This window comes from Novosphingobium organovorum, assembly GCF_022832435.1.
In the GTDB taxonomy this organism is placed as follows: domain Bacteria; phylum Pseudomonadota; class Alphaproteobacteria; order Sphingomonadales; family Sphingomonadaceae; genus Novosphingobium; species Novosphingobium organovorum.
The window spans coordinates 1-43174 of sequence record NZ_JALHLF010000028.1 but is presented as its reverse complement, the minus strand read 5'-3'; the positions used below and the strand labels follow the sequence as shown (position 1 = coordinate 43174).

Genomic DNA, 43174 nt, shown 5'->3' with positions numbered 1-43174 from the left:
GTCGAGGAAGCAGCTTGACCCACGAGGCCCCAATCAGAGAAGGGCTCTTAGGAGCATTTTCCAGTCAGGTGGATTCACCTGGCGATTCAGGAAATGCGTCAAAACAAAGGTCTAGAGCGGTCGATCCGATGCAATCTGATCGAAAACCGCTCTAGTGGTTCGATTCTGACATTTGCAGGCCCATCCCATCCGCCAGGGGATGCAAATGTCAAAATCAATCCACTAGTGACCTTTTAAGATGTTCGCCTGCTGGAACTCTCTGGTCAAAACGCCATCCTGAACGCCTGATACCAACCTGCAGTAATCCTGACTTATGAGGACGGTTCCTGGTGGTCCTCGAACGGCGTCGCGTCCTCGTGACAATGAACCACATCGCCTCGTCGGACGCTTCTGGTCGAGAACCACCAGGAACCGCCCGAAGGATAGCCTTTGACGTTGGATGGTACCAAGGCGTAACGCGCCAGCCTCTCGGCGCTTGAGTATAGCGAACAGGCCATCCAATTATGGCCGTTTCTACTTACCGCGCAGCAATCCCCACAGGACGATCATCCCCACAAAGTCAAGCGCCGCCAGACCAACGAAAAGCGGGCTGTATCCGTATGTATCTGCGCTTTGTCCGATCAACAACGTGAAGAGCATTCCCCCTACCCACGCGAAGGTCCCCGCCATACCGCTCGCCGTGCCCACCATGCGGCTGTCGAAAACATCCGCACACAGGGTAATCAGTGCCCCGTTGAGCATCTGGTGCGCAAAGCCTCCCACGCAGAACAGCGCGATCGCCATGCCTGGCGAACCGGCCAGGCCGATACACGCCGGGCCGATCATCGCCAGCGCCCCGCAGGACATCGTGATCTTGCGCGAGGCCAGCACCTTCACGCCGCGCCGCATCAACACGCTGGGCAGGATTCCCGCGGCGAGCGAGCCCAGGTCGGCCGCGACGAAGGGCATCCACGCCCACAGCGCGACCCCCGCCAGATCCAGCTTCCAAACATTCACCAGATACAAAGGAATAAAGAAGCTGAAGGTCTGCCAGGCTGGTTCGGCAAAGAAGCGCGGCAGGGCGATCGCATAGAATTCACGCGAGCCAAGAACCGCCCTGCGCGTCGCCGGGCGCGTTTCCCCGGATGCCATGGCCTGTCCCTCAGCGATAAGGGCTTGTTCCCCCGCCCCGATCCAGCGATGCCGATCAGGCGTGTCGTAAGTCCGCCACCAGAGAAACGCCCAGACCAGGCTCAGCCCGCCGGTAATCAGGAACGCGGACTGCCAGTTCCACGTAAGGATGCAGAAGACGACCAGTGGCGGCGCCACAATTGCCCCCACGCTCGTCCCCATCTGGAACGCGCTCGTGGCAAGAGGGCGTTCTTTGGCGGGAAACCACTCCGCGACGGACTTTGCCCCCGCCGGGATCGCCGCGGCTTCCGTCGCCCCCAGAAAGCCGCGAAAGATCGCCAGCCCCTGCCAGTTGGCCGCCAGCCCATGGGCCATGTTCGCCAGGGCCCAACCTGCGGCAAACAGGAAGAAGCCCAGCCGCGTGCCCAGCAGGTCAAGTACCGAGCCAGCGACAGTCTGCATGATCGTGTAGGCAAACTGGAAGGTCATGATGACGTAGCTGTACTGCTCTGTGGACATGCCCAGCTCGGCCTTGAGCGTCGGCGCCGCGACCGACAGCGTCGAGCGCGCCAGATAGTTCAGGACCGTCCCGCAAGTGACCAGCCCGATGATCCACCAGCGCAAGTTGCGCACCGTCTTCGATTTGCGACCAAGTGTCATCGAACTCTCCCAGTCGAAAGCGCGGAAATAACCCCACGCACCTATATGTTTGCGCGCGCCGCCCTTCATTCAGGCCGAAATTCAAGCGCACGTTTCAAAGATTCTCACCTCGGACGATCTCTATTCATGATCGCCCATCGCAGGTGAATCAAATTCAACACTCTTTTCCGAATTTAACGCTCTGCAGACCATCCCAGTCCCAATGCCTTCTGTACCGAGATAAAACTGGCCGTAACGCGCGCCTGAGTTTCGACCACCGCAACGCTTGCCGTCAATTTCTGACGCTCCAGATCGATCAGGGCGAGGCGCGATACGGTTCCAGCGGCCTGCTTCTCCCGTTGCAGCGCCAACATCCGCCCCAAACTGTCATCCGACAGCATTGTATGGGCCAATTGTTCTCTTGCCTGTCCGAACCGGGCGAGACTTGCCTCGGCATCCTCAAGGGCGCCGAGAACCGTTTCTCGATAGTGCGCTGCAGCCACGTCCCGTCCGGCCTGCGCGGCCTCGACCCGCGCCTTGGTGCGGCCGAAATCGAGAAAAGACCAACTGATTTGCGGAGCCAGAAGCATCGATATTTGACCCGGGTCGATCAGATCCTTGGCGGATGAGCCACCCAGTCCGAGAATCCCGGCGAATTTCACCTGGGGGAAGCGCGCCGCCACCCGGGCGCCGACTTCCGCGGTTGCCGCGGCCAGTGCCCGCTCCGCCGCGCGCACATCGGGCCTGTGCCCAAGCATCGTACGCGGGTTCCCGACGAAGACGCTGGAGGGCGGCAAAGGTACTTTCGCAACCGGGCTGTTCAACTGCGAGTCGAGCGCCGTGGGGGCACGCCCGCAAAGGACCGACAAACGATCGGTATCGACCGCCACATTCCCACGCAACTCGGCCAGATCCGCAGCCACATGGCCGCGTTCCTGGCGCAATTGTTCAAGCTCGGCGCGCGTCGCCACCCCGGCCTCAAAGCGTTGTTCGACAAGCCTTGACGCCTCCTCTAGCAACGCCATGGATCTGGCGACCAGCCGCACCCTTTCCTGTCCCGAGCGCAAGGAGACATAGGTTTGCGCCACCTGCGCGGACAAACTCACCTGCGCATCGGCCAGCGCGGCGAATTGCTGGCCGACATTGGCCTGTGCGCGTTGAACACCGTCGTGCTTCCCTCCCCATAGGTCCGGTTCCCAGGAAGCGCTCATGCCCGAGCCATACAGCTCGGAATTCGACGACAGCCCCTCAGGCAGCCGCATGCGGGCGTATGCCGCACTCAGCCCCAGACTTGGAAACAGTGAGGCGCGCTCGGCACGAAGGTTGCCGCGCGCCTCGCGTATCCGCGCTTCGGCCATGGCGATCGTCGGGCTGTCCTGAAGCGCCTGTTCGATCAGGCTGCTCAGGAGAGGGTCATTCAGACCGCGCCACCACGGCTCGCGCGAGGAAGGCTCTGCTCTGGACAGTCCCTCTGCGCGCGCGAAAGACTGTTGCTCGCCGGGCCCGAGCGCCACATCGGGCGGACCGCTATAATTCGGCCCGGCAGCGCAACCGGACAACAGGATCAAGGTCCAGACGACGCACCGCCCACGGCAACGAGACGACCCGATCATCAGTGCATCACCGCAGCAACGCCCGACTTGGGCAGGGGCTTGAGAAAAAGGACTAGCGGCAAGGCCGCCAGAGTGCCGATCCCCATAATCCAGAAAAGATCATTGTACGTCATCACCAGCGCCTGCGCCTGAATTACCTGCGCGATGAGCTTGAAGGCCATGGCGGGATTGCCGGTCAGAGCGATCAGGCTTTCCAGATGGGACTGGACAGCCTGTCCGTTTGCCGGCAGCGCTTCTTCCAAACGCCGCGTATGGAACCACATGCGCTGATCCTGCACGATGGAAATTCCGGCCAAGGCCAGGCTCCCTCCCAAATTGCGAACGGCATTGAAAAGACCCGATGCGTCGCCGGCGTCCTCAACCGGGACCGCCCGCACGACCGCCTGGCTGAGAAAGAGCATGCCCAATATCTGGCCGACGCCGCGCAGCAGTTGCGAATCGGTAAAGTCCGCGCCCGATGAATGCGACGTCAGCCCCGCATCCATGAGCGCAGAAATCCCCATCACCAACAGGCCGGTTGCCACAGCGAGGCGAATGTCCAGAACACGCAACAAAAGCGGCACAATGGCCATCAGGATCAGACTGGGTATACCCGAAAGCAAAACAACCTTGCCCGACTGCAAAGCGTTATAATTGGCAATGGTCGCCAGAAACTGGGGGATGACGAAGGCCGTCCCGTAAAGAACCATGCCAAGAACGATCCCCATGAGCGCCACGGCGCCAAACTGACGGTCGCGAAGGAGCGAAAGCTTGATGATCGGCCGCTTGGCGGTGGCCTGCCCCCAAAAGAGCAACGCAAAACCAACCGCGCAAAGAGCCGTGACCCAGCAGATCATTTCGGACTCGAACCACTGCTCGCGCTGACCATCTTCGAGAACGACCGTCAGCCCCCCCAGACCGAGCGCCAGGCCCGCGATGCCGAACCAATCCGCCTCCCGCAAAAGGGCAGGCTTCACCGGTTCATGCGCCAGGCCCAGCAGCAGGAGCGCCACCAGGATGGCGCAGATGGGCAAATTCAGAAAGAACGCATAGTGCCAACTGAATGACTCGGTAAGCCAGCCTCCGATCAATGGGCCGATCACCGGCCCCATGATGGCCGTAACACCAAACAAGGCAATGCCGACGGGCTGCTGGCGAACAGGCAGGCGCTGCGCGATGATGGTTTGTGCCGTCGGGATCATGGCGCCACCGGTAAAGCCCTGCCCGACACGCCCCAGGATCATCATTTCCAGACTCGTCGCCAAACCGCAGATCGTCGAAAAGACGGTAAAAAGTCCGGCCGCGATCAAAAGGAAGGTGCGAAGCCCGAGCATTCTCTCGAGCCACGCGGCCATCGGAATGATCACGATCTCGGCGACAAGATAGGCCGTCGCGACCCAAGTTCCCTCCGTCCCGCTCGCACCGATCTCGCCCTGGATGGTCGGCAACGCGGAATTCACGATGGAAATGTCAAGCGTAGCCATTAACGCACCGAGCGTTCCGGCGATGACCGCCATCCACGCGGCCGCATCCGCTTTTTCTCCTTTGCCGGCACCAGCATCGCCACGGGCCTGGCTGATGGGCAATTGCGTCACTTTTTGCGCTCCTGATCCAAAGCGTGCGCGAGGTCGAAATGCCGGGCCTTGGCCTTGGCCACAGCTTGCCGGGTATCGACCGTGACGGTCACCGAAAGGCCGGGAACCAGCCGCTGACGAATTTGCGGTGACGGCTCGATGGCAATCCGCACCGGCACCCGTTGGGTGATCTTGGTGAAATTGCCCGTCGCGTTTTCCGCCGGAAGCAACGAAAACCGCGCGCCCGTGCCCGGAGCGATGCTTTGCACATGGCCGTCTACGGTAAGACCGTTCAGAGCATCGATACGGACATGCGCACTCTGACCGATGCGCATTGCGGCCATCTGCGTTTCCTTGAAGTTGGCGGTTACGTACAGCGCATCAAGTGGCACGATCGAAAGCAGTCGCGTCCCGGCCTGGACGTATTGCCCGACCGCGACACTCTTATCGCCGACACGGCCGGAAATCGGAGCACGCAATACGGTCGCCTGCGTATCGATCTGCGCGGCTTGAACGACGGCAAGAGATTGCGCCAACTGCGCTTCGGCTTGACTCAGCTGGGCCTCCAGGCCCGATTTATGCGCGACTTGAGCGGCTTGGGCAGCGGTGAGCGCCTTGACATCGTGACGCGATTGAGATTGCGCAAGTTTCAGCTGCGAAAGACGTTCGCCGGTGTCGGCGCCCGAAGCCGCCAGAGGGGCATATCGGCGCACCTGGGCTGAATCGTAATCCGCCTTGTCTCGCGCGGCCGACACGCGCGCCTGTGCCTGCACGATTGCTGCGGAATGCTCGCGCAAGGCTTCCTGCGCGGCGCGAACACCCGCTCGCGCGAGCGCGGCCTGAGCCTTCGCTTGTGCCAGTTGCGCAGCATAGCTGCCCCGTTCGATAAAGACCAAAGGCTGACCGGTGACCACATCGGAATTGTCAGCCACTACGACCCGATCGATGTACCCACTGATACGGGGAGACAAAGTAACCGAATCGGCGCCAATCTGAGCGTCATCCGTTTCTTCGATATATTTCCATCGGGTCTCATAATAAAAAAGCCATATGGAACAACATATGCAAATTGCCACGATCACCATCGAAAATATTACTTTTCGATCAACCGCAATATTATGCGAATAAGTGGCCTTGCCACCCCGGCCCATTCCGCCTTGGGCGACGCCATCCTTCTTCCCAATGGGCATGTTCATGACCCTATTTTTTCAAGGGCTGAGATTTCACCCTTTGCCCTTCGATTTCCGAGTCCGCTAACACCCTCCCTGAAATTAATCAACCGGTAGCGTTCAATTATCTCGGCGGCGTCGGCGGAAAGAGCCAGATTGACGGAAGAAATTGCCCGCGCAGCGTTCCCACTGGACATTAAATGAACGCCATCGTATCATTTTCTGAGAAATTACGGGAGTGGAAAATGGTTACCCAAAAAGCACCGGCACGCGGTGAGCGAGTCCTGCTCACCGGTGCATTTGGAGGCGTTGGCGAATGGGCGATCCAAGAGTTGCTACAGCTCGGTTACGAGGTCACTTGCTTTGACGTACCCACGTCCGCCAATCGGAAAAAGGCCAAAAAGCTCGGCCGCCGCCATGCGTTTTCATCCGTGTGGGGCGACTTGACCGATCCGCAATGCGTGCAATCGACCATGCAGAGCGTCCGCCCGAACGTCGTCGTCCACGGCGCTGCGATCATTCCCCCTTTGACGATTCAGCGCCCCGAACTGGCCTACAAAGTCAACGTCGAAGGTACGCGCAATCTGGTCGCGGCCGCGCAGGACCTGGGCAATCAGCAATCCGGCGCCCCACGTCGTTTTGTCCTTGTTTCCAGCTATTCGATACTCGGCCCCTCCAACCCGCATACAGACCCGGCCCCGTGGAACAGCGAGACCCCGGTAAACCCTCAAGATGATTATGGCCGCCAGAAACTCGAAGCCGAAACGATTGTCCAGCAATGCGGGCTCGAATGGACGATTGTTCGCCTGTGCGCCGTCTTCCCGCTGGCCTCGACAAGCGCATCCGCTGATACGTTCCGCTTCTCCTTTCTGTTGCCGTACGACCGCCGGGAACAAGCCATAGACGTACGCGATGCCGCGCTCGCGATTGCGAACGCCACGACGGCTGATCCGGCAGCATGCCGCACTTTTGTCGTTGGAGGAGGAGAAGGCTGGCAAGGCATCGGCGGGGATTTTGCCAATGCCATGATGCAAAACCTGGGCATCCCGCCGATTGACAGAAACGCCTATCGCCAAGCCGACCCGGCGATCGATACGAGTTGGTACTACGAAAACTGGGTCGACACGCGAGAAAGCGAGCGCGTGCTGACCTACCAGCGCAGCAGTTTCCCATCGTTTCTCGCCGACTGCCGCAAAGCCGCCGGTCCAGCCCGCTTCGCCCTACCCTTGCTCGGCCCCTTCATTCGATCCTGGATCTTGAAGAAATCACCGTTTGCCGGAACCGGGCCAACCGTGGATTCCCGCCCTTTCGCCGAAGCGGCCCGCGACCACATGACTCGGCCGAAGGGATAGCCGCCTCCAACATGGGCACGCTCCCCCGGCGCTATTGCGAGCGCCTGGGGAGCGCAATGTCACGAGTGCTTGATTAGCGCCAGTTCGGCATCGATCTTAGCCAAGATCTCGTCGCTGAGGAGGTCCCCGGCATAAGCCTGAAGGGCCTTCAAAGTCATTCCGTTGGCCATCGCAATTTGCTCGTTGTTGACGATGTCCGGGATTTCCTTTGCAAGAATTGCCTTGGCCTTGGGATCCGCCATGAGAGCGCCGAGCGGCGTCGTGTCCGTGGTATAGGGCGCATCCTGCGATGCCTGTGGCTCATGCGATGCCGGTGGTTCATCTTGGGCGAAAACGGCAAGCGGCGTTACCCCGACACTTAGAGCGGCAAGGGCAAGAATTGTTCTAATACGCATAGGGATATGCTCCTCTCCAACGAAGCATGCCAACGCGATGCCCCGGCGCTGCGCCAAAAATAACGAACGCCATCGTCCTATAATGCATCCCTCGCGGGGTTTACAAGATACCCCTGCCGCTCACCAAGCGGCCCTTCCGCCGACAAAGAGCGCGACCAGGCGCCCCACGTAGCGCGCATAGACACCGTCCCTGGCTTCATCTCCCCGCACCGCCTCTTCGCGCGCCCACCCCAGAAGCGCCGCCGTGAACGCTTCAGCAACGCCTTCCGGGTCGCGCACCGGCCACCCCTCGAATTCAGCGCTTTGAACAATTTGGCTAGCCAGGAATTTCACTTCGACCAACAGGCCCTGCTCGCGAAATTCGGCGGCCAATTCAGGGAAGCGGGCGGCCTCGAGACGGATCAATCGATCAAAGGCGGCCACCTCTGGTTCGTCGAGGGCCGCGAGGTAGGCAACCCCATATTCCATCAGATAGGCCCCGATGCCATCCGTCAGCACGGGCCGCCCGCGTTCGCGCTCCTTCCAGGCCGCATCGCCAGTCCATTGCTCTATGCGATCCGAAACGATCGCCCGAAACAAATCCGATTTGGCCGGATAGCGGGCATAAAGCGTCCCCTTGGAGACGCCCGCTTCCGCCGCAACGGCTTCCATCGACGTGCTTGCATAACCGAACTCAAGAAACTTTCCGCGCGCCACCGACAGGATCGTCTTCTCAATCGCAGCGGCTTGCGCCTTGGTCGGCCTCCCCCGCTTGGCGACAAAAATCGCCTCGCTCGGCGGCTGGCACTTGGTATCCTTGTCCGAAAGCTTCCGTCGCACTCCCATATTTTCTCACTCTTAAGCAAACCGTGGCACGACGCGGATCAGGATGCGACCGGCCATTAAAAGACGCAACCGTCACAATACGCGACCGAGCCGAGACGTCCAGTTCAAGCGCCACTTTGCCCACACCGCCGGACCGGAGCGACGCCCCACCGGTAGCGACATCAACGAAAACGTCAAAAATTAAATGTCCGGTCCCGTGCCTTTATTGACAGATGAACGGCAGCGTGCGAATTAGCAAACGATAAACGAACCCTGGGAGGGGATTAATCGATGGCCAACACATTGAGATTGCTTATTGGTGCAAGCACTTTGGGCGTCTTTTCGCTGCCTGTGCCCTTGCACGCACAAACTGAGGGCTCCACCGGACAAGATCAACCGCAAAGCGCCGATACGGCGAAGCCGATCGCGACCTTTACGCCAAGCGAAATCATCGTCACCGCACGGCGCCAGGCGGAAAACCTTCAAGACGTACCGGAAACCGTGACTGCGGTCAGCGGCGACGCGATCCAGAAGCTCAACCTCACCCAATCACAAGACCTTTCCTCGGTGGTGACCGGCCTCACGCTGAACCAGGGGTCCGTCACGTCCGGTCGATCGCCCGCTCCTGCCCTGCGCGGTGTCAGCTACGATGCCGGCGTCACACCCTCGCCCACGGTCGACATCTACGTCAACGAAGTGCCATCCGCGGCCGCCAGCGTGCTCAACGCCATCTACGACATCGGCAGTGTCCAGGTCCTGCGCGGCCCGCAAGGCACCGAACGCGGACGCACCGCCCCCTCGGGCGCGATTCTTTTTTCGACCCGCAAGGCGAGCCCGACCGACTGGAGCGGTTACGTCAGCATGCTGGGCAGTGAAAAAGGCTCGATCAACGCGCAGGCCGCGATCAACGTCCCACTCATCGACGGCATCCTGGGGATGCGCGTTGCCGGCCTCGTGGACGAAAACAAGTTCGACTTCGTGACGAGCGCGGCGAGCGGCGTGGACCCGTACCGCAAGACGAAGAGCGGACGCGTCAGCCTCGAATTCACGCCCACCGACACGCTCACCGCCGATATCGAGTACCAGTACCTCAAGTACGATTCGCGCCAGTGGACCCAGGTCGAAGGCTCGGGCTCGGCCGGCGGCGTCACCGCACTCGCGCCGGCCAACTACAACGGGCCGGTCATCAAGGGCAGCGACCGGCTCGCTGCGGCCGATTTTCCGCGCGACTATAACAGCCGCACCCACCAGATCACCGCCAGCGTCCATTGGGACGTGCTGGGCCAGGAACTGAGCTACGTTGGCGGCTACCTCAACGATGCCAACACGACGCATGGCGATCTGGACTACGGCAACCAGATCCTGGGCAACGGCTTCTATTCGAACCTCAAGGGCAGCTCCCGGCTGTGGAGCCACGAATTGCGCCTGTCCTCGCCCGACAACCGGCAGTTCTTCAACTACTCGGTCGGCTTCTTCCACTCCCTGTCGAACACGCTGACCGACGGGGAACAGCCCGCACAGGCGCTTACCGGCTCGTACGGCGACCCGACCTCGCCCGACCCCAGCCTGCTCATCGGCAAATACGTTCTGCCGACCTATATCTACGCGGGCGGAGAAAACGAGGAGAACTCGTTCTACGGCAACGTGCGGCTGCGCATTGGTAACCGTCTCGAGCTGTCGGGCGGTCTGCGCTACATCATGAACCGGATAGACCAGGTCACGCAGGTCACCGTCGGCGCGGGAACGATCGCTGTTCCGCTTTCGATCCCGTGCAGCTACGCCGGGCTCGAATCGAGCGGCTACGATGGCTACTGCGACTATCCGATCGCGGCGGCCACCACGCCCGCACTCTACGCCACGCGCGAAGGCACCGACCATCCGCTGGTTTACAAGGCCTCGGCCTCCTACCGGGTGACCGACGATATCCTGACCTACGTCTCGACCGGCACGTCATGGCGGCGCGGTGGCATCAACACCGGGATCGTCAATTCGGACAACGACCCTCTGCTGGCTTCGTTTGCGTTCACGCCAAACGAAACCTCGACCTCGTATGAAGCGGGTATCAAGACGACGTTCCTGGACGGCCGGATGCGCTTCAATTTCGCGGCGTTCTACCAGAAGTACAAGAACTTCGTCTTCCAGGTCCTGTCGATTCCGTATGTCTCGACCGATGGCACCGAAGCGACCGTGGTGAGCAACGGCATCGTCGTCGGCGCCGACGCGATCGTGAAAGGCTTCGATGCCGACTTCAATTTCCAGGTCACGCCGAGCTGGAGCCTGGGAGCCGCGATGAGCTACGCCGACGGAAAGGTCGACAACGACCTCGTCCCGTGCCGCGACTCCAACTTCGACGGCGTTCCCGATTCGGGCAGCCCGACCCTGGCTCAATTCCAGGCCGCAGGCGTTTATGTCGCCGAATGCCGGACCAACCAGTCGGTCTCGACCGACCCGAAATGGAACGCGAACATCCAGTCGGAGTACCATACCAGCCTGGGCAAGAGCGTGGAGGGGTATGTGCGCGTCTTGATGAACTACTACCCCAAGAACCCACGCGCGAACGTGGGCTACACCGCCCCCAACTACGCGCTCGTCAACCTTTACACGGGAATTCGCGATCAGGACGGGCGCTGGGACATCGGCCTGTTCGCCCGCAACCTCACAAACGCGACCATCCGTCTTTCACGCGATCCCTCGTTGATCACCAGCTCGTTCGACAAAGTGTTCGGATCGTCGGGCTACCGCTTCGTTCGCTACACCATGCCGCGCGAGGTCGGACTGACCGTGCGCTACCGTTTCGGCGATCGCTAAGGTCCCGGATTCACACCGGTCACGCACTGACCGAGAGGCCGGGGAGAAGCGCCCCGGCCCCAACCACAACGAAAAAGGCATAACGATGCAAAAGCGCCTTGAAGGTAAATCCATTCTCGTCGCCGGTGCAGGCGGTATCGGCAGCGCCCTTGCCCAGCGCTACGCGCTCGAAGGTGCGAGCGTCGTGCTGGGCGATATCGACCTGCCTTCCGCGCGCGCGACGGTCGATGCGATCGTGCAGGCCGGAGGGGAAGCCTGCGCCGTCGAACTCGACGGGGCGCAGGAGGAATCGATCCGCGCGGCCGTCGCCACCGCCTGCGATCGCTACGGCGGCCTCGATGGGCTGCACGCAAATTTCGCGACACTGATCGACTGCGATCCGCAGGCCGGGGTGCTCGAGCTGCCGATGGAGGTCTACGACGAGACCATGCGCGTCAACGCGCGCGGCTTCTTCCTGTGCACCCGCGCGGTCCTGCCCGCGCTGATCGAACGCGGCGGGGGATCGATCGTCTACACCAGTTCGGCAGCCGGCAATGGCGGCCCCATCACCCAGTCCGCCTACGCCATGAGCAAATCGGCCGGTCATGCCTTGATGCGCCATGTCGCCGCGCGCTACGGCGCGATGGACGTGCGCGCGAACACCATCGCCCCGGCGATGACCCTGCACCCGCGCCTCGAGGCGCAGATCCCCGCCACATTCATCGAATGGGCCAAGTCCGCCGCCAAGATCAAGTCGCGCGTCGGCCGCCCCGACGACATCGCCGCGATGGGAGCCTTGCTCCTGTCGGACGAAGGCTCCTACATCACGGGGCAGGTCATCAGCATCGACGGCGGCACGACGATGCGTCCGTGACAAGCGCGGCGGCCCTGCGCCGCCCGCCGCCCCGGACGCCCATGCAGTTTCTTGAAAGTGAGGATCACCCATGACCTATGGCATGACCCGTCGCACACTGATGATCGCCGCCAGCGCCGCGGCCATGCTCGCCGCGATGCCCGGATGCACCACCGCCCTGGCTGAGGCAACCCCGGCTACCGGCGCCACCGGCGCGCAGGTCGCGATCGATTTCTCCGCTCCCGGTCAGGTCCTTCGCCGCACCGAGCGATTCAACAACCTGACCGATTACGACCTCTACGTGCGCGAACGGCCCGAGGACATGCGCTTCTATAACGAGCAGGGCCTGCACGGTTCGATCTACCGGGTCTGGCTCGCCAACTCGCTCTACGACCCGCACTCGCAAACCTACGATATCGCCGCGCTGCGCCCCTATCTCAAGGATGCCAGCACGGTCTCGGATGCGGTCATGCTCAACGTCATGCCCAGCAACCTCATCACGCAGGGCCTCACCCCCGCGCAGATCAAGCCGATCCTCAAGACGCTCATCCTCGCCTTGAAGCGCGAATTCCCCCAGCTCGACTACATCGAGGCCTTCAACGAGCCCGACCATTCGCTTTCCAAGGAGCTCAAGCCCGAGGATCTCTACGCCTATTACGTGCCGTTCTACGAGGCCGTGAACGAGGTCAACGCGCAGCTCAAGCCAACCCACCCCGTCCGCCTGGGCGGACCGGCCTTGTTCATGTTCAACATGCCCTGGATCGACGCCTTCCTCGATGGCTACAAAGCCGATCCGAACCCGGCCAAGAAGCTCGATTTCCTGTCCTACCACGCGTACGGCTATTTCGACCTCAAGCCGGGCACCACGCAGTTGATGAAACCGCCCGTCTTCTTCAAGGACGATCCCAGCGAAGTGGCCAGGCACCGCCCGCAGATTGAAGCGGCGCTGCGCGAACGTGGGCTGAACGCGCATCTGCCCAGCTACATCACCGAAATGGGTCTCTATCCCGGCCCTTCGTTCGATGACTTCAAGGACCCGCACGCGGACTATATCCGCCAGGCCGCAGGCGCCGCCTCACTGCTCTACTGGATGCTGGAAAGCCCGGATAACGTGCCATTCAACTGGGTCATGCGGCACCAGACCGAGGAGCGCAAGGACCAGCTCATCACCCGCGCGGGCAAGGACAAGGCAATCCCCACCCGCACCTTTTCGCCCTACGGCAACGCCATGGTCATGTTCTCGAAGCTGAAGGCACTGCGCGTGCCCGCACAGTTCACCGCGCCGCCATCGGGCAAGGGACTCTATACCCTGGCCACGAAGGACAAGACCGGCCTTGCGGTGCTGGCGTGGAACTATCAGCACACCGGGACACAGACAGTATCGGCGACGATCGACTTCAACGCTCTGCCCAAGTCGCTGCGCGGCAAGCCGGCACGTGTGAAAATCTACCGCATCGACGCAACAACCAGCAATTACTGGTCGGACCCCGAACACGCCAACCTGCAGGAGACGAGCGACACGGCGGTACGGCTCACGACCCGTTACGCGCAGAGCGTTTCGCTCACCCCGAACGCGCTCGAGCTCATCGTGGTCGAACCCGCCGGCTGATCGCCGCGCATCGTCCGGACTTGCAGGATTACCTCTGAAATGACGCTCAAGATCCTATCGCGCACATCACTCGCCCTGCTGCTGGGCAGCGCCATGAACACACTGTCCGCGTCGGCGCCGCCCGTTGCGCCGCCGACGTCGGCGGCGCCCGAAGCGGATTCTCCGCCGCCGGAGGCTACGACCAGCGCCAGCGAGCGGGCCGAAGCCGCCGTCGCGCAAATGACGCAGGACGAGAAACTGACCCTGCTTCAGACCATGCTGCTGGCCCGCGTCCCCTCGAGCAAGCGTCCGGCCGGGGTCGGCACCGGAGTTGGCTACACGCCGGGCGTCCCGCGGCTTGGCATTCCCTTTCTTTCCGAGAGCGATGCAAGCCTGGGCGTTGCCAACATGGGCGGCTTCATCCGGCCCAAGGACGGCGCCACCGCGCTGCCTTCGGCGATGGCCATGGCCTCGACATGGAATCCGGTTCTCGTTGGCGCCGGGGGGGCCATGATGGGCGCGGAAACCCGCGCCAAAGGCTTCAACGTGCTCCTGGCCGGGGGCGTCAACCTTGTGCGCGAACCGCGCAACGGGCGCAACTTCGAATATTTCAGCGAAGATCCCTTGCTCACAGGGGTCCTGGGTGGCGCCTCCATCCGTGGCATTCAGTCGAACCACATCGTCTCGACGATCAAGCACTACGTGCTCAACGCGCAGGAAACCGGCCGCTCGTTCCTCAACGTCAAGATTGACGAGGCGGCCATGCGCGAAAGCGACCTGCTCGCCTTCCAGATCGCTGACGAAATCGGCAAGCCCGGCGCGGTCATGTGTTCCTACAACAAGGTCAACGCCACCTTCTCGTGCGAGAACGACTTCCTGCTCAACACGGTTCTGCGCCACGACTGGGGGTTCGACGGGTGGGTGCTGTCCGACTGGGGCGGCGTGCACAGCGTGTCGATCGGCAAGGGGCTCGATCAGGAATCGGGCGTGCGGGCTTTCGGCGAATCGTATTTCGGCCAGCAACTGCGCGATGCTCTCGCCCAGGGAAGCGTAACCCAGGCTGAAATCGACCGCTCGGTGACGCGCATCGTGCGCACCATGTTCCGCCTTGGCCTAGCCGATGCGCCGGTCGCGCCGGGTGGGCCGATCGATTTCGACAAGGATGCCAGGATCGCCCAGTCCCTCGCCGAACAAGGCACCGTTCTGCTCAAGAACGACGGCAACCTTCTCCCGCTGACGGCCACCGCCCGCCATATCGCGGTGATCGGCGCCCATGCCGATGTCGGCGTGCCTTCCGGTGGCGGGTCGTCGCAGGTCTGGCCCGAAGGCGGCGCCGCGCTGTCCTTGCCGATCCCGGGCGATGCGATTTACCACCGGCGACTGTGGATGCCTTCCTCGCCGCTCGAGGCGTTGCGCGGACAATTCCCGCAGGCCACCATCACCTACGACGACGGCACCGATCCCACACGCGCCGCCTCGATCGCGAAGTCGGCCGACATCGCCATCGTCTTTGCCGACCAGTTCATGGCTGAAGGGCACGATTCGCTCGACCTTCGCCTGCCTGATGGCCAGGACGGCCTGATCGAAGCCGTGGCGGCGGCCAATCCCAAGACAGTGGTCGTGCTCGAAACCGGCGGCCCCATCCTGATGCCGTGGATCGATCGCGTTCCCGCGGTGGTCGAAGCGTGGTATGCGGGCCAGCGCGGTGGCACGGCCATCGCGCGCGTGCTGTCCGGTGCGGTCAATCCTTCGGGCCGCCTGCCCGTGACGTTTCCCGCCAGCCTGGAGCAGTTGCCCAATCCGGTCCTGCCCGGCAGCGGACGCATCACGCTCAAGCCCGGTTCCGATCTTTACGATATGCCCGAAGAAACCGAGCCGCTCGAAGTTACCTATCCTGAAGGCTCGGATGTAGGCTACCGCTGGTACGCCAAGACCGGCAAGACCCCGCTCTTCGCGTTCGGCCATGGCCTGAGCTACACCCACTTCGCCACCTCGAAATTGCGCGTGTCGGGGCTCAAGGTCACCTTTAGGGTCAAAAACATCGGACCGCGCAAGGGGGCCAATGTTGCGCAGGTTTATCTGGTCGCGCGCAACGGCGCGCCTTTGCGGCGGCTGGTCGGCTTCGGGCGCACGGATCTGGCGCCGGGCGCGCAGCAGACGGTGTCCCTGACCATCGACCCGCGCTTGCTGGCGGACTGGAAGGACGGCGGCTGGTCCATGCCGGCAGGCTCCTATCAATTCGCCCTGGGCGATAGTGCTACGGTTATGGGCACCCCGGTCACGGTTCGCTTGACCGCGCGAACCTGGAAAGATGCACCGGTCAAGTCGGGAACAGTCTCTCCTCCCTGAGACCATGACACGGGCAGGTGCATCGCGCGGCCTCGGGCAACATACCCGGGGCCGCGCTTTTTCGTATCGGTCTCGCAGCGCGGGCGCGCGTCGGACTAAGGCGTAAACTCATAAAATAGCTTGAGGTTTTAGCGGTCTGCTGATTCAGAGCCCGACGAATTGGAGGGGATGGATGGCACGGCGAGGCTACGAACGCACGGATCGAGAGTGGGCAATCATAGAGCCCTTGCTTCCCAACAAGCCACGCGGGGTTGCGCGAGTGGACGATCGCCGGGTTCTCAATGGAATCATGTGGCGGTTCCGGTCTGGCGCCGCCTGGGCCGAAGTACCTGAACGCTGTGGCCCCTCGACGACGTGCTACAACAGGTTCGTACGCTGGCGCAAAGCCGGTGTCTGGGATCGGCTTTTGTCAGCGGTCTCAGCCGAGTACGAGGGCGATCTGGTCGAACGCTTCTTCAACCGGATCAAGCAATTCCGGGACATCGCGACGCGATACGACAAGTGTCCCGAAAATGCCTCGCGGCTATCACGCTCGTCTGCATCCGCCTCTGGTGTGCCCATTAATGAGTCTGCACCCTAGTCGGGAGGTCGGGTGGGGCGTGGGCCGGTGCCGAATTTTTGGATCGGGCGCCGAGGGACGCCTGTCTTATGATTCACGCGCTGGTACGGCCCCCCGGCGCATGACGCACCAGGCCGCCAGCGCATTGCCCGACACGGCCGAAGAACGGGGCGTGCCCCCATTCAGTCGCTGGGCAAGATAGCCCGCATTGAAGGCATCCCCCGCGCCGCTCGTATCGACCGGAACCAGGACTTGCGCTGGTGGGATGACCGACAAGTCGGGCAGGAGGCAGCCATCGGCTCCCAGTTTGACAACGACTTCACCACAGCCCCGGTCCTGCCACTTTTGCACAACCTCCTGCGGACTGCCCGCACGCTCGAGTGTGCTCTCGTCCTCGAAGGTGGGAAATCCGAAATCGGCAAGCGCAATGCAGCGATCGCGAAAGGCGATCGCCTCATCCTGCGAGGACCACAGTTGCGGCCGGTAGTTGCTGTCGAACGCGACCCGCCCCCCCTTTCGGCGCACACCAGCGGCGAGATCGAGCAAACCTTGCCGGCCCGCATCGGACAGGATCGCCACCGAGATCAACGAAAAGTAGAACAGATCGCAATCCTGCGCCCGCTCGACGATCGGCGCGATGCCCGGCGTCTCGAACAGCCGCGTCGCCGCGCTGCGCTCACGCCAATAGGTAAAACTTCGCTCGCCTCGCTCGTCGGTCGAGATTGCATAGAGCCCCGGCGAGGCCGCCGGGTTTTCCAGCACCAACGTGGAATTGACGCCCTCGCGCTCCCACCCCTCTCGCAATCGTGCACTGAATGCGCACGCGCCCACGGCCGTCATATACGACACCCGATGCCCGGCACGACTCAGATGTACGGCAGTGTTTACCGTGTCTCCACCGATGCCCATGCGCCAGCTTTCGCCTGCGCCGGACAACTCGAGCATCGCTTCGCCAAGACAGACGATGTTTACCATGCGCTCGCTCCCTTCACGTGCGGGGCTCACCAGCTCCACATCGTGCCATCCTCGAGGCGCGCGACGGGAAGGCAGGCTTGCTTGTAGGGATAGCGCGCGGCCAGGGCTTCATCGATGTCCACGCCATGACCCGGCGTTTCCCCCACGATCAGGTGGCCGTCCTCGAACCGGTAGTCGTGCGGGAAAACCGCATCGGTCTCCTCGGAGTGGCGCATATATTCCTGAATGCCAAAATTGGGCACCCAGGTGTCGAAATGCAGCGCACAACCCATGGTCACCGGGGACAAGTCAGTCGCCCCATGGCACCCCGTACGGACCTGGTACAGGCTGGCGAGGTCGGCAATTCGCCTGAGATGCGTCAGTCCACCGGCGCCCACAACCGTGGTGCGAATGTAATCGATCAGCTGGTTTTCGATCAGGTCCTTGGCATCCCAGATCGTGTTGAAGATCTCCCCCACCGCGAGCGGCGTCACGGTGTGCTGTCGCACCAGCCGGAACGCCTCCTGATTTTCTGCCGGCGTGCAATCCTCCAGCCAGAACAGCTGATACGGCTCAAGCCTCTTGCCCAGATTCGCGGCTTCCTGCGGGGTGTAGCGATGATGGCCATCATGCAGGAGATGGTGATCGAAGCCGTAAGTCGCGCGCAGCTTCTCGAACAGCTGCGGCACATAATTGAGTGCCTTGCGTGTGTCCCAGCCGGTCACCGACGGGAGCGTGGCATCGGCAGGCTCGTAGTAGAGTTGGCCACGTCCCACGCCATAGGCATCCTTGATGCCCGGCACACCGGTTTGTGCCCGGATCGCCTTGTACCCCATGTCGATATAGCGGCCAACGGCCTCCACGGTGCTGTCGATGTCCGAACCATTGGCATGGCCATAGACCATGACCCGCTCTCGGCTCTTTCCGCCCAGGAGGTCATAAAGTGGCATACCAGCCATCTTGGCCTTGATGTCCCACAAGGCCATGTCCACCGCTGCGATCGCACGCATGGTTACCGGACCACGCCGCCAGTATGCGCCCTTGTAAAGGTATTGCCAGACATCCTCGATCCGCCGGGGGTCCATACCCACGATGCACGGTACGACGTGGTCCTCAAGATAGGAAACCACTGCCTTTTCTCGGCCATTCAAGGTGCCGTCGCCGATCCCGTAAACCCCCTGATCGGTCCATATTTTTAGGGTGACGAAATTTCGTCCGGGGCTAGAAACGATGACTTTGGCGGCTTCAATTTTCATATCGGGGCCCTCAACACGCTCTTAAAATTGGTCCAGCAATTAACTTACCAGTTGCAAAAAATTGGTTGGACCGCAATAGAAAGGTTATGGCGATGGCAAGCAAGAAGAAGGGCACGGACGCCGATCTCACCGAAATCCTCTCGCTCGAGGATGACGGCACCCGCCTGTACAAGCGCGTTGCCCGGCGCCTCGTCGAGGAATTGCAGTCGGGACGCTATCAAGTCGGCGACAGAATGCCCGCTGAACGCGACCTTGCTGCGGAGCTGTCGGTCAGCCGCACGGTCGTGCGCGAAGCCATGCTGGCGCTCGAAGTGCTCGGACTGATCGAAGTGCGCATGGGGGCGGGCACATTCGTGCAGCGCCTTCCGGCCTGCGACGAAGACAGCGCCTCGCAACCCGGTTTCGACATCAGCCCATTCGAACTGCTCGAAGCGCGCATGGCGATCGAAGGCGAAGCCGCCGCACTGGCCGCCGTCCAGATCTCCCCCGAAGAGATCGTGCGGCTCGAGACCCTCATCGCGGCGATCGGACAGCAGAACAAGCACCATTCCGCCGAAGAGAACGCGGACATGGCCTTCCACACCACGATCGCCCGCGCCACGCGCAACAGCGCCATCGAAAAAGCCGTAGAGGAACTTTGGCGGCAGCGCTGGGCCTCTCCTTCCTGCAAGCTACTCCTGCAAAAGGCGCGCACCGCAAACGTCCTGCCCATGGTCGACGAACACACCGCAATCGTCGATGCGCTCAAGCACCGCGATCCGAACGCTGCGCGCACCGCCATGCGCACCCATCTGGCTGCTGTAATCCAGCATCTGCTTTTTGCCGTGGAAGAGCAGGCACTCGAAGAGGCCCGCAAGGCCGCGGCATCGACGCGCCAGCGCTATGGCAACTTCACTTAGCCGAACTGGAAAAGACCGTGACGCCCCACGCCCTGACCCTGGCACCTGACCGCCTGTTCCCCAGCGACGCCACGCAACGCGCCATTGCCCGCAACCTGTACGACCATGTTCGCGACCTCCCCATCATCAGCCCCCATGGGCACACCGATCCGCAGTGGTTTGCACAGGACACTGCCTTCGCGAATGCGGCACAACTGCTCTTGCAGCCCGATCACTACGTCCTGCGCATGCTCTATTCTCAAGGGGTCTCGTTTGAAGCGCTTGGCATTGGCGAACCGGGCCAGGACACCCCGGCTCGGGAGGCCTGGCGGCAGTTCGGACAGCGCTACCACCTTTTTCGCGGCACCCCTTCGCAGTTGTGGCTCGATTGGGTGTTCCGCGAGAGCTTTGGTATCGAGGTGCGCCTGTGCGCGCAGACCTGCGACCTGTATTTCGACACGATCACCGATGCCCTCACCCGGCCCGAATTTCGCCCCAGGGCGCTGTTCGACCGCTACCGCATCGAAGTTCTGACCACCACCGAGAGTCCTCTCGACCCGCTGGTCCACCACCAGGCGATCCGGCTTGAAAACGAGCGGCCGGGAGGCTGGCAGGGACGCGTACTGACCGCCTACCGTCCCGATCCGGTCGTCGATCCGGAGTTCGAGGGCTTCCAGACGAACCTCGATCGGCTGTCTGAGTGCACGGGCCAAGACTGCCGGACCTGGGCCGGCTATCTCGCCGCACACCGCGACAGACGGCGCTTTTTCGCCGCCATGGGCGCGACCTCGACCGATCACGGCCACCCCACCGCGTTGACGGCGGACCTTGACCGCAGCGATTGCGAAACTCTGTTCGCGCGCGTGTGCTCGAATCGCTTCACCCCAGCCGACGCCGAACTCTTTCGTGCCCAGATGCTGACGGAGATGGCCGCCATGAGCCTGGAAGATGGCCTCGTCATGCAGTTGCATCCAGGCTCGCTGCGCAACCACAACACGACACTGTTCCGCGCCTTCGGGCGCGACAAGGGCGCCGACATTCCCGTGGCCACCGAATATGTGCGCGCGCTTCGCCCACTGCTCGAACGCTTTGGCAACGCCCCCGATTTCCGCCTGATCGTGTTCACCCTTGACGAAACCACCTATGCCCGCGAACTGGCGCCATTGGCCGGCCATTATCCCTGCCTGAGGCTCGGTCCGGCCTGGTGGTTTCACGACAGCCCGGAGGGCATGCGCCGCTTCCGCGAACAGACGACCGAAACCGCCGGTTTCTACAACACGGTCGGCTTCAACGACGACACGCGGGCCTTCCTGTCGATTCCCGCCCGCCACGATGTTGCCCGCCGCATCGACAGCGCATTCCTGGCCCGCCTTGTCGCCGAGCACCGCCTGCTTGAGGACGAGGCGGCCGAAGTGCTCTTGGACCTGACCTACACTCTGCCTAAACGGGCGTACAAACTGTGACCCGACCCACCCCAAGATTGAGCGCAGCCACCTGCCGGACACTGCCGGACACGCTCGCGCGCTTTACCTACGCACGTCCGGATGCGGCGCTCTCCAACTTTGGCATCGTCCATTTCGGTATCGGCGCGTTCCACCGGGCGCATCAGGCCTGGTACACCGATCAGGCGATGAGCGCGGCGGCGGCGCAAGGGCAAGACGCCCAAGGCGCCCCAGGCGGAATGGATAGCTGGGCCATACTCGGTGTCTCGATGCGCTCGCCTGACGTCGCCCTGCAGCTCAATCCGCAGGATGGCCTGTTCACCGTGACCGAATGTTGCGGCACCCGGTCGACCACCCGCCTCGTGGGATCAGTCCGCCACGTTGCCATAGCACCGCGCGAGCCTGAAGCGGTCATCGCCGCCCTCGCAGCCCCGACCTGCCGCCTGGCCACCTTCACGGTCACCGAAAAGGGCTATTGCCGCGAACCCGATGGCGGGCTCGATGTCGAACTGGCAGACAAGGGCAGCTTCTATCCCCTTCTCGCGGCGGCTTTCGAACGGCGCCGCAAAGCGGGCCTCGAAGGCATCACGCTTTTGAGCTGCGACAATCTGCCTCACAACGGCCGCCAACTGGCGCGACTGATCGGCGAGTACCTCGCGCGAAGGGCCCCCGAACTGGCCGCCTGGTTTGAAGCCCGCTGCCGGTGCCCCTCGAGCATGGTCGACCGCATCGTTCCAGCTCCCACAGAGGCGGACCGCGCTGCGGTTCGCACACGCCTGGGCCTGGAGGATGCCGCGGCGGTCGTTACCGAACCTTTCAGCCAATGGGTGATCGAAGACGACTTTGCGCAAGACCGGCCACGCTGGGAGGTCGCCGGAGCCCAGTTCGTACGCGACGTCACGCCATACGAAACCGCCAAGCTGCGCATGCTCAACGGCGCCCATTCCGCGCTCGCCTACCTCGGGCTGGACCGGGGCCACACTTTCGTGCACCAGGCGATCGGCGATCCGGCTCTGCGCCCGCTTGTCGCCACGCTCATGCGCGACGAAGCGGCATCGACAATCACCGCCGCGCCGGAACAGGATCTCCCAGCCTACGCCGGCTCGCTGCTGGAACGCTTCGACAACGAGGCCTTGAACCACCGGTTGCGCCAAATCGCCATGGACGGCAGCCAGAAAATCCCGCAGCGCTGGCTTGAGACACTTGCCATCCGTCAGGCACGAGGCTTGCCGGGCACCGCTCTCTGGGCCGCACTCGCTGCCTGGCTTCGACACGTGCGCGGCGATCACGGTCCGGTCGATGACCCGTTTGCGACCGAGTTGGCGGCAGCCTGGAACCAGGCCGGTCGCTTCGGGATCGTCGATTCTCTGTTCGGCGAAGGCGGAATCCTTGGCGGAATCTGGACGCCCGACGAGGTTGCGCGCGCCTACATCAACGCCCGGCTGTAACCATCCCGCAGCTATAGCCAACTGCTTACGCGACGTCAGACAGCGCTTTGCCAAAGCCTTCGCAGAGTCATTTGGACCGTCCATTCCTGCGCGCATCCCCAACGATTGGACTGACACAATATCGCGAATGTTCCGGCCATCGTGGCGCCGACCGACGACACTTCCGACGACGGTTTGCGCGGCGTTTTGCGCGGCGTTTTGCGCGGCGTTTTGCCCCCACGCCCACCAAGGGCTCAGACAGTCGAAACAACTCTCCCGGAAGATGTTTCACAGCTGTCAGCCACCAAAAATCCCCATCCCTGAAATTTTCCTGCCCCACCTGAACAGATACAATTATATTTTTAATTTAAGCACTTAGAATTCACTTTCTATCGATCAACTAAAATCACAGACAATCATATTCAATCAGAATCATATTGACTGCAACTCCATGCAGAGTTAGCCCCGCATCGGCAAAAGGCTCAAAAAGAGCATCTAATGGGAGGCGATACATGGGAGAGTTCACGCTTGGAAACCCGATCCGGACCGGGGTCAAAACGACAACCGCGCTGGCACCGATCGCATTTCTGGTCATGGCAGGACCTGCATTTGCCCAGCCAATTTCAAGCCCTGAAAGCACGCAGAACGATAATCGGTCCAGCCAATCAGACACCGACGATAGCGAAGGTGGATCGAGCAAGCAGGACGTCACGAACGACGATATCGTCGTTACCGGCACGCGCATTCGCGGTCTTGCAGCTCCGACGGGCAGCAATCTGGTCTCGGTCTCGAGCGAGCAAATTCAGGCAACCGGGGCCAGCGATGCCACGCAATTGCTCAACCAGACGATTTCGCAATTGCCCACCTTCAACACGCTGGCCGTCGGCGCTGGCGGCGAGGTGAACACGGTCCCGCGCCTGGGCCTTCGCGGCTTCGGCAATTCGGCTGGCAACGCTTCGGGGGGAACGGCCACACTCATCCTGTTCAACGGGCACCGCGTAGTTTTCACCGGATACGGTTCGTCCGACGTCGATCCCAATTCGATCCCCTCCGACATCATCCAGTCGGTCCAGGTCATGCCCGACGGCGGTTCGGCGGCCTATGGCTCGGATGCCGTGGGTGGCGTCATCAATTTCGTAACCAAGAAGCAGTTCGATGGGGTGGAAGGGCATGTCCAGACCGGGCAGGCAGACCACTATCACTCCAACGTCGCGACGCTCACCGCGGGGAAAAGTTGGGACTCGGGCAACATCTTGTTCAGCGTCAACTTTTCCAACAATAACGCGCTGCTCAACAAGTATCGCTCCTACACCAGCGTGGACTACACCCGGCACGGTGGCGGCGACTACCGCCAGACATTCTGCCCCTATGGCTCGTTCACGGTCAATGGCACCGCCTACGCCGCGCCCGATTTCGCCGCGCTCGACGAGCAACCCAAGTGCGAACCAAACGCCAATTCCAGCATGGCCCCGCAGCAGCGACGCGTGAACGTGTTCAGCTATGCCGAGCAGGCCATCACGCCGGATCTCAAATTCAACGTCGATGCGTTCTATTCGCGCCGGGAATCGAAATACTACACCGACGTGAATTCGCTCGGATCGCAAGTGACGATCGATGCGTCCAACCCCTATTTCCATGCGGTCGACGGCGAAACCTCGCAAACCGTTTCCTTCAGTTATGCCAACGCGCTCGGGCCCTATCGCATAAGCCCGCAGGACCTCACGAGTTGGCAGGTTTCGCCCGGCCTCACCTGGCATGTGGATGGCAACTGGACCGCGAGCGCCAACTTCATCTGGGGTTACAGCAAGGCCAACATCCATTCACGATCGGCGATCTCGACGGCGCTCATCACCGCTGCCAACGTCAACCCCTATGACACCTCGCAAATGTCCTCTGAACTGATCGGTTCGCTGGCCAACTACGAGAACCACTATGTCGGCGTGAACCGGCTCAAACAGGCACAGTTTTCGCTGGACGGGTCGCTGTTCGCGTTGCCGGGAGGGGACGTGAAGCTCGCGGTTGGCTCCGAGCTGCTCAAGCAGAAGCTGGAAACCGAAACCGCGCGCGGACCGATCGGGACAACTACCCCCTCCTACCTCGACAGCGCGCGCACGGTCGAGGCCGTCTACGGTGAATTGTATATCCCAATCTTCGGGCCTGATAACGCCGTGCCAGCCGTTCAGGCGCTGGATATCGCCATCGCAGCCCGCTACGATCACTACAGCGACTTCGGCAGCACCTTCAATCCGCGCTTCGGTATCAACTACCGCCCTATCGATGACCTGCTTATCCGTGGCAACTATCAGACCACTTTTACCGCCGCCAGCCTCGCCGACAGCGGCCTGAACGCCAATATCCTCCAAGTCCTCTCGGTCGCCCCTGGCGTGTACAAGCTCTATGTCGCGGGAACAGGCCTCAACCTCAAGCCGACCGAAGGCAAGACCTTCTCCGTTGGATTCGACTGGACTCCCAAGGCTGTGGAAGGCCTGCGCGTGAGCACCACCTACTGGAACACCCGGCTCAGCAACATCATCAGCCAGGCTCTCGCCGCATACGGCGGCAGCGCCTTTGCCTCTTCGACCGCCTATGCGCTTTGCGGGGTGGGCTATGCCCAGTATTCCGCCTCGCCCAATGGTGCGTGCACGCAGCAACAAGTCCAGACGATCCAGGACACGCTCGGCGCGGGGCAATTCCAAGGGGCCGCCGGCATCACCCAGGTCTCCGACCTGTTCCAGAACGGCAATACGATCGCCACGCTCATTGATGCCCGGCGCGGCAATTTCGGGCGCGAAAAGATCAGTGGCCTCGACTTTGAGGTCGCCTACAACACCGATACCTCCTTCGGCACGGCGTTTGCCCAGATCGGCGGCACCTATATACTGCAAAAGATGATCGCCCCCACCGCGACCGCGCCCTACGTCGATTATCTGAGCGGAGAAACCGTCAACCCGCAGGGGTCGCGCTTCGGCTTCACCGCGACGACCGGGATAACCTCGGGACCGGCCTCGGTACGCGTTAACGTGACCTACACCGGAGGGTACGATATCCCGCCTGGCACCGTGGGACAGACCAGCATCGGCTCGTTCACGCTGACCAACCTGTCGGGTTCGCTGGACCTGGGCGAACTGGGGGGTATGCAGAGCAATATCCTGGAATTCGGGATCGACAATCTCTTCGACGTGTCGCCGCCCTGGAATTCGGCTCAGGGAACCAGCGGATATCCTGCAGCCGGAACGCTTGGCCGCCTGTTCCGTATCGGGCTGCGAACCAATTTCTAAAATAGAATCAAACCACTAGAGCATTTTTCAAGCAGGTGGAATCACCTGACGGTTCAGAAAATGCGTCAAAACAAAAGGCTAGAGCGGTCGATCCGATGCAATCTAATCGAAAGCCGCTCTAGTATTTTGATTTTGACATTTGCATCCCCTGGATGCCTGGGATGAGTCTGCAAAATATCAAAATCATAAAATCCACTAGAATCAAATGAATGCTAGTGGATTGCAACTCCATCCGGGAGACTTCGAAAGCCCGAACAACAACTATCCATCGGATTCGGGCAAGAACGTGTACGATGGGAGGACAAGCATGGCGACACTGTTCCAAGCAAGCAAGGGAACGATCAGGAGGAGGCCTGTGAAATAGCTTCCCGTTGCATCGAAACAGATGTTGAGCGCCACCGTCGCCAAGGCAGACACCAACAGGGCCAATGCGAACATTACTCCCGATATCGCACCAAGAGCGTGACGCCCGAAATAGCGCGACAGAAGAAACGCAAGGGCACTGAATTCGGCGCCCAGCCCAAGTCCCAGCAAGACACCGCTCAGCATCAGCGCCCAGAATGCCTTGGCGAAAACGAGCAACAGCAAACCGGTCACACCCGATGCGTAGCATGGCGCAAGCAGACGTGGTCGCCATGTACGATCGAGCAGCAGGCCGACCGTCGGCTCCCAGATCGCGCAGGTCAGCGCAAACACGGATAGGACGGAAGTCGCGGCATCCAGCGACAGGCCGCGATCGACGAGAGAAGGCTCGATCGTCGCAAACAGGGCCTGCAAGCAGCCACCGCCGATCGGCAGAGATGTCGCCAGAAGCCAGAAGATCGGACTGCGCAGCGCCTCGCGCAATCCGGGACCTTCCGCCGTGGCGCCTTCCTGCTCGGCCCGTTCCAGCGGCGGCGTCTTGATGAAAGCATATAGGATCGGAAACCCGACCAGAAATGTTACGAGCGCCAGCCCGCCATAGGCCACGCGCCAAGTGTACGCGCCAAGAAGCAGAGCCGCCAGGATCGGCAAGAGCGCCGAGCCCAGGCCGTTGCCGATACCGCCAGCAACGCCGATGAGAAGGCCGCGTCGATCGTCGAACGAGTCCGCAAGAAGCTTGGCGATCACCATGTTGCTCGCCAGCGCCCCGATCACGCCGACAACCGCGAATTGCAGATAGAACAGCACGGGATTGGGAAACACGAGCGCCAGCCCCGCGATCGAGGCCGCAAGCAGGGTATTGCCCACGAGGATCACCCGCCTCGACCCGTACCGGTCGGCAAGCCGTCCGGCCGGCGCCGACCCGAAGGCATTGCCCAGCAAGGCAACGGCCAGCGCCCCGCTCACCAGCGATCGCGGCCAGCCGAACTCGGTCGCGATCGGCACCAGGAACAGGCCGAAGGTGGCGATCACGCTGGGCGTGACACTGAGCATGTTGCCGATCAGACCGGCAAAGACCAGCCCCGCCGCCGAGCCACGCGCCCCCGCTGCGAGCCCCTGCGGGAGCCCCTCCGAAAGCCTCGCTGCGGAGCTCTCCACCCGAACGCTGCTGCGAACCTCCCCCATCAGAACGCGCTACCCAGCGTAACCCCGTAGGTGCGCGGCGCGGCGTACTGGATGTAGTCGCCGTTGGTCTGCGACGCCAAGGTCGCGGCGTAGTTCTTGTTCAGCAGATTCCTGCCCCAGAACTTGACGCTCAGCGCATCGTCGATCTGGGCGAGCTTGAACGAAGCGTTGATGAGACTGTACGCGCCTTGCCGAAGCGGGTTGTCTGCTTCGGCGTACCAACCGTCGTTGTAGCTGTAGGTCGCATTGGCTTCGACCTTGAACGCCTCGAACGCGTGCGCGTATGTGAGCGCCGCGTAAGCGGTCAGTTCGGGCGCTTTTGCCAGCTGGTTGCCTTTCGCCCCATCCGCTTGCGTCGTATAGGTCGTACCGCCATCCGGCAGGCCGACGGGAACCGAGATTGGCGCATCGGGGAAACTGTCGTAGCGGCTGTGCAACGCTTCGAGCCCGCTGGTCAGGTGGACATCACCGGTCACCGCCCATTCCATGTCCGCATCCAATCCAAACAGCGTCGCTTTCCCGCCGTTGATGATCACGAGACTGCCATCGGGATAGGTCGTGGTCTGCATGTTCGTGTACTTGTACAAGAATCCGCTCAGGTTGACCCGCACGGCCTCGTCGAAAAACACACCTTTTTCTCCGATTTCAAAGGCATCAAGCCGTTCGGGTTTGATCAGGAGCGGATAGAGGCTGGGATCGGCGTTGTTGAACGTGCCGCTCTTGTACCCGCGATTGTAGGAAGCGAAGGCCAGGATCGAGGGCGAGAGGCGCTGAGACACGGCCAGGCGCCACGACAAGTTGCGGAAGGTCTTGCTCGCCCGCACGTCGACATCGTCGATCCCGTAATCCGGCAGGGTTTCGACGAAGTGCATCTTGCGTCGCTCGATTGAATAGCGCAGCCCCGCGGTCAACGACAGCCCCGAACCCGTCTCGTAGGTCCCCTGTCCGAACAGGGCGCCGGAAAGCGTGCGCCGGTCGGGCGACTGCACGATACCCGAAGGCAGGCCATAAAGCGCGAAGGAATCCCCGGCGATCGTGGTGGGTTCCATATACCCTGCCCGTTCCCAGAAATAATAGGCGCCCACCACCCAGTCGAGCGGCGATCCCCGGGTCGAGGCGAACTGCAGTTCCTCGGAGAACTGCCGGTGGGGCTCCTTGCCCGTCAGGTAGAAAGTCGTGCCCGGTTCGGCGGTCAGGGTGCTGTCGAACAGCGAGTCATAGGCCGTCTTGCGAAAGGCGCTGATGCTTTTCAGCGTAATCGCCCCCAGGTCCTGCGTGACGGTGGCGGCGAGGCCCCATTGCGAGGTGTGCAAATAGGGCTGGGGGTCGCCATAGACATTGCGCGGATTGCTCGCCACGGGAGGATCGAATTCCGGTATCGTCCCGGGGGCCGGTGCGAGCGTGGGAATGGCGTTGGTCTTTTCGTAGTCGGCGACCACCAGGACGTCCGTACCCGCGCCGGGCTGCCAACGCATCTTGCCACGCACGGCCAGGTTTTCGGTCCGGTCCACGTCCTTGCCATTGGCCAGGTTCGTGGCGTAGCCATCGCCCTGATGCGAATAGCCCACGGCGAGATTGGCGGCCAGGTTCGAGGTCACCCCGCCCGTGATGTAGTACTGCGCCGTCAGCGTGTCATAGTTGCCATAGCCCAGCGCGGCCTTGCCGCTCAGCGCATATTCGGGATCCAGGGTCCGGATCTGGATCGCGCCCCCGGTCGCGTTGCGCCCGAACAACGTGCCCTGCGGCCCCTTGTCGACCTCGATCGAGGCGATATTGTCGAGCGTCATCAGCCCTCCGGCCTGCGCAGCGTAGTAGACGCCGTCCACATAGGTCGCGACCGGGTTTTCGAAGCCGGGTCCGGTTGCGTTGGTGCCCACCCCGCGGATATAGGGTTGGGCGTAACCCACGACGTTGGAGAAGACCAGGCCGGGAACCACGGTTCCCAGGTCCGCGATCGCATCCACTCCCGAACGTTCCAGCGCGCTCTTGCTCAGGGCACTGATCGTGATCGGTACATCCTGCAGGTTCTGTTCGCGCCGTTGCGCCGTGACGACAATTGCGTTCAATCTGGTGTCCGCCGCTTTGGCCGGTTTCACCGTGTCCGCTTGCTGCGCCCAGGCGGCAGAAGCCGAAAGGGCGACCCCCGACACGAGCGCCACACGCAGCGACGCCGTGACCACCCGAAGGCCTGCGCGCCTATCTTCCCTGCGAATTGATCGATTGATTGGCATGACCATCCCCTACCTAAGACGCGAAATGCCCCTCCCTGTTCTTATTTTTTGTTTTTTTCTTCTACACTTTCGATAACCATCTTCTGGAATTCATGGACCGCCACTTCCCAATAGGGCGAAAAGCGCGTGCGAATTCCGGCCGCATCGCGCGCACGGAGCGTCGCCTGGGTGCCTTCCACGAACGGGAAGTCCTGCGGAACGACACTCAGCCACATGTCCCGGACCTGCGCGCGCGCGCTCTCGAGTTGCGGCGCGGTGGCGACCTCGCCTTCGTAGTAGAGATGCAGTTCCAGCCGCGTTCGCGAAGCCCCCTCGGGCATCAGCAAGCCCAGCATCAGGTGATCGGGCGAAATGAGCACGGTCCCCGTCGGAAAAACGTTGAAGACGAGCATTTCGGTCATCGGCAGGCCGTCGTGCCGGCCAAGGTCGGGCAAGCGCCCCGCGCCAGCATCGGCCGGTGTCTCGCCGCTCTGCGGCCCACCGCTCATATCGACGATGCCCCCGGCATAAGTCCCGGCATGAACGAAAGGCGTCGAATTGCGGAAGTCCTGCGCGCCGAGCTGGGGGTGCCCGAACGGTAAATGGTAATCCTCGATCCCCCCTTCGGTGGCGAGCTTCCAATTACCCTCGTAATATTTGTCGACCCGGCCAGCATGGCGCAGGTCCTCGAACCGGAAACGCGCCAGAGCGGTCTCGAGAGGTGCGATAAAACGCTCGAACGGATCGGCCAGGCCATCCAGATTGATGAACACATAGTCCAGCCAGCGCCCCACCGGGATCGGCTTCAAACCCAGCTGCGCCTTCTCGAAGGCATCGACGCGGTTCGTCCTTTCACCGCCAAGTTCGGGCGTCGCCAGCAAGTTGCCATCAAGATCGTAGGCCCAGCTGTGCCAGGGGCAGCGCAAGCGCTTTGCAGCCTTGCAGGGTTTGCCAACCAGTTGAATCGCCCGATGCCGGCAGATGTTGTGGAAGGCCTTGATCTCCCCGTCCTTGCCGCGCACGAGAAGGATCGGATTGCCGACGAAATCTATCGGCAAAAGGTCGCCCGGATCGGGAATGGCCGCCCCGACCGCCACGATACTCCAACTGCGCGCGAAAACGGTCTGACGTTCGAGTTCGAAGAAGGCCTCGCCGTAGAAGGCTCCCGGCAAACCTTCGGCCACTTCGATGGGCCGGAACAGCGCCTCGCGCGCGGCGTGGATCGCCTCTGGTTCGATGGCTTGCGGCCAGGCCCCATACGGCATCAATATCTTCCTTCCATTTCAACAGCCATGAGCTTTCCCTTTTCGCAAGACCGGGGACTGGCGTCACGCATCCGAGCTTCCTTTCAGGGAAAAATCGCCGTCACCTGGCCGTGTTGGCCGCATGCGATCCGCCTGCGGGGGCCAAGCCTTCGCTCCCACGCCCGGATCGGCGAAAGAAAAAGCCGACTGGAGATTGCCCAGAGTCGGCGCGTTGTAGATTCGCGTGCCAGCGCTCCCTTCCCCGGCCCCAGCCATGACGAGCAACGGAAGAAAATGTTCGGGCGTTGGATGACACACGCTGGCAAAGGGCGCGCTTTGCCATTGGGCCAGCGCACGCTCGCGTTCTTCCGGGTCGGACATGGTCAGAACGCTGCCGAGCCAGGCATCGAAGGCGGCGGCCGGTTCCGCCTGATTGGGAATGCGCCCGAGAATACCCGCCACGTTGTGGTACGTCATCCCGCTTCCAACGAGCAGCACGTCCTCGCGGCGCAGCGGTGCCAGCGCCCGGCCCAGGGCGATGAGTTCGCTCGCCTGCGCCCCTCGTGGCAGCGAGAGCTGCAAAATGGGCACGTCGGCATCGGGATAGATCAGCAAGAAGGGCACGAAGACCCCATGATCGAGCCCGCGTTCACGCTCAATGTCGCACGCGAAACCCGCCGAAACGAGACACGAGCGCACCCGTTCGGCGACTTGCGGCGATCCGGCCGCCGGATACTCGAGTTCGTACGTGTGCCGAGGAAAGCCCGCATAATCGAACAGCAGCGTGTTGCGCTCGACCGACTGGACGGTCGGCCTGGCCGTTTCCCAATGCCCCGAGACGACCAGCACAGCTTTGGGAATACGCCCTAATCCGGCGCTCACCGAGCGCAGGAAGACGGCCATGGACTCCCACATATCGTCGGGATAGTGAGGACCCCAATCCATGAAAAAGCATGGCCCACCGCCATGGGGTATGAACAACGCCGGCAGACTCTCGGTCAATTCCTTATCCCCGTGCAGAGGCAATCGTCGTGCTGCCTCGATTTCCTGTACCGAAAGAGTGATGGGTGCTCGGCGTCGCGCATAGAGGCAGATTATCGATGGGTAACATAGGCAAGAGTTATGAGATCCGGCGGGCTGCAGCGCCATGACCCCTCTCGACCGCTTCGCCCGAAACCTCGACTGGAACCTGCTCAAGTACTTTACCCAGATCGCCCGGCACGGGGGGATCGGAGCGGCCGCGACAAGCCTCAACCTCAGCCAGCCAAGCGTGAGCGCGGCCCTGCGCAAGCTGGAAGACCATGTCGGCGCCCAGCTGGTGATCCGCTCACCGCGCGGCGTTCGGTTGACCCTGGTCGGCGAAGCCTTCAGCCGCGAGTGCGAGCAAATCCTGTCGCGCATCGAAGCCATGCCCTCGGCCGTGCGCGAACTGACCGGGACCATTGGCGGTTCGGTCCTGGTGAAGACCATTTCGCACGTGGCCTCGGCCGCACTCGACGCTGGCCTGCTCGATTTTCGCGAACGCCACCCCGATGTCGAGCTCATGCTGGAAACGGCCCCGTGGGAGGATATCGCGCAGGCCCTGCTGGAGGGGCAGCTGGCCGTGGGCGTCGGCTTCGACGATGCGCAGCATCCTGCGCTTCAACGCGCGGTGCTCACCTACGAAAACATCCAGATCTACTGCGCCAAGTCGCACCCGCTGGCCAGCCGCACCATCGACACCCCTAGCGACCTTGCCAACGAGCCGTTCATCGCGTTCAGCGCCGGCGAACCGGCCGCGCTCAAGGCCTTTCGCGAACGGCATGGCCTGGGCGAACGCATCGTGGGCTTTGCCAACACGGTGCATGACGCGGCCTGGCTGGTCAGTCTGGGCGTGGGCATCGGAATGCTGCCCGAACCGGCCGCCAGCACGCTGGGCGACGAAATAGTGCCGATCCTCGCGCGGGCCGCCATGCCCCGGCTCGCGATCAACCTGTTCTGGCGTTCGGACCTGCAGGACCGCGCGAGCGAGCTGCTGGTCGAGGCGATACTGGCGCAGATCGACGCCCGGATCGCGCAATAGCCGCCGACTATGACGGGTATATCGATGTAGCGTCTACACGCTTGGGTGATGGATTCGTTAGCTCCCTTCCACCAGCAGGGAGGCTTTGGAACCATGACAGGAACACCACCACACGGCGCGGGGGACCACCGACTCGACGACCAGGCGCTTGCCGCCGCCCGCCGGGTGATCGACGCGTCCTCCAAAGTCGGCGAGCCCTACGCCACCGCCGAAATCTTTCCGGCCGAAGCCTATACCGGGGAGGCTTTCTGGCGGTTCGAGCGATGGGCCCTGTTCGAACGGCAGTGGCTTTGCGTTGGCCATGTCAACCAGATCCGCGAGCCCGGCTCGTATTTTCCGATAACGCTCGTCGATGAGCCCATGATCGTCACACGCGACGAAGATGGTGACATTCACGTTCTCTCGGCCATCTGCCAGCATCGCGGACACCCGCTGCGCGACGGCCTGGATCCGGCCGACGACACGGGACGCTGTTCCAAGGGCAAGCTGCTCATCTGCCCCTACCACGCCTGGAGCTACAAGCTCGACGGCAGTCTGTTTGCGGCCCCCGGCATGGCCAGGACCGCCCCGATCGCGGATCTGCGCCAGCGCCTGCGCCTGCCCCGGATCCGCCACGCGATCTTCCACGGTCTCATTTTCGTGAATTTCGACGAGGACGCCCCCGCGCTGGAGGAGCAGCTCTCCACGATGGATGAACTGATCGCGAACTATGGCATCGCGGATCTGGTGCCGACCCCCACGCTCGTGACCGACGAAATCGGGTCGAACTGGAAGATCTATCAGGAAAACTCGCTCGAGCCCTACCATACCGATGTCGTGCACCGAAATTCGCACAACCCGGCGCCCGCGAACCTGTCCAGGTTCTACGACTGTCCAGCGCAGGGCGGGGCGATCTACACGACCACCGACTTTGCCAAGGACGCCGAGCTGTTCACCGCCGACGGCGCCGACGAACTGGCGAAAATCGAAGGCCTGACCCACGAGGAGCAGGGACGTATCCTCTTCATCTCCGTACTGCCCATGCTGTTCATCCTGTGCGAACCCGCATCGGTGCTCGTCACGATGGCGCTCCCCGGTTCGGCGGAAACGATGAAATTGCTGACCTTCTCGCTCTATCCCGAGGCCGCGACCCGGCACCCGCGGTTCGATGAAATCAGCCAGGCACAGGCCGCCGCGCTCGCTGGTATCGTCCAGGAAGACCTGGTCACCCAGGAGGCTCTGCAACGCGGACATCGATCGCGCTACACGCCCAAGGGCGTGCTGTCCTGGCTGGAAACCACGATCCCGCAGATGAACGGCTGGCTGCTCGAACGCTACCGCTCCGCGCTCGACGCGGCAGAGCGCCGGGACCGGGCCTGACCGACCACAACAGGAGCAAACGATGAAACGCCCGAACTTTCTCGCCTATGTCGATTTCGCGAGCACCGACGTATCGGCCACCGGCGACTTCTACGAGGCCGTCCTGGGCTGGCAGCACGACCGGCAAATGGAGGGCCTCTACCACCGCATGCTGCCCGGCGGCTTTTTCACCGGCAGCGATGGCCAGGACAGCGAGATCCGGCATCTCCACATGGGCATTTTCGACGTCGCCAACGCGCGGCCGCATCCCGACCCCGAAGGTGTGGAGCCGCGCGCGCCGGCCAACGATGGACGCCGTGCCCGGATCTGGGTCGAGGTGAGCCCCGACGACACCCACGATCGCATCATGGCGCAAGCCGAGACGCACGGAGCCACGATCTTGTGGCGCAATCACATCTTCACCTGCTTCGGCGGCCTGACCGATGCCTTCCGCGACCCATGGGGCAACGAAGTCGTGATCTGGACCGAACGGGCGGATCGCCCGGATCTTCCCGCGCACATCACCCGCGAATGAGCCGGCACCGCGCCTCCCCGCGAGCGCGCGCCAGTCCGGTATATCCTCAGGCCCGCGCCGAATTCGGCCCACCTGGATGACCGCGCCATAACCCGATTTCGGCACGAACCGACCAACCCTGACCGCCCAATGATTGGGCCCGACCCCAATTGGCCCCGTTACGTGCCTTTCGGGCCAGGCCGCTTAGGACCTGTGGGGATTGAGCCCATTCGAGCCTCAAACGGTTTTCGATCAAATCGCATCAGATCGACCGCTCAAGGCTTGTGTCTTGACGCATTCCCTGAACCGTCACGTGAGTCCGCCTGAGGAAAAAAGGCTTAGACGTCGATATAGTGGTCCTTCGTGAAGTCACTCCCGCGGTAGGCCTTCATCATCGTCCAGGCCTCGGGCGCGCAAGTCCAGAAGCTGTCCTGCGAGGCAAGTCCCAGGGCAAGCAGGCTTTCGCTCGTGATATACATGCTCCCGGCGTTGGAATAGACATCGCCGAGCGAGGGTTGGTGGCGTGCGAAACCAATGGTCAGAAAACCATCCGCATTGAAATTGCTCGGGTCTTCGAAAATGCGGCGCTGTGTGGCCAGGCACGCGGCCCGGACCTGCCCTTCGGGCAGCTTTTCGGGAAGCTCCTTGCGCCAGGCCAGATAGGCCAGCGGCTGGTGCACGGCGGTCCGGTACGTCAGCGAGCGCCCGACGGGCGGGAACGCCCCGTCCGGCCCGATCATGCGCTCGAGCGCGACGCAAAAGCGCTGCATCCGCTCACGCTCGAGCCTGGCGCGTCCCGGCACGTCGAGCGCGTTGAACCTGGCCCCGGTCTGCACGAGGACGTCCAGGATCTGGCTCAGCATGGGATGGATCACATAGCTGTTGTACATGTCGAAATGAAACGCATCCCCATCGCCGTACCAGCCATCGCCCACATACCATTCGCCGAACTTGCGCAAGGCCAGATCCAGGCGAACCGGGTCCCACTCTTCGCCGACCAGCAAAAGAAAGGCCTCGTTCATGGCCGCGAAGAGCAGCCAGTTGGTGTAGGGCGGCGCAACACGGCGCAAGCCCTTTATCACACCGACGATACGCTGCTTGGTGCGCGCATCGAGCGGCTCCCACAAGGCCTTGGGCGCGCGAATCAGAGCGCTGGTGAAATAGGCGGAATCGACCAGAGCCTGCCCTTCGCCTTCCCACAGGACACGGTCCGGGCTGTCCGGGTCGACGCTGTGCGCATAGCTTGCCAAGGCCCAGTCACGGATGCGCGCGCGCAGGCGCCCTTCGGGCGAAGCGTCCTCGCTCAGAGCCAGCCAGGGTGCCAGACCATCGATGAGGCGGCCAAACGCCTCGAGATAGGCCACTTTGGCGTTGCGGCCGTCCCAACTCGGGCTCAGTTCCGGAGTCCATGTGCGCTGCAACTGCCCCTCGGCCATACGCGAGAGGACCGGTGTGGCCATCTTCTCCAACAGCGCGAGCATATAGGCCCGGTCGCGGGCGCCTGGATACAAGCCACCCGGCTCCCCCACTCCCGCTTGTGGCTCGGCGCCGCCTTGCGCGATCGCCGGACGGGAGACCAGCGCCACGCCAGCGGCACCGGTAGCGGCCTGCTTCATGAGCGCGCGGCGATCGATGGTCATGCGCCCTCCTTCGGGGGATGGAAATCAAGCGGTTCGCCCCGGACGTACGCATCCCAGGCTGAACGGGTGGTAAAATGGTCCTGTCCCTCACTCCAGGCGCTCGCCGAGTAGTAGACGAAGGGCATGCCGGGCGTGACGTTGAGCAAGATGAGGTAGTTAGAGGCATCCTCTCGAATCTGCGCGAGCTGCTTGGGATCGACGCGGATCGCAATGGCCATCCGGCCATGATCGCCATCCTGCGGTCCCCACCAGCTGATCATTCCCCTTTCGCGATCGATCGTCAGTTCACCGTGACCGCCCCCGGTGGTGTGCTTGCCTATGCCGATGCCGACCACGAGCGGCGCGGAGCTGTCGGAGCGGAGCGTCGAGACCATCCTGGTGAAGTGAGTTCCCAACGGCAGGGTGAAACGGCGCGTCTCCCAGACCCGTCGCGCGACATCGACCGGCCAGGGCGCGTAGTCGACCTCGAAATCGGCGACTTGGCCACCTGTCTGCAGAATCCGCGAGCGCACGTAGTTGCGCGAGGTCCAGAGCTTGTTGTCGTACCAGATCCCCAGCCCTCCGGCACCACGGCTGGTGCCCACGTTGTAGAAATCGAGCCCTTCGCCATGGGTCCTGTGCTGATCGCCGGTCCGCAGCTGACGATCCGCGAAGGGCCGGGCGACATTCTTGCCCCACGAATCGATCCCCGAACCCGACGGTGGCTCCGCAGCCTCGAGCGGGCGGGCGTAGATGCGATGGGCGGTACGGTCGTTCTCCCAGAGCAGATCGTCGTAGCGATAGGCGGCGACTTGGGCGACCGCACGGGGCGTGTCCTGATCACCGGCCTGCGCCGAGGGGCCGGCCGCCACCTGGCGAGGAGCCGGCGCCGCGCCCACAGCGGTTATGCCCACCACGACCAGAGCCAGCACGACCCCGGCTCGCGATGCCCGTCTTTGATTGCGCATGATCATACCCTCTCCCTCATTAGTATGACAAATCTATCGTGTGCGTAACTCCCATCACGCGTCAAGTACCGCATGGCATCGCACGATGACGCGAATCATCTCTTGATTTTCGTCCCTTTCGCACTCGCTCATAGGCATTTGCCGGCGATAGGCGAAGATTTTTCAAGTCCGACAATTGACGCAAGAGCCACGAACATCGAAACTTTGCTCGCAACGGCTGGCGAATCACGCCACCAGGGAGAGGCAATGTTCCGGGGAATTCTACTCGTTTTGTGCGCTGGGCTTTTCCTGTCCGCACCGGCCAACGCGGCACCGGCCGCTCCGCCCCCGCTCAAGGCTGCGCTTGCGCTTGCCGACTGGCAGCTCGCCCACCTCGAGGATGTCTCGCATATCCGCGAGGCCAGCGAGGGAACCCGCCTGACTCGCGGATGGGAGCAGGCCGTGTTCTGGATCGGGATGACCGACCTCGCCGCGTCCGGTGCGCCTGCGCGTATCCGCCAGGCCATCCTCGACATGGGCGCGCGCAACCGCTGGCGCCCCGGCGATTCCACGTATTTCGCCGATGACCAGGCGATCTCCCAAGCCTATGTCTGGGCAGCCTCGCACGGCGCAGGCCCAGCCGCGCTCGCGCCCACCCGCGCCACATTCGGCACCGTCGTCACCAAGCCGGCCATCACGACACTGGCTTTCGTCATTCCGCCGCAGGGCTATGGCGCCACCGAATGCCTCAAGCGCTGGTGCTGGTGCGATGCCCTGTTCATGGCCCCACCCGCCTTCGTCGCGCTGTCCGACCAGACCCGAGACCCCCGTTATCGCCAGTTCGCGCTGAAGGAATTCTGGGCGACGACCGACTTCCTGTACGATCCCGCCGAACATCTCTATTACCGCGACAGCCGCTTCTTCGACCGGCGCGATTCCCACGGGCGAAAGGTGTTCTGGAGCCGAGGGAACGGCTGGGTCATGGGCGGCATGGCGCGGATCATCCCACGCCTGGCAAAAGACAGTCCCGATCGCCGGCGCATGGAAGCCCTGTTTCGCGAGATGGCCGCCCGCGTCGCGACCCTGCAACGCCCCGACGGTTATTGGCCGCCGTCGCTTCTCGCCCCGGAAAACGCGCCTCCCGAAACCAGCGGCACGGCGTTCTATACCTATGCCCTGGCGTGGGGGATCGAGGCGGGGGTGCTTTCGCGCAGCGACTACGAACCCACCGTGCGCAAGGGCTGGGCTGCCCTGCTGCGCGCGATCCAGCCCGACGGCCGGTTGGGCTGGGTTCAGCAGGTTGGCGACCAGCCCGACAGCGTATCGGCGCAGGATACCCAGTTCTATGGGGTGGGCGCGTTTCTCCTGGCCGCGACGGCCGTGGCGAAGCTCGACCGCCCCTCGTGAGCGCGGCTGCGGTTCCCACGCCTTTTCACGGCCGCTGGCCCGCCAGCCCCCCCCCCCCCACGAATGCAAAGACAAGCCCTGGCCATGCGAGCCCGGAACGCAGAGAGGAATGAAGTATGGCGCGCAATCGTAACCGCCTGATGGCGGCCGGTATCGGCACACTGGCCTTGGCCATGGCGAACGCGGCGCAGGCAGAGCCCCCCCGGGTGGAGCCCGTCCAGGTCGATCCCTCGCGGCCCGATTGGGAAAACCCCGAGGTCTTCGCGATCAACACGCTGCCCGCAAGGGCGAGCGGCTTTCCCTATGAGAGCCGCGCCATCGCGCTGAGTGGCGAGATGGCGCGTTCACGACGTTTCCAGTCGCTAGACGGGACATGGAAATTCGCGCTGTCGCCCAATGCCGACATCCTGCCCGAGGGGTTCGAAAAGCCAGGCTTCGACGTCTCGAACTGGGCCTCGATCAAGGTCCCGGCGGACTGGCAGGCCGAAGGGTTCGACCAGCCGCGCTACAACAACGTCACCTATCCGTTTCCAGCCGATCGCCCGCTGATCCGGCACAGCACCAACCCGGTCGGCTCCTACCGCCGCGACTTCGACATCCCCTCGGACTGGAACGGCCAGGACATCATCCTGCACATCGGCGCGGCCGGATCGGCCTACTACGTCTGGCTCAACGGCAAGAAAGTCGGCTACTCGCAGGACAGCAAGCTGCCGTCCGAATTCGACCTCACACCCTTCGCTCACCCGGGCCGCAACACGATCGCCATCCAGATCTTTCGCTGGTCCGACGGCTCCTATCTCGAAGACCAGGACTTCTGGCGCGTTTCGGGCATCGAGCGCGATGTCTATGTCATGGCGGCACCGAAACTGCGGATACGCGATTCGTTCGTCCATGCCCACCTCGACGCCGCGTACCGCAACGGGGAACTGGCCGTCGACCTGGCCGTCACGCCCGGCGCGGCCAGCCGCGCGCGCATCACCCTGCTCGACGGCGACCGATCGATCCTGACGCAAACCGCAGCGGTCCCCGCCGGGCGCACCGAACGCACGCTGACGCTTCGCGGCGAAGTGCCCGCGGTCAAACCCTGGAGCGCGGAGACACCCAACCTCTATACGCTGCTCGTCGAACTCGAGGACGCGGCCGGGCACCTCATGCAGTCCACCCCGGTCAAGGTCGGTTTTCGCACCATCGAGATCCGCAACGGCCTTGTCACCGTCAACGGCAAGCCGATCACGATCCGCGGCGTCAACCGCCACGAACATGACCCGGAAACCTTCCACGTCGTCTCGCGCGCCCTCATGGAGAAGGACGTGCGCCTGATGAAGCAGAACAACGTCAACGCGCTGCGCACGTCGCACTATCCCAACGACCCCTACATCTATGAGCTTGCCGATCGCTACGGCCTCTACATCATGGACGAGGCCGACATCGAGAGCCATGCCTACATGGCCTATGGCAACGACGTTCATCCCGACGAACGCGCGCGCTACCAGATCGGGTTCGACCCGGCGTGGAAGGCCGCCCACGTGAGCCGGGTCGCCAACATGATCGAGCGTGACAAGAACCACCCCTCGGTGATCTTCTGGTCGCTCGGCAACGAAGCGGGAATCGGCCCCAATTTCGAAGCCGCGGCCAAAGCGGCCAAAACGCGCGACCCCTCCCGCCTCGTCAGCTATCTGGGTTGGGGCGAAATTCCGAATGGCGAGCATCGACCGAACTGGTACGCGGACATTTATGCGCCGATGTACGACAGTGCGGCCAAGATGATCGACTACGCCACGAACTGGACTTTCAAGCAGCCCATGATCCAGTGCGAATACGCGCACATGATGGGCAATTCAGGGGGCGACCTGAAGGAATACTGGGACACCATCCACGCCCATCCCGATCGCCTCCAGGGTGGCTTCGTGTGGGACTGGGTGGACCAATCGATGTATCGCCATACCAAGGACGGTACGCGCTACTGGGGCGATGGCAGCGAGTACGGCCCCAACCCTGGCGGCGACATCGAGTTCGGCGATGGGCTGCTCCAGTCCGACCGCACCCCCAACCCCGCGCTGTACGAACTGCGCAAGGTCTACAGCCCGGTCGAATTCGATGATTTCGATCCCGCAGCCGGCCGCCTGAACGTGCACAACCGCCAGGATTTTCTGGATCTATCCGGCTACACCTTCGACTGGGAACTGGAGGAGAACGGCGTCCCCATCGCCAAGGGCGCGCTGGCGCGGCCCGATGTTCCCGCGCACGGGACCGCCAGCCTGCAACTGCCCGTCGCCGCGTTCCCCCACAAGGACGGGGCAGAATACTTCGTCACCATCCAGGCCCGCGCAAAGGCCGGAACGATACCGCTCGTCGAGCCCGGAAGCGTAGTGGGCTGGGAACAGTTCGCTCTGGCCTCCGATACCCCGTCGCTGACCCCGCCGCCAGCGGGGCCCGTCTTGGTCCGTGAAGAGGGGCGCAGCGTCAGCCTCATGGCCGCAGGCAGCACGCTGACGCTCGATCGCGACAGCGGGCTCGTGCGCGCCTACGCGCATGGCGGCACGGTGCTCGCCGAGGGCGGATCGCCCAATTTCTGGCGCGCGGTCACCGACAACGACATCGGCATCGGCACCCAACGGCAACTCGCCCCCTGGAAGGCGATGAGCGAAATGCGCAAGGTGACGGGCTTTCGCATCGAGCACATGCCTGATGGCGCGCAGGAAGCGCGTGTCGATTACGATCTGGGCAATGGCAAAGCGCGCTTCCACACGCTCTTCCACATGGCGAGCGATGGTTCGGTCACGATCACGGGCACGCTCGACCCCTTGGGGCCTGACGTGCCGGCGCCGTTCCGCGTGGGCCTTTCCTTCGCCCTACCCACAACGCTCGACACGGTGGAATGGTACGGGCGCGGCCCGCACGAAAGCTATGTCGATCGCAAGACTTCGGCCCCCATCGGCCTGTGGCGCGGCGCGCTGGCAGACCAGGACCACGACTATATCCGCCCTCAGGAGACCGGCAACAAGGTGGACGTGCGCTGGATGGACATCACCGGAGCGGGCAACGGGCTTCACGTCGAAGGGGCGCGGCCGCTCATGATGAATGCCCTCGCCTTTCCCTATTCCGACCTCTACCGGCGCACACCAGGCACGTGGAAATCCAGTGACATCCGCCCCCACGACCATGGCACGCTGCTCGTCGATGGGGCCCAGTGGGGCGTAGGCGGAGACACCCAGTGGAGCGAGCGTGGCCAGCCTCTGGCGCAATACCGGACCGGCAAAGGCGCTGTAAGCTTTACCCTGCGCCTCTCCCCCTCCAACCTCGACACACTTGCCGCGCCCGGCCCGGCCAGACCCGGTGGCGACAACTGAGAGAATACCGATCCATGACCAAGCTGTTTGCCCTGACGCTGGCTGGCGCTGCTCTTGCCGGTAGCGCCGTGCCCGCCCTTTGCGACACGGGCTCCGTGAGCGCTGCCGTCCACCGGCCCGCCGCCGCGCCGGACGGCAGTGCCGCGCCCGTGCCCGCCTATCATCTTTCCGCCGTCGATCAGGTGTGGTCGAGCCACAAGGTCGATTTCGCGATGGCCTCGGACCAGCACCGCATCTTCATTGCCTATTACGATGCGAACCGGCAACTGACGGTCGCCTCCCGCTCACGCGGCGGCAAGGACTGGGTCTACGACAAACTCGACAGCTGGACAGGGTGGGACAGCCACAACTACATCGCCATGGCGCTCGACAGCCAGGGACAGGTGCACGTCATCGCCAACATGCACGGCGATCCGCTGGTCTATTACCGCACGCAGGACCCAGGCGATGTGCGCACGCTTCACCGGGTCCCCGTACTGGTCGATCGCGCGGTCGAGCAGCATATGACCTATCCCGTGTTCCTCAAGAACGCGTCGGGCGAGCTGATCTTCAAGTACCGCGACGGGATCAGCGGCAATGGCAATGAGATCTACGACGGCTACGATGCCGCAACGCAGCGCTGGGCGCATCTTCAAAGCCAGCCCCTGGTCGATGGCCAGGGCAAGCGCAGTGCCTACTTCATGGGCCCCACGCGCGGCCCCGACGGCTATTTCCATCTCGCCTGGGTCTGGCGCGACACGCCGGCCGCCGAGACCAACCATGACCTGAGCTACGCGCGCAGCCGCGATCTGGTGCACTGGGAGCGTTCAGACGGCACCGCACTCACCCTGCCCATCACGCTGTCGACGGCGGAGATCGTCGACCCTGTCCCCGTGCGGGGCGGGATGATCAACAACAACACGGTCGTAGGCTTCGACGATCAGGGGCGC

The 43174-nt window shown here is 62.8% G+C and carries 29 protein-coding genes and 1 pseudogene; 16 read left to right on the top strand and 14 right to left on the bottom strand.

Annotated features, from left to right (window positions below; all coding sequences use genetic code 11):
- Positions 1-513: 513 nt before the first annotated feature.
- The 4 genes from MTR62_RS09380 to MTR62_RS09365 all read right to left on the bottom strand — a co-directional run bounded on the left by MTR62_RS09380 (position 514) and on the right by MTR62_RS09365 (position 6111).
- Positions 514-1770, bottom strand: a complete 1257-nt coding sequence (locus MTR62_RS09380) for an MFS transporter (RefSeq protein WP_244019653.1) — start codon at positions 1768-1770, stop codon at positions 514-516.
- 173 nt (positions 1771-1943) lie between these two features.
- Entirely contained in the window at positions 1944-3317 is a 1374-nt protein-coding gene (locus MTR62_RS09375) for an efflux transporter outer membrane subunit (RefSeq protein WP_244019651.1), read from the bottom strand.
- A gap of 44 nt (positions 3318-3361) precedes the next feature.
- A complete protein-coding gene (locus MTR62_RS09370) occupies positions 3362-4921 on the bottom strand; it encodes an MDR family MFS transporter (RefSeq protein ID WP_407672658.1) in 1560 nt (519 codons plus the stop codon).
- An 11-nt stretch (positions 4922-4932) separates the two neighbouring features.
- A complete protein-coding gene (locus tag MTR62_RS09365) occupies positions 4933-6111 on the bottom strand; it encodes an HlyD family secretion protein (RefSeq protein WP_244019649.1) in 1179 nt (392 codons plus the stop codon).
- 173 nt (positions 6112-6284) lie between these two features.
- On the opposite strand from MTR62_RS09365, the gene MTR62_RS09360 reads away from it, so the two are divergent.
- Complete coding sequence (locus tag MTR62_RS09360; RefSeq protein WP_244019647.1) at positions 6285-7436, top strand: NAD-dependent epimerase/dehydratase family protein; 1152 nt, start codon at positions 6285-6287, stop codon at positions 7434-7436.
- A 59-nt stretch (positions 7437-7495) separates the two neighbouring features.
- On the opposite strand, the gene MTR62_RS09355 is transcribed toward MTR62_RS09360, so the two are convergent.
- Positions 7496-7831: a hypothetical protein gene (locus MTR62_RS09355; RefSeq protein ID WP_244019639.1), complete on the bottom strand. Its 336-nt coding sequence runs from the start codon at positions 7829-7831 to the stop codon at positions 7496-7498.
- A 120-nt stretch (positions 7832-7951) separates the two neighbouring features.
- Positions 7952-8650 (bottom strand): TetR/AcrR family transcriptional regulator, encoded by a 699-nt coding sequence (locus tag MTR62_RS09350; RefSeq protein ID WP_244019637.1) that lies wholly within the window; start codon positions 8648-8650, stop codon positions 7952-7954.
- Positions 8651-8926: 276 nt separating this feature from the next.
- On the opposite strand from MTR62_RS09350, the gene MTR62_RS09345 reads away from it, so the two are divergent.
- The 5 genes and pseudogenes from MTR62_RS09345 to MTR62_RS09325 form a co-directional block, all read left to right on the top strand.
- Complete coding sequence (locus tag MTR62_RS09345; protein ID WP_268739753.1) at positions 8927-11443, top strand: TonB-dependent receptor; 2517 nt, start codon at positions 8927-8929, stop codon at positions 11441-11443.
- 85 nt (positions 11444-11528) lie between these two features.
- Positions 11529-12296, top strand: a complete 768-nt coding sequence (locus MTR62_RS09340; RefSeq protein WP_244019627.1) for an SDR family NAD(P)-dependent oxidoreductase — start codon at positions 11529-11531, stop codon at positions 12294-12296.
- 82 nt (positions 12297-12378) lie between these two features.
- Positions 12379-13884 (top strand): glycosyl hydrolase, encoded by a 1506-nt coding sequence (locus MTR62_RS09335; RefSeq protein ID WP_244019625.1) that lies wholly within the window; start codon positions 12379-12381, stop codon positions 13882-13884.
- A gap of 39 nt (positions 13885-13923) precedes the next feature.
- Complete coding sequence (locus tag MTR62_RS09330) at positions 13924-16212, top strand: glycoside hydrolase family 3 C-terminal domain-containing protein (RefSeq protein ID WP_244019623.1); 2289 nt, start codon at positions 13924-13926, stop codon at positions 16210-16212.
- A 172-nt stretch (positions 16213-16384) separates the two neighbouring features.
- Positions 16385-16657, top strand: a pseudogene (locus tag MTR62_RS09325) (transposase); the annotation flags it as partial.
- A 201-nt stretch (positions 16658-16858) separates the two neighbouring features.
- Here the strand turns inward: MTR62_RS09325 and MTR62_RS09320 are convergent.
- A complete protein-coding gene (locus MTR62_RS09320) occupies positions 16859-17746 on the bottom strand; it encodes a sugar kinase (protein ID WP_244019616.1) in 888 nt (295 codons plus the stop codon).
- 26 nt (positions 17747-17772) lie between these two features.
- A complete protein-coding gene (gene manD / locus MTR62_RS09315) occupies positions 17773-18981 on the bottom strand; it encodes a D-mannonate dehydratase ManD (protein WP_244019614.1) in 1209 nt (402 codons plus the stop codon).
- A gap of 92 nt (positions 18982-19073) precedes the next feature.
- Between manD and MTR62_RS09310 the strand changes: the two genes are divergently transcribed.
- From MTR62_RS09310 to MTR62_RS09295, 4 genes are all read left to right on the top strand, one after another.
- Positions 19074-19880 carry a FadR/GntR family transcriptional regulator gene (locus MTR62_RS09310; RefSeq protein ID WP_244019612.1) on the top strand — a complete coding sequence of 269 codons (807 nt, stop codon included), beginning with the start codon at positions 19074-19076 and terminating at the stop codon, positions 19878-19880.
- Between the two features lie 17 nt (positions 19881-19897).
- A complete protein-coding gene (gene uxaC, locus MTR62_RS09305) occupies positions 19898-21322 on the top strand; it encodes a glucuronate isomerase (RefSeq protein WP_244019610.1) in 1425 nt (474 codons plus the stop codon).
- Between the two features lie 17 nt (positions 21323-21339).
- The gene (locus MTR62_RS09300) at positions 21340-22749 is read left to right on the top strand and encodes a mannitol dehydrogenase family protein (protein ID WP_244019604.1); all 1410 of its coding nucleotides are present in this window, start codon (positions 21340-21342) and stop codon (positions 22747-22749) included.
- Positions 22750-23165: 416 nt separating this feature from the next.
- Positions 23166-26006 carry a TonB-dependent receptor plug domain-containing protein gene (locus tag MTR62_RS09295; protein ID WP_244019602.1) on the top strand — a complete coding sequence of 947 codons (2841 nt, stop codon included), beginning with the start codon at positions 23166-23168 and terminating at the stop codon, positions 26004-26006.
- A 261-nt stretch (positions 26007-26267) separates the two neighbouring features.
- Here the strand turns inward: MTR62_RS09295 and MTR62_RS09290 are convergent, their stop codons facing one another.
- The 4 genes from MTR62_RS09290 to MTR62_RS09275 all read right to left on the bottom strand — a co-directional run bounded on the left by MTR62_RS09290 (position 26268) and on the right by MTR62_RS09275 (position 32010).
- On the bottom strand, positions 26268-27554 hold the full coding sequence (locus MTR62_RS09290; RefSeq protein WP_244019596.1) for an MFS transporter: 1287 nt from the start codon (positions 27552-27554) through the stop codon (positions 26268-26270).
- Positions 27554-29785: a TonB-dependent receptor gene (locus tag MTR62_RS09285; protein WP_244019593.1), complete on the bottom strand. Its 2232-nt coding sequence runs from the start codon at positions 29783-29785 to the stop codon at positions 27554-27556. The genes MTR62_RS09290 and MTR62_RS09285 overlap by 1 nt, the downstream gene beginning before the upstream one ends.
- A gap of 41 nt (positions 29786-29826) precedes the next feature.
- Positions 29827-31029 (bottom strand): aromatic ring-hydroxylating oxygenase subunit alpha, encoded by a 1203-nt coding sequence (locus MTR62_RS09280; RefSeq protein ID WP_244019586.1) that lies wholly within the window; start codon positions 31027-31029, stop codon positions 29827-29829.
- Positions 31030-31092: 63 nt separating this feature from the next.
- Positions 31093-32010 carry a DODA-type extradiol aromatic ring-opening family dioxygenase gene (locus MTR62_RS09275; protein ID WP_244019584.1) on the bottom strand — a complete coding sequence of 306 codons (918 nt, stop codon included), beginning with the start codon at positions 32008-32010 and terminating at the stop codon, positions 31093-31095.
- Between the two features lie 145 nt (positions 32011-32155).
- On the opposite strand from MTR62_RS09275, the gene MTR62_RS09270 reads away from it, so the two are divergent.
- The 3 genes from MTR62_RS09270 (at position 32156) to MTR62_RS09260 (ending at position 34943) form a co-directional block, all read left to right on the top strand.
- Positions 32156-33070 (top strand): LysR family transcriptional regulator, encoded by a 915-nt coding sequence (locus tag MTR62_RS09270; RefSeq protein WP_244019582.1) that lies wholly within the window; start codon positions 32156-32158, stop codon positions 33068-33070.
- A 93-nt stretch (positions 33071-33163) separates the two neighbouring features.
- A complete protein-coding gene (locus MTR62_RS09265) occupies positions 33164-34429 on the top strand; it encodes an aromatic ring-hydroxylating oxygenase subunit alpha (RefSeq protein WP_244019580.1) in 1266 nt (421 codons plus the stop codon).
- A 22-nt stretch (positions 34430-34451) separates the two neighbouring features.
- Positions 34452-34943, top strand: a complete 492-nt coding sequence (locus tag MTR62_RS09260) for a VOC family protein (protein WP_244019578.1) — start codon at positions 34452-34454, stop codon at positions 34941-34943.
- A 317-nt stretch (positions 34944-35260) separates the two neighbouring features.
- On the opposite strand, the gene MTR62_RS09255 is transcribed toward MTR62_RS09260, so the two are convergent.
- Positions 35261-36562 carry a DUF2264 domain-containing protein gene (locus MTR62_RS09255; protein ID WP_244019576.1) on the bottom strand — a complete coding sequence of 434 codons (1302 nt, stop codon included), beginning with the start codon at positions 36560-36562 and terminating at the stop codon, positions 35261-35263.
- Positions 36559-37515: a DUF4861 family protein gene (locus MTR62_RS09250; RefSeq protein WP_244019574.1), complete on the bottom strand. Its 957-nt coding sequence runs from the start codon at positions 37513-37515 to the stop codon at positions 36559-36561. Before MTR62_RS09250 ends, MTR62_RS09255 begins: the two co-directional genes overlap by 4 nt.
- A gap of 264 nt (positions 37516-37779) precedes the next feature.
- Between MTR62_RS09250 and MTR62_RS09245 the strand changes: the two genes are divergently transcribed.
- From MTR62_RS09245 to MTR62_RS09235, 3 genes are all read left to right on the top strand, one after another.
- The gene (locus MTR62_RS09245; RefSeq protein ID WP_244019572.1) at positions 37780-38895 is read left to right on the top strand and encodes a glycoside hydrolase family 88/105 protein; all 1116 of its coding nucleotides are present in this window, start codon (positions 37780-37782) and stop codon (positions 38893-38895) included.
- 116 nt (positions 38896-39011) lie between these two features.
- Positions 39012-42245 carry a glycoside hydrolase family 2 TIM barrel-domain containing protein gene (locus MTR62_RS09240; RefSeq protein WP_244019570.1) on the top strand — a complete coding sequence of 1078 codons (3234 nt, stop codon included), beginning with the start codon at positions 39012-39014 and terminating at the stop codon, positions 42243-42245.
- Between the two features lie 14 nt (positions 42246-42259).
- Positions 42260-43174, top strand: a 915-nt coding sequence (locus MTR62_RS09235; RefSeq protein WP_244019568.1) for a BNR repeat-containing protein, incomplete at its 3' end; no start/stop codon positions are given.

Bases quoted from the DNA above. Each gene is read 5' to 3' on its own strand.
- MTR62_RS09330 (WP_244019623.1), top strand. From the start codon at position 13,924: ATGACGCTCAAGATCCTATCGCGCACATCACTCGCCCTGCTGCTGGGC.
- MTR62_RS09365 (WP_244019649.1), bottom strand. From the start codon at position 6,111: ATGAACATGCCCATTGGGAAGAAGGATGGCGTCGCCCAAGGCGGAATG.
- MTR62_RS09250 (WP_244019574.1), bottom strand. From the start codon at position 37,515: ATGATCATGCGCAATCAAAGACGGGCATCGCGAGCCGGGGTCGTGCTG.
- MTR62_RS09280 (WP_244019586.1), bottom strand. From the start codon at position 31,029: ATGCCGTATGGGGCCTGGCCGCAAGCCATCGAACCAGAGGCGATCCAC.
- MTR62_RS09320 (WP_244019616.1), bottom strand. From the start codon at position 17,746: ATGGTAAACATCGTCTGTCTTGGCGAAGCGATGCTCGAGTTGTCCGGC.
- MTR62_RS09265 (WP_244019580.1), top strand. From the start codon at position 33,164: ATGACAGGAACACCACCACACGGCGCGGGGGACCACCGACTCGACGAC.
- MTR62_RS09345 (WP_268739753.1), top strand. From the start codon at position 8,927: ATGGCCAACACATTGAGATTGCTTATTGGTGCAAGCACTTTGGGCGTC.
- MTR62_RS09360 (WP_244019647.1), top strand. From the start codon at position 6,285: ATGAACGCCATCGTATCATTTTCTGAGAAATTACGGGAGTGGAAAATG.
- MTR62_RS09290 (WP_244019596.1), bottom strand. From the start codon at position 27,554: ATGGGGGAGGTTCGCAGCAGCGTTCGGGTGGAGAGCTCCGCAGCGAGG.
- MTR62_RS09310 (WP_244019612.1), top strand. From the start codon at position 19,074: ATGGCAAGCAAGAAGAAGGGCACGGACGCCGATCTCACCGAAATCCTC.
- MTR62_RS09335 (WP_244019625.1), top strand. From the start codon at position 12,379: ATGACCCGTCGCACACTGATGATCGCCGCCAGCGCCGCGGCCATGCTC.
- MTR62_RS09255 (WP_244019576.1), bottom strand. From the start codon at position 36,562: ATGACCATCGATCGCCGCGCGCTCATGAAGCAGGCCGCTACCGGTGCC.
- MTR62_RS09380 (WP_244019653.1), bottom strand. From the start codon at position 1,770: ATGACACTTGGTCGCAAATCGAAGACGGTGCGCAACTTGCGCTGGTGG.
- manD (WP_244019614.1), bottom strand. From the start codon at position 18,981: ATGAAAATTGAAGCCGCCAAAGTCATCGTTTCTAGCCCCGGACGAAAT.
- MTR62_RS09285 (WP_244019593.1), bottom strand. From the start codon at position 29,785: ATGCCAATCAATCGATCAATTCGCAGGGAAGATAGGCGCGCAGGCCTT.
- MTR62_RS09340 (WP_244019627.1), top strand. From the start codon at position 11,529: ATGCAAAAGCGCCTTGAAGGTAAATCCATTCTCGTCGCCGGTGCAGGC.
- MTR62_RS09260 (WP_244019578.1), top strand. From the start codon at position 34,452: ATGAAACGCCCGAACTTTCTCGCCTATGTCGATTTCGCGAGCACCGAC.
- MTR62_RS09270 (WP_244019582.1), top strand. From the start codon at position 32,156: ATGACCCCTCTCGACCGCTTCGCCCGAAACCTCGACTGGAACCTGCTC.
- MTR62_RS09240 (WP_244019570.1), top strand. From the start codon at position 39,012: ATGGCGCGCAATCGTAACCGCCTGATGGCGGCCGGTATCGGCACACTG.
- MTR62_RS09355 (WP_244019639.1), bottom strand. From the start codon at position 7,831: ATGCGTATTAGAACAATTCTTGCCCTTGCCGCTCTAAGTGTCGGGGTA.